This is a genomic window from Mesorhizobium sp. M1322 (genome assembly GCF_040318085.1).
Taxonomy (GTDB): domain Bacteria; phylum Pseudomonadota; class Alphaproteobacteria; order Rhizobiales; family Rhizobiaceae; genus Mesorhizobium.
The window spans coordinates 1-46,644 of the sequence record NZ_JAMYLP010000041.1 but is presented as its reverse complement, the minus strand read 5'-3'; the positions used below and the strand labels follow the sequence as shown (position 1 = coordinate 46,644).

Sequence of the window (46,644 nt, the reverse complement as noted above, 5' to 3'; positions counted from 1 at the left end):
CTACTCCCCTACTCCCCTACTCCCCTACTCCCCTACTCCCCTACTCCCCTACTCCCCTACTCCCCTACTCCCCTACTCCCCTACTCCCCTACTCCTGAGCGCCTTGTACACCGCAGTGCCGGCTGCGAGGTCTTCGAGGGCTGCGCCGACCGATTTGAACAGCGTGATCTCACCGGGGCTCTGCCGGCCCTTCTTCTGGCCGCGTGCCAATTCATGCAGGTCGGCGACGATGGCTTGCGGCTTCAGCACGCCCGAGGCCAGCGGCTGGACGATATCGCCCGCCTCCTTGGTGGCGCCTGCCCAGGTATCGACATAGACGCGGGCACGCGCAATCGCATCGTCGTCGCTTTCGCGCATGGCCGGCGTGAAAGCGCCGCCCCGCTCGACCTGGGTTCCCGGCTTCAACAGCGCGCCCTTGATCAGCGGCGTGGTCGTGATCGTCGCCGACGAAACGATGTCGGCCTGGCCGAGTTCGGCGTCGAGATCGCTCGCGGCGGTGGCCGCAAAGCCCCCGGCGCGCAATTCCGCCGCAACCTTTTCGGCATTGGCCGGCGTGCGGTTCCAGATGCGGATGGCGGTGATCGGCCGCACCGCTGAATGCGCCCTGGCGAGGAACGGCGACAGCGCGCCGGCGCCGACCACCAACAGCCGCGAAGCGTCCTCGCGGGCTAGATAGGAGGCGGCCAGCGCCGAGGCGCAGGCCGTGCGCCACTGCGTCAACCGCTGGCCATCGATCATGGCTTCAGGCTCGCCGGTCGCGCCGTCGAGCAGGAGGTAAAGCCCCATCACAGCGGGTTTGCCTACGGCGTTGTTGTCGGGCGACACTGTGACGATCTTGACGCCGATATGGCCGCCTGCCGACGTGCCGGTCGCATTGAAGTCGGTCCAGGCCGGCATCAGGAGCAGCGTCGAGGCCGCGCCGTCGGGGCGTTCGACCGTATGGTGATGCCGGACCGGTTGTATCGCGCCATCGCGAAAAGCCGCGCGCAGCGTCTCGACCAGGCCGGGAAAGGTCAGCGCATGATCGACCTCGGCCGCCGAAATGGTCAGCATGGGAAACTCCGTGGAGAGAAATACGCCTAACGCATAACCGCGGAAATCGGAACCGATTTTCGGAAAAGATCATGCGCAACCAAATGCGCGTCCCAAGGACGTGCGGCGCTGTGTTGGCTCAGCTGGTCGGCTTCGGCAAGGCCGGGCCTTGTGGCGCAGCCGGCGCACGGCTGACCGCCTGGCGCAGGTTCTCGGCCTCGACGCCGCGCTGGCGCGCCAGCCTGCGGTAGCGGCCCTGCTTGATCCAGGGCGCCAGGCTGCCGACGACCTTGCCGATGGCGAGAGCCAGGAACAGGAAGATGAAAAGCGGCAGCGTCACCGTCAGCGCCGGATTGCCGGGGTTGAACGGGTCGATGGTGAAGGCAACCGGATCGCGATTGGCGACCGCCAGCGCAATCAGGATGACGGCCAGCGGCACGAAGACCACGACGAGCATGAAACGATTGAACATGGAATTTCCTGTCGAAGGCGGGCTCTACCGCGGGCCAGGCGCTACTGAAAAGGCCGGCATGCTGCACGAGCTCGCGCGGCGCCTATTTGCCGCCGTTCAGCCTTTCACGCAATTCCTTGCCGGTCTTGAAGAACGGCACCCATTTCTCCTCGACCTCGACGGATTCGCCGGTGCGCGGGTTGCGGCCGGTGCGGGCGGGGCGGTTTTTCACCGAGAAAGCACCGAAACCGCGCAGTTCGACCCGGTTGCCTTCGGCAAGCGCGTCGGTGATCTCGTCGAAAATCGCGCCGACGATGTTTTCGACGTCGCGCAGAAAAAGGTGCGGGTTGCGTGTGGCGATGATCTGCACAAGTTCGGATTTAATCATGAGAAGGCTCCCCGTGAAAACACTGCGGTCAAAATTATGAGGATGATTTTATTTGCTTTTTTCACTCGTCTCAAGGGTGCCAGACGGAAACGAGACCGTCAAGAAACAAGCGGTCGGCACCAAGTTCGTGAATGATCTCGCCGCCATAGTCGGGCAGGCCGAGCGCACTGCCAATGGTTCGCGCCATCGCTTTCGAGAACAGGAAGCCGCCGCTTTCTGCGTCCTTCCACTCCACCACCTTGAGCTTGGCGTCGACGCCCTTTGTCGCGAGCCAGTCGATCGCTTCGGTCTCGCCGCCGACCGCGTCGACCAATTTGTTGGCAACCGCCTGCCGGCCGGTGAAGATCGACCCGTCGGCCAGGGCCAGCGCCTCCGGCTTGGTCATGTTGCGTCGTTCGGCGACGACGCCGACGAACCAGTCGTAGCTGTCCAGGATGAGCTTGCGGACCATGGTGCGCTCGTCGTCATTGGTCGGCTTGAAAGGCGATGGCGAGGCTTTCAACGGCGAGGATTTCACTTCCTCGAGCTTGATGCCGAGCTTGTCCATAAGACCGCTGACGTCCGGATACTGGATCAGCACGCCTATCGAGCCGACGATCGACGATTTGCGCGCGACGATATGATCGGCCGCGGTGGCGATCATGTAGCCCGCCGATGCGGCCAGCGTGCCGACCTCGGCCACCACCGGCTTCTCGGCGGCCAGCTTGCGCACTGCCTCGTAGATCGATTCGCCCCCGACGGTGGTGCCGCCGGGTGAATCGATCGACAGGATCACAGCTTTCACCCTCGAGGATTGACGGATGGTATCCAGTTGTTTGATCAGGTCTTCGTCTTCGGTAATGGTGCCCTCGATCTTGACCTTGGCGATATGGTCGACCGCCGTGCCAGTGAAGTCGTCACCGTAAATCCAGCTCGAAAAGGCAATCAGCCCGACTGCTGCGACAACAAGCGCTGCTACGCGCCAGAATGTCAGCTTGCGGCGCAAGCGGCGGCGGTCGATCAGGTCGTCGGCTCTCAGTGCCATGGTCAGCCTCATAGTCGGTGGAAGCAGATGCTTTTAAAGCAACCATCCGCGCCCGGCTACCGATTCCTGACGAGCTTGCGCCAAAGACAGGGTTTCGACGTTCGCGCGCCGGCGTTTTCAAGAGACATCAAGACCAATCCACAGGCCCCTAACGCTGTGCGCTTGTATCTGGTATGAGATGCAAGTCGTGCCGGTTTCATTTTCGTTTGTGCAACAGCAACCGTCACACTTTTGCGGTTTTCCTCCGCTTGTGCTTGCTTGAGGGCGCCGGCATCCCACCTATAGGGGTGCTTGGCGGCAGGGATTTAAAAGAAAGCAGTTATGTTAGCGCGACCGATCGAACCGACCAACACCGAGACGGAGTTGGCTCCCCCGGACATAGGCCCGGCGCGGGTCGACGCCTTCGGCATTGCCCAGCGCCATTCGCGCCGCGTGCGGATCTTGAAGCTGGCGGTGCCGCTGGCCGCTGCCGCAATCGCGGTCGCTTTCCCGGTCTATTCCTATCTCGCGGCGCCTGGCTCAATCCAGGTCCAGGCCGACGGCAGCGCCTTCGCCAATGGCAAGCTGGTGATGGCCAACCCCAAGCTCAACGGGTTCACCAAGCAGAAACTGCCCTATTCTATGACGGCTTTGCGCGCCATACAGGACGTGACCAAGCAAGGCATCATCAATTTGGAGGGCATCGACGCCAAGCTGCCGATATCGACCGACAATGTGGCGGCCATCAATGCCTCGCACGGCACCTATAATCGTGACGGCAACACGATGAGCCTGACCAGCGATGTCACCATAACCACCACCGATGGCTTGGCGGCAAAGTTCAAATCGGTCTTTCTCGATATGGGCAAAGGCACTATGAAGACGAACGACCCGGTCGACGTCAGCCGCGGCGGGTCGCGGATCACCGCAGATTCGATGTCGATCCAGGACAACGGCAAGATCGTGGTTTTCGAGAACAGAGTGCGTGTCAACATCGATCCCTCCAGCTTGAAGGCGGCAGAGGCAATGAGCGGAGAATCCAATGCGGTTCAGTAGTTCGACACGGCTCGTGGCCGCAGCTTCGGCGTTGCCGGCGCTTGGCTTGGCTTTGGGGCTGGCTTTGGAGCTGGGCTTGGCAACGGCACCGGCTCTGGCGCAGTCCAAGGCCACCAGCCAACTGTCGGGCCTCAAACTGTCCGGCGACAAGCCCATCCAGATCGAAAGCGATAAGCTCGAGGTCCGCCAAGCGGATAGCGTCGCAGTGTTCACAGGCAATGTAAGCGTCGTCCAGGGTCCGACGTTGCTTAAGGCCGGCAAGATGACGGTCTATTACGTCAAGGACCCCGACGCTGACGCCAAGGATGCGCAGGCCGCAGGTGCCGCGATGACCGGCTCGGCCAACATCGACCGCCTGGAGGTCGCCAACAAGGTCTATATCAAATCGGACGACCAGGTCGCCACCGGCGACAGCGGCACCTTCGACATGAAGACGGAAGTGCTGGTGCTTTCAGGCAGCAAGGTCGTGCTTTCGCAAGGTGACAATGTACTGGTCGGCTGTAAGCTCACCGTGCAGATGAAGAGCGGCCTGGCTCAGGTCGACGCCTGCGGGGGCCGCGTGATGATGTCGATCACGCCGCCGGCGAAGTCGGGAGCGGCGAACCCCTGATGGTCGACGTAGCATCGCTGATGGCGCGTGTTTCAGGACGCGCCGCCAGCAAACTTGCGGCACCGGCCACGGTCAACGTCGACCAGGTAAAGTTCAAGGGAACCTTGATCGCCAAGGGCCTGACCAAGAGCTACAAGGGCCGAAAAGTCGTCAGCGGCGTGACGATCGGCGTGCGCGCCGGTGAGGCGGTCGGACTGCTCGGTCCCAACGGCGCCGGCAAGACGACCTGCTTCTACATGGTCACCGGCCTTGTGCCGGTCGACGAAGGCACAATCGAAATCGACGGTTTCGATGTCACCTCGATGCCGATGTACCGCCGCGCCCGCCTTGGCATCGGCTACCTTCCGCAGGAAGCGTCGATCTTTCGCGGCTTGAGCGTCGAGCAAAACATCCGTGCCGTGCTCGAAGTCGTCGAAAAGAACCGCAAAAAGCGCGAACACAGTCTCGACGAACTGCTCGATGAGTTTCACATCAGCCATCTGCGCAAAGCGCCGTCGCTGTCGCTTTCCGGCGGCGAGCGGCGGCGCCTTGAAATCGCGCGCGCACTGGCGACCCGCCCCGCATACATGCTGCTCGACGAACCTTTCGCCGGCATCGATCCGATCGCCGTCGCCGATATCCAGCAACTTGTGCGCCATCTGACGGCGCGGGGCATCGGCGTGCTCATCACCGATCACAATGTCCGCGAGACGCTCGGCCTGATCGACCGCGCCTACATCATCCATGCCGGCCAGGTGCTGACCCATGGCCGGGCCGACGAAGTGGTCGCAAATCCGGATGTGCGGCGGCTTTATCTCGGTGAGGGATTTACACTCTAAACGGGAAAATCCTCTCCAAGCGCGATTTTTAGCGCGAGACGAGCCTTTTTCTCCGATTTCTCGTCCAAATACGCACCGACAGGCGAGTTTTGATCGCCGTCGCCTTGACAAGCAAAAGCCGGGCCAGTTTCTATGCCCAACTCCTTCCGGCAGTCCGGATGCGTAGACAAGGCGTTTGAAACCGAACCATGGCGTTGGCGGCAAAACTACAGCTACGACAATCCCAGTCGCTGGTGATGACGCCGCAACTCATGCAGTCGATTCGGCTGCTGCAGTTCACTCACGTCGAGCTAGAACGCTTCATCGACGACGAGATCGAGCGCAATCCTCTGCTCGAGCGCGCCGAGCCGCAGGACGATGCCGTCAGCGACCAGGCGCAGAAGATCGATGCCGCGCCGGAAACGGCGACCGACGGCGACTGGTTCGAGAAGGAAACGGCGTGGAGCGCCGAGGCGATCTCGGAAAAGCTCGATACTTCGCTGGAGAACCTGTTTCCCGACGACCCCGGCACCAGCGAGCGGCTCGGTCCCGACCTGACGGCCCAATGGAAATCGGCCTCCGGCAACAATTCCGCGTCCTCGTCGGACGGCTTCGACGTCGGCGACATGGCGGCCGCCGCCATCACGTTACGCGAGCACGTCGGCGAACAGGTCGCGCTTGCCTTCGCCGACCCGGCAGCACGCCTGATCGCCAGCGAACTGGCCGATGGCCTCGATGAGGCCGGCTACATGCGCGCCGACATGGCTGAGATCGCCGCTCGTCTCGGCACCGACAGAGCGGCGGTGACGAATGCACTCGCGGTCTGCCAAACATTCGAGCCCGCCGGCATCTTTGCCCGTGATCTCGCCGAATGCCTGTCGCTGCAGCTTGCCGTCCGCGACCGGCTCGATCCGGCGATGAAGGCTTTGATCGCCAATCTCGAACTCCTGGCGCGGCGCGATTTCCAGACCCTGAAACGGATTTGTGGGGTCGACGAGGAGGATCTGCTCGACATGCTGGCCGAGATACGTGCGCTCGATCCGCGCCCGGGGATGGCGTTTTCGGCCGGTGCCAGCGACGCGATCATCGCTGATGTCGAAGTGCGGGCGGCTAATGACGGAAGCTGGGTGATCGAACTCAACTCCGAAACGCTGCCGCGCGTGCTGGTCGACCATATCTATTTCGCCCAGGTATCACCGCATGCGAAAAACCAGACGGAAAAGGATTTCCTGGCGGAATGTCTGCAAAACGCCAATTGGCTGACGCGCAGCCTCGACCAGCGCGCGAAGACCATCCTTAAGGTTGCCTCAGAAATCGTGCGCCAGCAGGACGCCTTCCTCGTCCATGGCGTGCGTCACCTGAAGCCGCTCAACCTGCGCACGGTGGCCGACGCCATCGGCATGCACGAATCGACCGTCAGCCGGGTCACCGCCAACAAGTACATGCTGACGCCGCGTGGTGTGTTCGAACTGCGCTATTTCTTCACCGCTTCGATCGCTTCGTCGGGTGGCGGCGACGCGCATTCATCTGAAGCGGTGCGCGACCGCATCAAGCAGTTGATCGACGAGGAGAAGCCTGCCGACGTGCTTTCCGACGACGCGATTGTAGATATGTTGCGGGAAAGTGGCGTCGATATCGCCAGGCGCACGGTCGCCAAGTATCGGGAGGGCATGAATATTCCCTCGTCGGTGCAGCGGCGGCGTGAAAAACGCGCTTTGGCCAGCGCCGGACGTTGATCTCCGACGGAATTTCCACAGCTTTCGCGCTTCATTGACAAGCCGCAATGAAGTGGCTAGAAGCCCGCCCGCATGGGACGGGCTACTGCCCGCATGCGGATGGTCCGTCACGACGTTGGCCACGGGACGGTCAAAAAAGGCGGCTTGTGATCAACCGGAAAGTTCGGATTTAAAATCGGCGCAAGTGACGCCGCAAAGCTTGTGCGCACAGACCACGGGTATAAACTCGGGACAGTTTGAAGCCTGAGCAAGGAAGGTCAGTTTTCAGATGACACTGCGCATATCAGGAAAACACATGGATATCGGCGATGCGTTCCGTACGCGCATCAACGACCGTGTCGGAGAAGTGATCGGGAAATATTTCGATCGGGGCTTTTCAGGGCAAATTGTAGTCGTCAAATCGGGATCGCGCTACACGGCCGATTGCATGATCCGGCTGGATTCCGGCGCTTCGCTGCAGGCGACCGGTGAAGCCCAGGACCCGACGCTCGCTTTCGAGGCCGCGGCGGATCGCCTCGAAACCCGCCTTCGGCGCTACAAGCGTCGGCTGAAGTCGCATAATTCAGGCAATGCCAATGGCGAACTCACCGACATCGCCTATACGGTGATGGCGCCGCTTGCCGACGACGACGAGGAAATACCGGAGAATTTCGCGCCAGCCATCGTCGCCGAATCAACCATGACGCTGCGGACCATGTCGGTGGCGTCAGCCGTGATCGAGCTCGACACCAAGGACAGCCCGGTTCTCGTCTTCCGCAATGCCGGAAACGAGCATCTCAATATCGTCTATCGCCGGCCGGACGGAAATATCGGCTGGATCGACCCGTCTACGACCAAGGTCGCGCAGGGATGACGACCAAGGTCGCATAGGGATGACGGCCAAGGCCGCACTGGGATAAGGCACCAGCCGCACGCGAGAGTGAGGCTGGCGACGGCAGGCGAACAAGGGATTTTCAAGTATGGATCTGAGCGATCTTATCAACGTTCCGGCGATCTTGCCGGCGTTGAAGGCGAACTCCAAGAAGCAACTGCTGCAAATGCTGTCCGAAAGGGCAGCGGCGATTTCCGGCATTCCGGAACGGGAGGTGTTCGACACCATCCTGCAGCGTGAGCGGCTGGGCTCGACCGGTGTCGGCAACGGCATCGCCATTCCGCATGGCAAGCTGGCCGGGGTGAAGCGGATCGCCGGGGTTTTCGCCCGGCTGGAGACGCCGGTCGATTTCGAGGCGCTGGACGACCAGCCGGTCGATCTGGTGTTCCTGCTTTTGGCGCCCGAAGGCGCCGGCGCCGACCACCTCAAGGCGCTGTCGCGCATCGCGCGGGTGCTGCGCGACGCCGACACGGTGGCCAAGATCAGGGGCACCCGCGACGCCGCAGCGATCCACGCGCTTTTGTCGGACACGCAGGCCTCACACGCGGCTTGAGTTTTGATTGGATCCGTTGAAGGGCCGCCGCGAGCGGCCCTGTCCGTTTCCAACCAGATCGCTGTGCCGTATTGTTAGTGGATGGCGACGGGGATCAGGTCGTTTTCCAAGGCGCCAGCCAGCGCCCGGTCGCGAGCGTCCGAAAGCAGGATCGGCTGGCCGTTGGCGGCAAACAGGGCCCACAGCTCCAGGCCGGGCGCGATTTCGCCGAGGCCCGGGAAACGGCCGCGCAGATCGTCGCTCGACACCTTCCTGAGGTAGGCGACCGAGCCTTCGCCGAGATGGGCGAATTCGCCGCTGGTCATGATAAGATTTTCGTCAGTTCTGGTCATTTAAGCCTCCTTGCCGCGAGGACGCCGTTCAAGGCCGCCTCGCATGAGAGCCATTAGAGCGCCGTGTGTCCAATTGGACACACAAAGGACGCTCTAACACTTCAATTTGCTGCATCGTGCTTTTGGAAAATCGATCCCGATTTTCCGGCCGATGCAGTGGTAAAGATCATTCTTTCACCGATATGTTTATTTTCCGTACCAGCCGCTCGGACTCGGGCCGATCGAGATCGATTGACAAAAGGCCGTTCTTCAGCTCCGCCGCGATCACCCGCATGCCGTCGGCCAGCACGAAACAGCGCTGGAACTGGCGCGCAGCAATGCCGCGATGAAGAAATTCGCGCTCGGTGTCGTCGTTCTGACGGCCGCGCACGACCAACTGGTTCTCCTCCGTGGTCACATCGAGATCGTTTTCGGCGAAACCGGCGACAGCGAGCGTGATACGCAGCCTTTCGGCCTTGCCGTCGGCACCGCTGAGGCGCTCGATGTTATAGGGAGGATAGCTGTCACCCGACTTCGCCAAACGCTCCAAGGTCTTTTCCATGGCATCGAAACCCAGGAGAAGCGGGCTAGAAAAAGGCGTCATTCGGCTCATGTTACACTGTCCTCTCAAGAGCGACATAAAGCGGAAAAACCCAGATGGCATTTTTCCCGATGGTCTTGATATGGTCCGCCCCGCGGTCAAGTTCAAGCCGTCAAAAGCCCCGCCCAAAAAGACTCCCCAAACAAGGAATTGAAATGCCCCAATCCCGCAAGATCATCATCGACACGGATCCCGGCCAGGATGACGCCGTCGCCATATTGCTGGCGCTCGGCAGCGCCGAGCTGGAGATCGTCGGCATGACCGCCGTCGCCGGCAACGTGCCGCTGAGGCTCACCGAAAAGAACGCGCGCAAGATCTGCGAACTGGCCGGCAGGCCTGACATTAAGGTCTATGCCGGCGCCATCCGACCGCTGGCGCGCGAACTGGTCACCGCCGAGGAGGTGCATGGCGAGACCGGTCTCAACGGACCGCAATTGCCCGAACCGACAATGAAGCTGCAGGACCAGTATGCGGTGGATTTCATCGTCGAGACACTGATGAAGGAAGCGAGCGGCACGATCACGCTCTGCGCGCTCGGCCCGCTCACCAACATAGCGCTGGCGCTGATCCGCGAGCCGAAGATCGCGCCGCGCATCAAGGAAATCGTGCTGATGGGCGGCGGCTTCTTCGAAGGCGGCAACGTCACCCCGACCGCCGAATTCAACATCTATGTCGACCCGCATGCCGCCGATGTCGTGTTCAAATCCGGCATTCCGATTGTCATGATGCCGCTGGACGTCACCCACAAGGCGCTGACCACGGCTAAGCGAACCCAGGCTTTCCGCGAGCTCGGCACCAGGGTCGGCACGGCTACGACGGAGATGTTGGAATTCTTCGAGCGCTTCGACGAAGAGAAATACGGCACCGACGGCGGACCGCTGCACGACCCTTGCGTCATCGCCTATCTGTTGAAGCCAGAGCTGTTTAGGGGCCGCAACTGCAACGTCACCGTGGAAATCGCCTCGGAGCTCACCATGGGCATGACCGTGATCGACTGGTGGGGCGTGACCAAGCGACCGAACAACGCCATGGTGATGCGCGACATCGACCATGATGCGTTTTTCGCACTGCTGCTGGAAAGGCTGGGGCGGCTTTAGAGCCGCTCACGGGCGGCGCTCATTCGTTGAGCAATCGGTATGTGTCGGTACCGTTTAGGTGATGCTGCTGTTCGATCGAAACTTCCGATCCGATCATATGTGGTGAGACCACTTCGCCTTGCACGAACACCAGTATCCCGCTGTCGCGCAGACGGACTTGGTACACGTAACGGATTCCCCGGCCGACAATGGCTTTGGGACTAAGAGGCGTCGTCGTGACGTTTTCGACGACGCCCATAACTTTTTGCAAGCCAACAATCGGGCTGATATGCCGCGTCACAATCGGTATGGCTATCACCAAAATGATGGCGCAAAACAACGAGACGCCGACAATGGTGTCGCGGTACTCTTCTTGAAGTAAAAGCAAACGATTCCTAACGGAAAGCCTTGTTTGGCCCATTCACGCCGCCGTTCAATTTGCGAACCGGTAAGAGATGGAGCCGTTGTCACGCGTAACGCGATCAAGTCTAACGTTTGAGCCGATCAAGCGTGGGTGATCGTCGTAAATGAGGACCGACGAACCATTCTCAAGGAACAGTAAATACATGATATTCTGACCCTTGCCCTGTTCGCTTTTGAGGCGATTATAGCCTTTGATGGCCAATAGCTCGTAATTCGTAGGCGCTGCAATCGCTTACAAGGAAAATGGCCTCAGCCTTTTTGGGCGTGGGGCTTTTTCTTTGTCTTTGGTGCGGTGTTGCGCTTTGGGGTTCCCCAATCGTTCTGGGCACCGACGACAGCGGCCTCCGGGTCCGGAATTGCGAATGCCCCGCGCAGTGCATCCTCTGTGGATAACGGTGACAACTTCACCCGCGCTGCTGCATTGGGGGTTGATGTTGCATTCTCGTTCTTTGCCATTTTACGTTCACTCCCAAGGGCCAATTGCATTTTTCGTAAACTTGGCCTATATATGGCTAGGAACAAACGACTCGGGACCGGAGGCACACAATGTCAACAACTGCATCATCTGCCATCTCGGCAATGAGGGCGCTGCGCGCCGAAATCGAGGGTCGCCTTTTGCATAATGAAGATTATCGGGCCTTCATGGCGTTAAACAAGGCTATTGACGAAGTTTCCCCGCCAATTCGTTCGGAAATCGCATCTGAGCCGCATTCCGAGATTGGCCGCGTGATGAAGCGAATCGGCGAGGAACTTTTCAGCAAAGTCCCCTCACAGCCGGAAGCCGCAGGTCGTATTCTCTCTGACTACGGTCCGACGACAACCGCTGACATTTTGGAAATGATCAAGGAGTTTGGCGTCACGGTTTCCGGCAACGACCCGCTGATCAATCTGTCATCATCTCTTTCGAAATCGGGGCATTTCCGTTCCATTCGTATCAACGGTGTTCCGCACTGGTGGTTCAAAGATCGCCCGCTACCGTCCGCGTCTTCTAAAGAAGCGATCGGAACCGGCTCACTTGAATTCGGCGGGCTGACGGACGCTGGCGCGTCCGCCGCCGATAGTGGCTCTAGTGATGGAGGTAGCGACGATGCCGCCGCCTAGTAGTTGACCAGGATCGCCGCGACGTTGCCGACTTGCGATTCTGGTTACCCGAGGGTCGGGACGGACAAAGAGGGTCTGAACACCCGCTTTGTCCGTTGGGTAAACCCTTCACCCTATGCTGGCCGAGTGGTGAAATTGGTAAACACGCCGGGTTTGGAACTCGGTGAGCGGTCCCTGAGAAGACCATGCGCTCTTGCGGGTTCGAGGCCCGTTTCGGCCACCATTCTTTTACAACTGTTTGATTCTACAGTCAATTTCTTTGACGGGACCCTATATATATAGTTAAACTTCGCTTTAGATCAAGGAGTTAGCGCCCTTCCGGTACATCAACCGGCGGCCAGTTACGGCGCCAAGAGCGCCTTCGGTGCGCTGTCCGTCGCTCATATGCCGGGTGTTCCAGCGATAGTCGAACTCGCTGAGATAGCGCGCAAGGTGCTTCGCGCTGACTTGATGGAAGGAGCCGAAGATCCCGCGCTTCAGGAGCGAATGATAGCTCTCGGCAAAGTTCGTATGAATAAACCAGCTCCGAACGTATTCCTTCGAATGGTCGACGCTGTGGTGCGAATAGAAGTGACCGTTCAGCCCTTCGTAGGAAAGATTGCTGTCCGTCATGATCGTCGCGCTTTTGTCGACCACTGGCTTTGCCAGCGCCTGAAGCGTTTTCTTTTTCGTATCCGGCACATGGGCGGTCTTAACGTTTCCGTCGCGCTCGATCATCGTCATGACGATCTCTTTCTTTCCAGCGCGTTCGGTCCTGTCCTTGTGCTTGTTATTGGCAACCTTGCCGCCGACGAATGTTTCGTCCAACTCGACAACGCCGCGGTCCTTGCCGAGCATCGAAGCGAAAGGTTCCTGCATCATCGCATAGCGCACCCGGTGACAAACGAACCATGCCGCTTTGTACGAAATGCCAAGTTCGCGCTTCAACTGATTTGCGCTCACACCCTTCTTGGCGGAACACATAATGAAAAATGCATATGCCCATTTCCCTAGGGAAACATGCGACCCTTCGAAAATGCTCTTTGTCGTGACGCTGAATTTCTTGCGGCAGTCGGCGCACTTCCATTGACGGCGTTCCGAGTTCGGACCCTTCAATTCATACACGACACCGTGATTGCAATGTGCGCATTGCACGCCATTCGGCCAACGGATGTCGCGGATGAAATCACCGGCCTTCATTTCGTTGGCGAGGAGCGGTGCGATATCGACTATGGATTTGATCATGCCGATTATATAGCACGTTCAGTTGGTCCATTCAAGGTTATAATCGCCGCTTTTGATCATTGCATCGATCGCATCAACCGACCGGATCGGGCTCGCGTCGTTCGCCCATTTGTTCAGAGCCGACGAACCATCACCACGAACAAAGTGATGAGCAGGATCACGCCAAACGCGTTCCTTTTCAAATCCGCATAAGTCCACGGCATAGACATGAATCCCTCAGCGCAGATTCATGTGGTGCCACGAAGGCTGACTTTCAATTAGCCCTTTTTGTTCCGGCGATGTTACTGTTGGTGACGCCGGGCTCGCCGCCGTTACTTCGCCTTTGACAACGCCAGCCAGAGGCCGCCGCCGATCAGGAAACTGCCGCTGATCCGCGACAGCAGCTTGACGCGGCCGGCCGAGAGCAGGCGTCCGGCACGGCCGGCGGCCAGCGCGAAGGTCGAATCCGACACCGCGGCGAAGACCAGGGCGGTGAGACCCATGACAACGATCTGCAACGCGTAGTTGCCTTCAGAGGCGATGAACTGCGGAAAAAACGCGCCGAAGAAACCAGCGTCTTAGGATTGCTGATCGCCACCAGCAGGCCTTGCAGGAAGAAGCCGCCGCGCGGTGTCTTCGCCGATCCGTCGGCGTTCAACTTGCCCTTGGAGCGGAACATCTGCACACCCATCCAGATCAGATAGGCAGCGCCGATCAGCCTGACCCATTCGAACCAATGGCCCATGCCCGCGATCAGCGAAGTCAATCCGATGCCGACAATGGCAATCATGATGGCCAGCCCGGCCTGCGTGCCGGCGACATTGGCGAGGCCGGCGCGGGAACCATGGCGGATGCTGTTGGCGATGATCAGCGTGACCGTCGGTCCAGGCACCAGGACAATGACGATACAGGCAACGACATAGGTAGCGTAGAGTTCCAGCGACATGGTTTTCCTCGACAATATGCGGCTTGCGACGCGGCCGACCGTGATCAATGCATGACAGCAACGCCGGTGCAAGCCGGCAGCATATGTCGTTGGCAACCTTGACCTGGATTTAGACGCCGGCCTGCCACGGTAGCGTCGTCTGGTAGGCTGCCGCTGCTCTCAACACGGCCATGTCGCCGCGCGGCCGCCCGATCAGTTGCATGCCCATTGGCCTGCCTCTGGCATCGAAGCCCGCGGGTACGTTGACCGCAGGGCAGCCGCCCAGCGTGGCGAACGCTGAAACCTGCATCCAGCGGTGATAGCTGTCCATGGCACGTCCGGCCACTTGGGTCGGCCAGTGGGTGGAGACCTCGAAGGGGAAGACCTGCGCGGTCGGCAGTGCGATGAGGTCGAAGCGGTCGAAGAGCGACAGCAGCATTCGATGCCAGGACGAGCGCCTCACCGTGGCAGCGTGGATCTGCGGCGCCGTGAGTTGCAGCGCATGTTCCACCTCCCACACGGCCTCCGGCTTCAGAAGACTGCGTTTCAAAGGATCGTCGTAATGCGCCTTGAGCGCACAACCGCTGCTCGCCTGGCGCAGCGTTACAAAGGCCTGCCACAGCGCTTCGAAGTCGAAATCCGGCACCAGCGCTTCGGTCTGAAAGGATATTTCGGCGAATCGGCTGAGAGCGGCCTCGCAAAGACTAGGGATGTCGGGTTCGACCGGCAGATAACCGCCAAGATCGCCGAACCAAGCGATGCGGCCGCCGGCCGTCGGCGTTTGCAGTCCCCGTAGGAAGCAGTCCTGCTTGTGATGTGAGAGCGGCGCGCGAGGGTCGTAACCAGCCTGCTCGTCGAGCAGCAGCGCCATGTCGCGCACGCTGCGACCCATCGGCCCTTCGACACCCATCTGCGCGTGAAAGACGTCAAGCTCGGGGCCGGCCGGAACAAGTCCCTGCGATGGACGGAAGCCATAGACGTTGTTGTAAGCGGCCGGGTTGCGCAGCGAGCCACCAAAGTCGCTGCCGTCGGCGACAGGCAGCATGTCGAGCGCCAGCGCGACCGCCGCGCCGCCGCTCGAACCGCCGGCGGTCAAGGCCGGGTCGAAAGCATTGAGCGTCGAGCCGAACACGGTGTTGTAGGTGTTGGAGCCAAGGCCGAATTCGGGAACGTTGGTTTTGCCGATGATGATGGCGCCGGCCTTGCGGATGCGCTCGACGAAGAAATCGTCTTCCTGCGGCAGGAAATCGGCGAAGATCGGCGAGCCGAAGCTGGTCCTGAGGCCCTTGGTCTGCGCGAGATCCTTGATGGCGATCGGCAGGCCGAACAGGGACCCGGCATGTTCTGCATGCGCCAGATGCGCGTCTGCCTTGTCGGCCTCGCGCAAGATGTCGGCACGGTCGCGCAGCGAGACGATGGCGTTGACCAGCGGGTTCACGGCGTCGACCCGGTCGAGGAATGCCGTCACCACCTCGCGCACGGACAGCTGACGACGCCTGATCCCGTCGGCAAGATCCACGGCGGACAGGCGGCAGATATCGCCGGCGGGCGGCACGGCGTGTTTTGTGGCCGGACGCATGGCTCTCATCTAGCCGGCGGATTTTGGAGCGCCGCGTCGACGTCCTTCGCCAGCGGGATCGCCGGTTGGGCGCCGGGCTTCAGGCAAGCGAGCGAACCAGCGGCAGCAGCACGGGCGAGCGCCTGATCGAGCGGCAGGCCGGATGACAGCCCGGCGGCGAAATAGCCGCAAAACGTGTCGCCGGCGCCGACCGTATCGACCGGAGTGATCTTCAGAGCCGGAAGCATCAGAAGATCGGCTGGCGTGGCAGCCAGAACGCCGTCACCGCCGAGCGTGACGACAATTGTGCGGCAGGTCTTCCCGGCGTAATCGCGCATCCGCGCCGGGCGATCGCGGCCGCTCAGCGACAGCGCCTCGCCATAGAGGTCGAATTCGGTTTCGTTGGCGACGACATAGTCGGCCTTGCCGAGGAAGGCGGCCGCCTCGCCCCGGAACGGTGCCGTGTTGAGCACGCTAACCGCGCCTGCCGCAAGTGCCGCGTCCAGTGCTGCATCGACAGTCTGCAGCGGGATCTCCTGCTGCAGAAGGACGACATCGCCCTTCTTCATGAAAGCCTTGGAAAGGTCGCCGGTCACGACCGAATCATTGGCGCCCGGTACTACGGCAATGACGCTCTCGCCGTCGTCGGCGACCATGATCAATGCCGTGCCGGTCGAGGCGAAGGTTTCACCGACACCGGATAGGTCGATCTTGCCGTCCCGCAACAGCGCCAGCGCTTCAGTGGCGAAGTTGTCCTTGCCGACCGCGCCGACCATGTGCACCTTGGCGCCGGCGCGCGCGGCGGCCAGCGCCTGGTTGGCGCCCTTGCCGCCGGGTGCGGTGGTAAAGCCGGAGCCCCGAACCGTCTCGCCTGGTGCGGGCAAGCGGTCGACATTGGCGATAAGATCGAGGTTGATCGAGCCGATAACGATGATCAAGTGGCGCCTCCCTGCCGACGCATCGTGCTTTCCGAAAATCGGAATCGGTTTTCGGAAAGCACGAGGCGTAGAATTAAAGTGTTAGAGCGTACTTTGTGCGTCCGAATGGACGCACGTCGCTCTAATTGCACGGGAAGCTACTCCGTAAGACCGCTGCTTGCCAGACCGCGCGAGATCAACCCGCGCTGCCGGCCCGAATCTATGGACGTGTCATCAAGATCCGACCTGTCCCGCTTCCCAGCCAAGGATGGCGCGCTTGCGCGTCAGGCCCCAGTGGTAGCCGGTCAGCGCGCCGGACTTGCCGAGAGCCCGGTGACACGGCACCACGAAGGACATCGGATTGGCGCCGACCGCGGCACCCACCGCCCGGCTGGCGCTCGGTGCGCCGATGCGGGCGGCTATCGAGGAATAGGTGCAGGCTTTGCCCATCGGGATGCGCAGCAGGGCTTCCCAGACGCGGACCTGGAAGTCGGTGCCGATCATCACGACGCGCAGCGGCTGGTCGGCGCGCCACAGCGCCGGATCGAAGATGCGTGCAGCATAGGGCGCCGTCGCGGCCATGTCCTCGACATAGCTTGCGTTCGGCCAGCGGCTGGACATGTCGGCGAAGGCCCCGCGCTCGCCGCCGGCATCGCTGAAGGCGAGGCCGGCAAGGCCGCGGTCGGTGACCATGATCAGGGCGATGCCGAAGGGCGAAATATGATAACCATAGCGGATCGTCAGCCCGGCGCCGCGCGTCTTGTAGTCGCCCGGCGACATCGCCTCATGGGTGACGAAAAGATCGTGCAGCCGGCCGGGGCCTGACATGCCGACCTCGAAAGAAGTCTCGAGCAGCGGCATGCCGGAATCGAGCAGTTTGCGCGCGTGGTCGAGCGTGACGGCCTGGAGGAAGGCCTTGGGCGACAGGCCGGCCCAACGGGTGAAGAGCTTCTGCAGGCCGGTGGGCGTCTCGCCGACCTCCTCGGCCAGTATTTCGAGCGACGGCTGGTCACGGTAGTCAAGGCTGATCTTCTCGATCGCGCGCCGAACAACTTCGTAGTCACCGCCTTCAGGCGTGATGTCTTTCTTCAGAATAGCTGTCTGTGCGTTCATGGGACTATCTCCTTGGGCGTGAATATCGCCCTTCGCGGCTCCGATCACCACCCGAAACTTGCCTTCTCGTCATGTGCACTCAGATAGCGCTGGCTTCGAGATGGAGAGGCATGCATGGCTGGCGAGAGGTGCATCTCACCGAGGAAAAATGACGCGCTCTTGTCATCCGGCTTTGGAGCTAAATTCCGCCGCTGCGCAAGATCGATACATTATTGCGATCTCGATTTTGAAATAACTTCCCCTCTGCGCTTAGCGCCTTGTTGCTCGATAGGAAACTTAATGCGAGTTTGTAGGGAAGACGGATCCTATAGAAATGAAGCAAGATGCACGGGCAGCAGCGGCCTTTTTTCTGGCCCCTCCAATAGCGGTGGCAGTCGAGATTCTTCGAGAATTGTGCATCGTCGTTTTTCAGAATGGGTTGAGTGAAAGTCTTGTATTAGCGGGCCAATTTTGGGCGGTATTGAAGATCGCAACAATTTTTGCATGGTCTTTTGCAATACTGTTTGGGGTTCCACTCTACATTCTTCTGAGATGGCTTAGAATTTTCTCGCCGTGGGTAACGATAGGGTTCGCTGCCGCAATAGGAGCGTGGTTCAATATTTTTCCGGAATTCTTGCCCAAAAATGAGACGACCAACTTTTGGATAACAGGCTGCCAAATCATAGCGAATGGCACGCGCACTTTATGTGGGTATTGGGAGCTGGCATCGGACGTGCTGTCTACCGCGACCTTGGGCGCGGTGGCTGGTCTGATTTTTTGGCCTATCTACGCTGGCGGCTGGAAGCGGCCAGTCATCTAAACCTAGCGCGCCTTGGCGGTCGCCAGGGCACGCGAAAAGGCTGACGCAAAGCTCTCGCGGTCGTCGGGATTGAGAAAGCCGCCGATCGGCACATTCTGGCCCTGTGCTTCTACCGCCATCCTGGTGATGCCGATCTCGGCGTGGCGGGCGACCGAAAAACGCGCCCAGAACGGATTGAAGCGATGCGCTTCCGATTTGCCTGACGGTGCGGTCTTGCGGATGTCGAGGCTGGTGCGCGAGACCGACACTTCCTCGCGGGCGCGGGCGGCACGATAATTGGCGCGAAAGGCGATGTAGACGGCGATGACGTCGAGACCGAGGAAGCCGAATACCGGCCAGGCGCCGCGCGACAGGAAAAACGCTCCGGTCACCAACGAGCCGAACAGCAGAGCGCCCATCAGGATGGCAAAGCCGGTTTTGCCCAGCGACCGATGCGGTATCAGCAACGCCTGGAAGAATGGCTCGTCGGCCTGAAATGAGGCGTTTGTGTCGCTCATGCCGGGATATTATAGGAAGGGGATGACGAGCCCCAAGCCCAAAAATTCCTCTACACCCAAAAATGACCTGCCCCCCGGCCGACGCGAGGGCTCGAACACCAAACCGCGTGCCCGGCCGGTGCGGTCCCATTCGCTCTACAGCCCGGCCGAGGTGCACGAGATTTTCCGGCGCTTTTCCGTTCAGCGGCCCGAGCCGAAGGGCGAACTCGAACATGTCAACGCCTTCACGCTGCTGGTGGCGGTGGTGCTTTCGGCACAGGCGACCGATGTCGGCGTCAACAAGGCAACGCGGGCGCTGTTCAAGGTCGCCGATACCCCGCAAAAGATGCTGGCGCTCGGCGAGGCCAAGGTCGGCGACTACATCCGCACCGTCGGGCTCTGGCGCAACAAGGCCAAGAACGTCATTGCGCTGTCGGAAGCGCTGATCCGCGACCATGGCGGCGAGGTGCCTGACGACCGCGACCGGCTGATCAAGCTGCCGGGCGTCGGGCGCAAGACCGCCAATGTCGTGCTCAACATGGCCTTCGGCCAGCACACGATGGCGGTCGACACGCATATCTTCCGCATCGGCAACCGGCTGGGGCTGGCGCCCGGCAAGACGCCGGAACAGGTCGAGCAGGGGCTGTTGAGGATCATCCCTGACGAATATATGCGCCACGCGCATCATTGGCTGATCCTGCATGGCCGCTACGTCTGCAAGGCGCGCAAACCGGATTGTCCGGTCTGTGTCATCGCCGACATCTGCAAGGCCGAGGAGAAGACGAATGATGTTCCGGCGCCGCTGGTCGAGATCGCGCCACTCGAACCCGTAGGCGAACTTCAGTAGCCGTAGCCGCGCGCCATCGCCGCGGCGAAGACCGGGATCAGCAGGAAGATCAAGGCTTCGGCGCGGACATAAGTTCGAACGGATGCAAGTTGCGCCGCCGGCACTTGAAAGCCGGGGCTGGCCGAGGCCTGCCTGTTCCAGGACACAAAGCGGACCGTCGGGATAATCGACAGCAGGCCGACGGTGACGAAGGCCGCCATTTTTGCCCAGAACACCCAATTGTAGACGTAGAACTCCCAACCCTTCAGGCCGTAGATGACGCGGCCGATGCCGACGATGATGATCAGCATGGCGATGATGCCGTAATGGCGATCGATGCCGACAAGCCGCCGGAGCGTTGCGGCGAGCAGGTCGCCGCGGATCAGGACAAATTCGGCGCCGATGATCCCGGCCAGCGAGAACACCAGCAGATGATGAAAGATGGCAAGCAGAAGATCGGTGGTATCCATGCCCTTTTCCCTCCGTCGGACGGCACAGCGGACGCGCTGGACCAGCTGCTGGTGAAAAGTAGCACCGCTGGGCAGGATTCACATTGGGCTGGAAGACGATCTGCACAGGCTTTGGCTCTTGTCTGGTGCAGGCGATTTGGATTTCTGTCGTATATCGTTTTTCCCAAAACCGCCGAGCATCCTCGGTCAAGCCCAAGGGCAGGCTTCCTGGGCGACATGCGCTAAGCACAGGCAAACGCAACCGAGGCATGACACATGATCGATCCACAGGCGCTCGTCGCTCCCGTCATTGAAACGGCGCGCACCGTGCTGCGACCACACCGGCTCGATGATTTCGACACCTATGTCGCCATGTGGGCCGATCCGGCCGTCACTCGCTTCATCGGCGGCAATCCGCGCACTCGGGAGGAAAGCTGGATGCGCTTCCTGCGTCATGCCGGCCTGTGGTCGCTGCTGGGCTACGGCTTTTGGGCGATTGAGAACAAGGCATCCGGCCGCTTCATCGGCGAGGCCGGCTTTCACGATCTGAAGCGCGACATGGTGCCGTCGATCGAAGGCGTTCCGGAAGCCGGTTGGGCACTGGTCCCGAGCGCCCATGGCCAAGGCTTCGCCTGCGAAGTCGTCGGACGGGTTCTCGCCTGGGGCGACGAGGCATTCGGGCGCGCAAGGACCGTCTGCATCATCGATCCGGAAAACACCGCTTCCCTGAATGTCGCGGCAAAATGCGGCTACAGGGAAGTGCTGCGGACCACCTATCACGACGATGCGACGATCCTGCTGGAACGGCAGCCTTGAGGGTGCTGCCTGTCACCCCTGTTGTTCTGGTCAGGCCGAACCGGGGCTTTCTATGCCTTTCGCATCGGCACCGGCTTTGCGGGCCGCCTCTTCGAGCATCGAGGCGTCTTCGCCAAAAGCGCGGGTGGCGCGCGCGGCTGCCTCGATCAGCGGATTTTTCATGCGCTGGAGAAAGGCCGCGTCGACGCGCGTGCTCGGGCCGGACAGCGTCAATGCACCGAGCAACGTGTGCCCCGGCCCGAACACCGGTGCCGAGACGCCCGCCGTCTCGGGGTCGCGGTCGCCGACCGACAAACAATGATAGGTTTTGCGGATCGTCTCGTAAGGCTCGCCCTGCTGACCGGAAAACGCCGCAAGCACGCGGCCGCCCGAGCCGGCCAGCAAGGGCAGCACGTCGCCTTCCCGTATTGTGTAGCGGATGGGATGCTTGGACTCGACGCGGTAGAGGCAGGTGCGCACGTTGCCCGAGCGGACATAGAAAGCGACGCTTTCCCAGCTTCGCTCGGCCAGATCGCGCATGATCGGCAACAGGATATCGATCGCCACAACCGAACGCTGGTATAGCGCACCCAGCCGAAAGGTGGCAGGGCCGACACGGTAGCGGCCGTCGTCGAGACGCTCCAGCAGCTGCCCGCGCAATAATGAGTTCGCCAGCCTCAGGATCGTGCTCTTGTAGAGGCCGGTCCGCGCCGCGATTTCGGCCAGGCTGAGCGACCGGTCGGCAGTAGCGAAAGCATCGAGGATGGCGATCGCACGGTCAAGCGCGGCAACGCCGTTGGTCGACGCAGGCTTGGATTGTGTTACGGTCATCTGCTTGACCACGTCGTTCCGTTCCCAGTTGGACAGAGGGGCCGATCGGAACAACTATGCCGCGTGCAGATAGTTCTGTCCAGTAGAATGCCGTTCCTGTTGACAGAACGAAGCAAAGACTGCATGAATTTTTGTCGAGCGGGTCTGAATTCAGGCTACGTTGCTGGCAGGCACCGGAGGAGGTGTCGTGATTGGAGGAATCTCATGCTGAACAGACGCAGATTTTTAATGAGCACCGCCGCTGCCGTCGGCGCCGCGGGTTTCGCAGCGTTGCATCTCTCGCCCGCTTTTGCGCAGGATGCACCGCAGATCCAGATATTCGTGCCGGCAGCGCCCGGCGGCGGCTGGGACCAGACGGCGCGCACGATGGACCAAGTGCTACGCAGTGAGAAGCTGATCTCCGGTTCGCAGATCACCAATGTCGGCGGCGCCGGCGGCACAGTCGGCCTGCCGCAATTCATCAGCCAGTGGAACGGCAAGGGCAATTCGCTGATGGTTGCCGGTATGGTCATGGTTGGCGCCATCATCGCCAACAAATCCGCCAATAATCTCACCGAAGTCACGCCGATCGCCCGCCTCACCGGCGAATTCGAGGCGCTTGTGGTGCCGGCGGCCTCGCCGTTCAAGACAGCAGCGGATTTCGTCGCCGCCCTCAAGGCCGACCCGACCAAGGTTCCGGTCGCTGGCGGTTCGGCCGGCGGCTCGGACCACATATTGTTCGGCCTTATCGCGAAGACGGCCGGTGTCCCGGCAGCCAACCTCTCCTACGTGCCGTTCGCCGGCGGCGGCGAGGCACTGTCGGCGCTTCTCGGCAACCAGGTCGCGGCCGGCATCTCCGGCTATGGCGAGTTCTCCGAACAGGTCAAGGCAGGCGCGCTTCGCCTACTCGCCATTTCCGCGGACAAGCGCCAGGAAGGCATCGACGCACCGACGCTGAAGGAAGCCGGCATCGATGTCGAACTGTTCAACTGGCGCGGCGTCTTCGCACCGCCAGGCGTTTCCGATGCCGACAAGGCGGCGATGATCACGCTGGTCGAGACCATGGCCAAAAGCGATGCCTGGGCCACCGAATGCAAAAACCGCAACTGGACGCAGATCCTGCTCACCGGCGACGACTATGCGAAATTCCTCGCCGAAGACACGACCCGGATCGCAGCCATCCTCAAGGACCTCGGCCTTGCCTGATTTCCTCGGAGAGGGGCGGTCTGCACTGCCCCTTTCCGAAGTTCGCCAGCCGCATGGACATGCGATCCAGCGCGAGTGAAACTGCGGTAAGGTCGGCTGTGGGAGACCGGCCTATCCAGGGAGGACGATCATGAGCACCAGCGACCAGCAGGCGGCGCGGCCGCGCCTTGCCGTGCCCGAATTGCTGATCGGCATCGGGCTTCTCGCTTGCGCCGGCGCAGTTGCATGGCAGACACTATCGATTCCGGTGTCGCCGCTCTATTCCAAGGTCGGCCCGACCGTCTTCCCCTACATCACCATGGTCGGCATGACGATCCTTTCCGTGCTGCTGATCGTCGCCGCCCTGGGGGGTGGCTGGCAGCCGGAGGAGGAAAAGGAAACGCCGACCGACTGGAAGGCGATGGGCATCGTCGCCGTCGGACTGGTCGCGAACCTTGTGCTGATCCAGCCGCTTGGCTTCACCGCAGCCTCGGTAATCATGTTCGTTCTCATCTGCCACGGGTTCGGCAGCAGACATCCGCTGCGTGACGTGCTCATCGGCCTGGTCCTGGCGCTTGCCGCCTATTTCGGCTTCGCCAGGGCGCTCGGCGTCAACATCGGCGCCGGCTTCATCGAGAACCAGCTGAACACGGGTCTCGATTCGATTATCCGTATGTTGAGGGGCTGAAGCCATGGAAACGCTCAGCCATCTCGCGCACGGATTTTCGGTCGCTTTTACGCCGATCAATCTCATGTGGTGTCTGCTCGGCACGACACTGGGGACAGCGATCGGCGTGCTGCCCGGCCTCGGACCAGCGCTGACCATCGCGCTGCTTTTGCCGATCACCTATCAGGTGGCGCCGGAAGCATCCTTCATCCTGTTTGCCGGTATCTATTACGGCGCCATGTATGGCGGTTCGACGACATCGATCCTGCTCAACACGCCGGGCGAAAGTGCGACCATCGTCACTGCGCTGGAAGGCAACAGGATGGCCCGTTCCGGGCGCGGCGGCGCGGCACTTGCCACCTCGGCGATCGGCTCCTTCGTCGCCGGCACACTCGGCACGCTGGGCGTCGCTTTCCTGGCTCCGGTCGTGGTCAAATTCGCGCTGTCTTTCGGCCCGGCCGAATACTTTTCGCTGATGGTGCTGGCCTTCATCACGGTTTCGGCGGTGCTCGGCTCGTCGTCGGTGCGTGGCCTGACCAGCCTGTTCATCGGCTTCGTCATCGGCATGATCGGCGTCGACCTGCAGACCGGGCAGCCGCGCTTCACCTTTGGCATGAGCCAGTTGCTCGACGGCGTCGACGTGATCGTTGTCGCCGTCGGCCTCTTTGCGGTCGGCGAGACGTTCTACATGGCCTCGCGCCGCTATGCCGGCAAGGACGAGATCGTGCCGCTGAAGGGCTCGCTGTACATGACGGCGGCCGAATGGGCACGCTCGTGGAAGGCTTGGCTGCGCGGCGCCCTGCTTGGCTTCCCGATCGGCGCCCTGCCAGCCGGCGGCGCCGAAATCCCGACCTTCCTGTCCTATGCGATCGAGAAGAAGCTCTCCAAACACAAGGAAGAGTTCGGCACGGTCGGCGCCATCGAAGGCGTTGCCGGACCGGAAGCCGCCAACAACGCATCGGCCGCCGGCGTGCTGGTGCCGATGCTGACACTCGGCCTGCCGACCTCGGCGACGGCCGCGATCATGCTGTCGGCCTTCCAGAGTTATGGCATCAACCCCGGGCCGATGCTGTTCATGACGCAGGCCAACCTGGTCTGGGGGCTGATCGCCAGCCTGTTCATCGCCAATATCATCCTCGTCATCCTCAACCTGCCGCTGATCGGTCTGTGGGTGCGGCTGCTGAAAATCCCGGCGCCGCAGCTCTATGCCGGCATCCTGGTGTTCGCTACGGTCGGCACTTACGGCATTTCGCAGTCGCCGACCGACCTCGTCATCCTCTATCTGCTCGGCGGCGCCGGATTCCTGATGCGGCGCTTCGATTTCCCGACGGCGCCGGTCATCATCGGCATGATCCTCTGGCCGCTCGCCGAAACGCAGTTCCGCCGCGCGATGACCATCTCGAACGGCGACTGGTCGGTGTTCTACAAACATCCGCTGTCGCTGACGCTGCTGACGCTGGCGTTCATCGGGCTGATTGGGCCGCAAATCTACGCTTACATCGAACGCCGGCGCATGCGCGGACCGGAACATGTGCCGGGCGATGCCTGACATGTTTGTGACACCATGACCGATCTGCTGTCCGGTATCCGCGTCCTCGACCTGACCAATGTTCTGGCTGGCCCTTACTGTGCCTATCAGCTGGCGCTGCTCGGGGCCGATGTGATCAAGGTCGAGGCGCCGCAGGGCGGCGATCTGGCGCGGCAGCTCGGCGGCTCGCCGGAACTCAACAGCATTGGCATGGGCGCTTCGTTCCTGGCGCAGAACGCCGGCAAACGGTCAGTGGTGCTCGATCTCAAGAAGGAGGCCGATCGCGAACGCTTCCTCGATCTGGTCGCCTCCGCCGACGCGCTGGTCGAGAATTTTCGCCCCGGCGTGATGGACCGGCTGGGGCTCGGCTATGTGACCCTGAAAGAAGTCCGCCCCAGCCTTATCTATTGCGCGATTTCGGGCTTCGGCCAGACCGGGCCGATGCGCGACAATCCGGCCTACGACCAGATCATCCAGGGCCTTTCAGGCATCATGAGCATCACCGGCACACCGGAAACCGCGCCGCTGCGTGTCGGCTATCCCGTTGCCGACACGCTGGGCGGGCTGGTCGGGGCGTTCGCCATCGCCGCCGCGCTGGTCAAGCAGAAGACGACAGGCGACAGCGCCTTCCTCGACGTGTCGATGCTCGAATGCACGCTCTCCGCGCTGGGCTGGCCGGTCTCCAACTATCTGACGGCTGACGTCGAGCCGCAGCCGATGGGCAACGAGAACATGACGGCGGCACCTTCCGGAACGTTTCGCACCGGCGACGGCTTGCTCAACATCGCCGCCAACAAGCAGGAGCAGTTCGTCACGCTCTCCCGTCTGATCGGCCTGCCGGACCTGGCGTCGGACCCGCGCTTCGCCGAGCGTGAGACGCGCAAGCGCAATCGCGTCACCTTGAAGGCACTGATCGAGGATGCCCTGGCGAGCGGCTCGGCCGCGGCCTGGGAGGAGACGCTCAATCGCGCAGGCGTGCCGGCGGGCAGGGTGCTGACGATCCCGCAGGTGCTGGCCGAGCAGCAAGTGATCGAGCGCGAGATGACCACCCGTTTCGATGGCATGCCGAACATCGACCGACCGCTGACCGTGGTGCGCGGCGGGTTCATGGTCGATGGTGCGGCACCCTTGCCGACCAAGCCGCCGCCGGCGCTGGGCGAGCATATGGACGAGGTGTTTGCCAGCCTGCCGCCGCGCGTCAAGAAAAAGGCGCAGGCATGAGCGACGTGAGAACATGAGCGACGTTGGAAAAACCGGCCGCGAGCGCGGCGAGGAATGGTGGCAGACCGATATCATCGAAATGCGCCCTGGCGTGATCCGGCTGCGCGGCTATGAGATCCAGGACCTGATCGGCCGCGTCAGCTTTCCGGCTATGATCTGGCTGATGCTGCGCGGCGAACTGCCAGGTGAGGAGCAGGCGGCGCTGCTCGGCATCGCGCTCGGTGCCGCCGTCGACCACGGGCCGCAGGCGCCGTCGATCGCCATTGCCCGCATGGCGGTCACCTGCGGCGTCGGCATCAACAGTGCCATGGCCTCAGCCATCAATGTGCTCGGCGACGTGCATGGCGGCGCCGGTGAACAGGCGCTTGCCTTCTACGGCGACATCGCCGCGGCACTGGACGCAGGCGCGACGCTTGCGGACGCCGTCGTGGCGCGGCTCGATCGTTTCTTCGCCGAGGAAAAATCCTATGTGCCGGGGCTCGGGCACCGTTTCCACCCGGTCGATCCGCGGGCGCCGCGCCTCATCGAGCTGACCCGCGATTTTGCCGCGCGCGGCATCGTCAGCGGATGTTTCGCCGACATCGCCGAGGCTGTCGAGGCTGAGGTGGCGCGACGCAAGGGCAAGAAGATCCCGCTCAACATCGACGGCGCCACCGCCGTCATTTATGGCGAGCTCGGCTTTCCGCCGCCGCTGACACGCGGCCTATTCGTGCTCTCGCGCTCGGTCGGAATATTGGCGCATGCGTGGGAACAGTCGCAACAGAGCGACCGCAACAAGGGACCCTTGCCGCGCGAGTGGTTGTGGGCCTATACCGGCACGCCGGTGCGGCCTTTCCCTCAGGGAGACGGTGACTCCAAATGAGGCCTTGGTTCGAGTTCGCCAGCGGGCGCTGGTTGGGGAACTTTCAAGTTCTTCAGCAGCGTTGAAAGGTCGGGCTCGTCGATAAGCACCGCTGCGTCCTGCGGTGTCAGCCACGCTCGCTGCCGCCTTCTGGCTTCCTGCCAGTTGGCCAGTTCCTCCGTCACCGCCAGCAGGTAGACGGTGACGTCGACGCGGACGAAGCGGTTGGTCAGCCGCTTCCAGTAGGAATAGGTGCCGGCCGGCTGCTTCAGCGTCTTGCCGAGGACGCCGGCTTCCTCCCGCGCTTCGATAGTGGCTGCCTTGCGCGCACTCTTGCCCTTCATCGGCCAGCCCTTAGGCACGATAAAGCGCCTTGTCGATATCGAGGTGACCAGCATCACCTCGACGTTGCCATGCTCGCCCAGCCGAAAAGGAATCGCCGCGACCTGACGGACCCGCCCGCCCTTCCTCGCCTTGCGTACGACCTTCTTCTTGGTGGCTGCCATTCCCGACGATCCAATCAGGGCAGTGCCCAAGCACAAAGGCACGTTGCGAAATCAAAACCGCCTTGATGCTACTTCAAGCACATCTGCGTTCAAGTATATAAGTCGGCTAATAAATGAAAAGCGCCGGCTACCTCAGCGGCAGGTGCTGATGAAGCGGCTGCCCGATCGCCGCAACTGGCAAGTAGGCTGCATCTGCTGCACATCAGGCCGTTGCGGCGCGACTTGGCGATCCTGGGCACGGAACTGCTGTTGCTGCTGCTGATACTGCTGCCGCCGCAGCCTGTTCTCGAGCATCTGCAATTCGCCCTGCAGGACAAGCGCGTTGCGGTTGGCGGGAGTGACGTTCTGCGCGGAGACAGCGGCGCCCGACAACATCGCTGTTGCCAGCATTGCCGACATGAAGATCGTCGATAGGCGAAGCGGCGACATCTGTTCATTCCCGCACGAAATGGAACCCTCCAATCAATATAGGGCGTTTGTCTGGTGACACCATAATTAAAGCCTCGCCGAGGCGGAATTGCCGGGGCTCAGGGCCCGTCGACCCTCATGTGCTGGCCAAGGGCATCATCTCGAGGTTGACGACAAGAAGGTGGAGGGCATTCTGCAATTCAGCACGTGTCAGGCCGGTTGCCTGGTGTCTTTGGCATCCGATACGAAAATCACGCCGCTGCTCGAGGCCGCCACCATTTTGAAAGGTCAACCGATCAGCTTTCCCATCTCATTGACCGGCTTTAGCGGCGCACTCTCCCGGACCGCGGAACTCTTGGCCGATTGAGCGTTGTCCACCAGGATTATATTCAGTCCACTTCGCGCAGACGATATCCGACGCCGGTTTCGGTCGTGATGTAACGCGGCTGGTCGGGCGTTTTCTCGATCTTTTGCCTGAGCTGCCGCACATAGACCCTGAGATACTGCACGTCGGTCGAATCGCCCCAGACCTGCTTCAAAAGAAACTGGTGGGTGAGAACCTTGCCCGCGTACTGCACGAGGATGCGCAGGATGTCGTATTCCTTCGGCGAGAGCTTTATTTCCCTGCCCTCGATCATGACGATGCGCTTCACCAGATCGACCGTGAGATCGCCGGTTTGGAAGACCGGCTTCTCGCCTTGCTGCTGGAACTTGTGGCGGAGCGCCACCCGGATGCGCGCGACAAGCTCGTTCATGCCGAACGGCTTGGTGACATAGTCGTCGGCGCCGAGCTCAAGTGCCGAGACGATTCCGGCCTCGTCGGTACGGCTGGAAAGGATGACCACGGGAACATGCAGGCCGTCGTCCCGCCATTTGCGCAGCAATTCGTGGCCGCTCATTCCGGGCAGGCCGAGATCGAGCAGGATCAGGTCCGGCTTTTCCGTCTCCATCAGTTCGATCGCCGTCTTGGCGTTTGGCGCCTCGCTGATCGCATAGCCCTGGCTGCCAAGGCCGACGCGGAGCAGCTTGCGGATAGGCGGTTCGTCATCGACTACCAATATCCTGACGTCCAGGTTCGTCATGGCAGTTCATCCATGTCGGAGTCGTCCACATGTTGGACTTCCGGCACCGGCATCCTGATGGTGAAAACCGCACCGGAGCGGTCGGTCCTGTTGGCCGCCGAAATCGTCCCGCCCATCGCCTCGATGAAGCCGCGGCAGATCGAGAGCCCGAGCCCAGTGCCGGCACGGACCTGGTCGCCCTTGCGCACCCGGTGGAACGTGTCGAAAACGCGCTCCAGATCCGCTGGCGGAATGCCCGGCCCCTCATCCATGATCTGCAGGATGACGGAACCATTGTCGGCCCAGCCCTGCAGGCGGATCGTCGAACCTGGCGGCGCATATTTAGCGGCATTGTCAAGGAGGTTGAACAGCGCTTGCTCGAACAGGACGGGGTCGAGCCTCAACATCGGCAGATCCGTGGGAATGTCCATTTCGGTCTTGTGTTCGCCGATGATTTTCCTGGCCCGATGCAAGGCGGTGCCGACAATATCGCCGACATAGTGGAATGCGTAATTCGGCTCCATCGCACCGGATTCGATCTTGGTCATGTCGAGCAAATTGGCGATGAAGCGGTTCAGCCGTTCCGATTCGTCGAGCACGGTCGACAGCAGGTCCGCCCGGTCCGCTTCGGGAAGCGCCGGCGCAAATTCACGCAAGGTACCGGCGGCGCCCATGATGGCGGCAAGCGGTGTTTTCAGGTCATGGGAAATCGAGGTCAGCAGCGCCGAGCGCAGGCGGTCCGCCTCGGCCTCGAGCTTGGCCCGGTCGACGTCGGCAACAAGCTGGATGCGCTCGATGGCCACTGCCGCTTGATCGGCGAGCGCGTCGAGCAGGCGCTTCTGTTCGGGAGTCAGCAACGGGCCCTGCTTGTCGTTGTCGAGGCCGACGACGCCGACGGCGGTGCGCCCCGTCCGCAACGGCAGATATAGGCGTCTTGCTCCGGGCAGCGTGTCAGCGCCGCGGCCCGCGGGGCGATTGTGCTCCCAAGCCCAACGGGCGGCCGCGATGTCGGCCTCGGCCAGCGTGTCATCGGGTGGGTAGCCGGCCTTGACGGTGATCGAGCCGTTTTCCGGCAGCAGCAGCACCACGCGCAGCTTCAGCATCGAGGCAATCTGGAAGGCAGTCGCCCAGAGCACGTCGTCAAGCGTGCCAGCGCCGGCGAGCTTCTTCGAGAAGAGATAGATGTCTTCCGTGGCGCGTGCCCGCGAGCGGGCAGCGACCGCCTGTCGCTGCACGCGCACTGTCAGATTGCTGGCAATGACCGCAACAACCAGGAAGACAGCCAGCGCAACGATGCTCTCCGGATCCTGGATCGTCAGCGTGTAACGTGGTTCCAGGAAGAAAAAGTTGAAGGCAATGGCGCTGATGAGACAGGCATACAAAGCCGGCCAGAGACCACCAGTCACCGCCGAAGTCAGAACCCCGATGAGAAAGATGATCGCCAGATTGCGGACGTCGAGAAACTGGTGGAGAAGGACGGCGAAGGCGAGCGAGCCAGCAACATAGGCCGTGGCCTTGAGATAGGGCCAGATCTCGAATTGCCACTGCTCGTCCGCCGCCTTGACGGTCCTCGACGTCGCCTCGGCGTTGCGTTCGTTTCCCGAAATGACATGGACGCTGATGTCGCCGGCATTGCGAATGAGATCATAAGTGAGCGAGCCTTCGATCAATTCCCGCCAGCGCGATCGGGTCGGCCTGCCGATCACGATATGGGTGAAGTTGTTCGCGGTCGCATGGCGAACGATGTCCTGCGCGACGTTCTGACCTGGAATGGTCGTTACCTCGGCGCCGAGCTGCTCGGCAAGGCGCAGCAGCGTCGCTAGCCGATCCTTGTCCTCCTCCGACATCGCGGCTGAACGAGGGGTATCGACATGAAGCGCCGTCCAGGGGGCGCGGAGCCGGTCGGCCAATCTCCGCGCATAGCGGACACGGGCCGCCCCGCCCGGACGCGCATCGACGCAGACGAGAACCCTTTCCCCCGCCGCCCAGGGTCCGGGTATGGCGTGGGCCTGCATGTGGATCAGCAACTGCTCGTCGACGCGCTGGGCGGTGCGGCGGAGCGCCAGTTCCCTGAGCGCCGTCAAATTGCCCGGCGAGAAATAGTTCTCGATGGCGCGCTGGGCGGTGCTGGGGATATAGACCTTGCCCTCCTCGAGCCGCTTGATCAGGTCGTCGGGCGTGAGATCGATGATCTCGATGTCGTCGGCTTGGTCGATGACGGAGTCTGGAACCGTCTCGCGCACTCTGACGCGCGTGATCTGCGCCACGACATCGTTCAGGCTTTCGACATGCTGGATGTTGAGCGTCGTGTAGACGTCGATACCGTGCGTCAGGATTTCCTGAACGTCGAGATAGCGCTTGGGATGGCGGCTGCCCGGCGCGTTGGTATGGGCAAGCTCGTCGACGAGGACCAGCGCCGGACGCCGGGCAAGGATCGCGTCGAGGTCCATTTCCTCGAGGATGCGCCCCTTGTAGTCGACCTGGCGACGGGGAAGCACCTCATAGCCGTCGACCAGCACCTGGGTTTCCTTGCGGCCGTGCGTCTCGACGACGCCGATCACTACGTCCACCCCGTCGGCCAATCTTGCACGGCCCGACATCAGCATTTCATAGGTCTTGCCGACACCGGGTGCTGCGCCCAGGAATATCCGCAGACGACCGCGCGCCTCCCGCTCCGCATGATCAAGCAGCGCGTCGGGTGAAGGTCTGGTTTCGTTGCGGCTGTCGTCCGGCATCAGAATCGATCATGAATGGCGTTGGGGGTGGTGTCGATCCCCGGCCCACCATTCATTGCTTCCCACCATTCATTGCCTGATGGCCTCGTCCAGCGCCAGGTTGAGCGCCAGCACATTGACCACCGGCTCTCCCATGAAGCCGAGCTCGCGCTCCTCGACATGGCTGTCGACAAGTGTTTTAACCCTGGCTTCATCAACGTCCCTGGCCCTGGCCACCCTGGCGACCTGGAAATAGGCGGCTTCGGGGCTGATATGCGGATCGAGGCCGCTGCCTGAAGTCGTGACCAGATCCATAGGCACCGGCTGGTCCGGATTTTCCGCGTTCAGTCTGTCGGCATCGCCCTTGATGCGCTCGATCAGCTTGGGATTCGTCGGACCGAGATTCGAACCGCTCGATGAGGTGGCATTGTAACCGTCGCCGGCAGCCGACGGGCGGCCATGGAAATAGCGCTCGCTGGCGAAGGCCTGGCCGATCAGTTCGGAGCCGACGACCTTGCCGTCCTTCTCGATCAGACTGCCGTTGGCCTGGCGCGGGAACAAGGCTTGGGCGATGCCGGTCATGCCGATCGGATAGATCAGGCCGGTAAGGATGGTGAAGAAAGCGACCATGGTGATCGCGGGTCTGATTTGCTTGAGCATGGACTTAATTCCTTATGCGAGGCCAAGCGCGGTGATGGCCATATCGATCGCCTTGATGCCGACGAAGGGGACAATGATGCCGCCGAGGCCGTAGACAAGAAGGTTGCGGCTGAGCAGCGCGCCCGCGCCGATCGCGCGATATTTGACGCCTTTCAGCGACAGCGGGATCAGCGCGATGATGATCAGCGCGTTGAAGATGATGGCCGAGAGAATGGCGCTCTGCGGCGTTGCCAGATGCATGATGTTGAGCGCCTGCAGCGGACCTGATGTCTGTCCCGGCGCGATGTAGAAGACGGCGAATATTGCCGGGATGATGGCGAAATACTTGGCCACGTCGTTGGCGATGGAGAAGGTCGTCAGCGAGCCGCGCGTCATCAGCAGCGCCTTGCCGATTTCCACGATCTCGATCAGCTTGGTCGGATCGCTGTCGAGGTCGACCATATTGCCGGCTTCGCGCGCGGCGACCGTGCCGGTGTTCATGGCAACGCCGACATCGGCCTGCGCAAGGGCGGGCGCATCATTGGTGCCGTCGCCGCACATGGCGACGAGCTTGCCCTTGGCCTGTTCGTCGCGGATGAGCTTCAGCTTGTCCTCGGGCGTCGCCTGGGCAAGGAAATCGTCGACGCCGGCCTCTGCCGCGATCGCCGCCGCGGTCATCGGATTGTCGCCGGTGATCATCACGGTGCGGATCCCCATCTTGCGCAGTTCAGCGAAGCGTTCCCTGATGCCGCCTTTGACGATGTCCTTGAGATGGACGACGCCGAGCAAGCGTCCGTCGCGCTCGACCGCCAGCGGCGTGCCGCCGGATTTGGCGACGTCGTCGGCGATCGCCTGCAGATCGCGGACGGTGTCGCTGCTGGGGCGCGTACCATGCGTGGCGACGGTCGAACGATTGACGTGCGCGAGCACAGAATCGACCGCGCCCTTGCGCACCGAAGAGCCATCGATGTCGACGCCGCTCATGCGGGTTTGCGCGGTGAAGGGCACGAAAGCGGCATGCAATGTTGCCATGTCGCGGGCACGGATGGCGTATTTCTCCTTTGCCAGCACGACTATCGAGCGGCCTTCCGGCGTTTCATCGGCAAGCGAGGCCAACTGTGCAGCGTCGGCCAACTCCTGCTCGGTGACACCCTTGACCGGACGGAATGCCGTCGCCTGGCGATTGCCGAGCGTGATCGTGCCGGTCTTGTCGAGCAGCAGCGTGTCGACGTCGCCAGCCGCCTCGACGGCGCGGCCCGACATGGCCAGCACGTTGAACCGCACCAGGCGATCCATGCCGGCGATGCCGATGGCCGAAAGCAACGCCCCGATCGTCGTCGGGATCAAGGTGACGAACAGAGCGACCAGGACGGTCACCGAAATATAGCCGCCCGAATAGAAGGCGAAACTCGGGATTGTCGCCGTCGCCAGCACGAAGATCAGCGTCATGCCGACGAGCAGGATGTTGAGCGCGATCTCGTTGGGCGTCTTCTGGCGCTCGGCGCCTTCGACCAGCGAGATCATGCGGTCGAGGAACGTATGGCCGGAGGCCGCGGTGATGCGCACGCGGATCCAGTCGGACAATACTTGCGTGCCGCCGGTCACCGCCGAACGGTCGCCGCCGGATTCACGGATCACCGGAGCCGATTCGCCGGTGATCGCCGCCTCGTTGACCGAAGCGACGCCTTCGATCACCTCGCCGTCCGATGGAATGATGTCGCCAGCCTCGACGAGCACCACATCGCCGACCTTCAGGCTGGTGCCGGGAACCAGCTTGAATTTGGTGCGGTCGTCGCCGCTCAACAGCTTGGCCTCGGCCTCGGTGCGCGCCTTGCGCAGCGAATCGGCCTGCGCCTTGCCTCGGCCTTCGGCAACCGCTTCGGCGAAGTTGGCGAAAAGCACGGTGAACCACAACCAAATGATGATCTGCAGCGAGAAGCCGAGATCGCCGCCACCAGTGACAAGATCTTTGACGAACAGGACTGACGTGAGCGCCGAGACGACAGCGACGACGAACATCACCGGATTGCGCATCAAGGTGCGTGGATTCAGTTTCCTGACGGCCCCGCCGATGGCGGGCAGCAGGATGCGGGCATCCATGATAACAGCGGATTTGGACTGGCTCATTTAATGGCTCCAGTATCGATGTTGTTGACCGATCGATCGGATGCCGAAAGAAGATGCGGAAGCCCGGAGGCCAGCATCCAGATCACGATCATGATTGCCGCAATGCCGAAGAACGTGGACATGGTCGGGAAAGGAGGCGGGGTTGCCCCCTTCTGATCGGCTCGATGCCGAATCTTGCGACGTATGGTTTCGAACCAGGACATGACATTGATCCAAGGTGGGGCGGTTTCAGAATGTCTGCCCGCGGATGCCAGCCAGGTGCTCGACGATCGGTCCGACCGCCAGCGCCGGGAAGAAGGTGAGGCCGCCAACGATCAGAATGACGCCGACCAGCAGCCCGACGAACAGCGGCCCGTCGGTCGGGAAGGTGCCGGCGGAGGCGGGCACCGTCTTCTTGGCGACCAGCGAACCGGCGATCGCCAGAGCCGGGATGATGACCAGGAAGCGGCCCATCAACATGCCGATGCCGAGCGTGATGTTGTACCAGGGCGTGTTGCCGGTCAGGCCGCCAAAGGCCGAGCCGTTGTTGGCGGCAGCCGAGGTGTAGGCATAGAGAACCTCGGAAAACCCATGCGGGCCGGCATTGGCCATCGAAGCGACGCCTGTCGGCAGCACCACGGCGATGGCGGTGAAGATCAGCATCGCCAGCGGCAGGCAGAGAATGGCGAGCATTGCCATCTTGATCTCCTTGGCCTCGATCTTCTTGCCGAGATATTCGGGCGTGCGTCCGACCATCAGTCCGGCGACGAAGACGGCGATCACGATGTACATCAGGATGCCGTAGAGACCGGCGCCGACTCCGCCGACAATGACCTCGCCGAGCTGCATGTTGATGATCGGGATCATGCCGCCAAGCGCGGTGAAGCTGTCATGCATGGCGTTGACGGCGCCGCAGGACGCGGCCGTGGTGACGACCGCAAACAGCGCCGACAAAGCGATGCCGAAGCGCGTTTCCTTGCCTTCCATGTTGCCGCCGTCGATGCCCAGCGCATGAACCAGCGGATTGCCTGATGCTTCCGCCCAGTAGCAGACGGCGACGCCAGCGACGAACAGGGCGCCCATCGCAGTCAAGATCGCCCGACCCTGGCGCTGGTTGCCGTTCATGCGGCCGAAGACGTTGGTCAGCGCCGCACCGATGGCGAAGATCGAAACCATCTGGATCAGGTTCGAGATCGCATCGGGATTTTCGAAAGGATGCGCGGCATTGGCGTTGAAGAAGCCGCCGCCATTGGTGCCGAGCATCTTGATGGCGATCTGCGAGGCTGCTGGCCCGACCGCGATCGTCTGCCGCACGCCCTCCAATGTTGTGGCGTCGAGATAGGCGCTGAGTGTCTGCGGTATGCCGAGATAGACATAGACCAGCGTCAGCACGATGCAGAGCGGCAACAGCAGGTAAAGGGTGCACCGGGTCATATCGACCCAGAAATTGCCTATCGATTTGCCCGAGGCCTTGGTGAAGCCGCGGATCAGCGCGATTGCGATGGCTATGCCGGTCGCCGCGGACAGGAAGTTTTGCACGGTAAAGCCGGCCATCTGCACGAGATAGGACATCGTGCTTTCGCCGCCGTAGTTCTGCCAGTTGGTGTTGGTCATGAAGCTGGCGGCGGTGTTGAAGGCGAGACCGGGTTCGACGGCGCTCATACCGGCTGGATTGTAAGGCAGGCTGCCTTGCAGCCGCTGCAGGAAGTAAAGCACCAGGAAACCGGCCAGGTTGAAGAACAGCAGGGCCGCCGCATAGGTGGTCCAGTGCTGCTCCTCACGCTCGCTGGTTCCCGAGATGCGATAAAGGCTCCGCTCGACAGGACCCAAAATCGGCGAGAGGAATGTGCGGTCGCCGCTGAAAACGCGATACATGTAGCCGCCGAGCGGCTTCACCAGCAAAACAACGATCCCGCAATAGACGAGGATCTGTATCCATCCGTTGAAAGTCATTGAAATAGCTTTCCGTGCCTTCGCCAGTTGCCGTTAGAAACGTTCTGGGCGAACGAGGGCGTATGTCAGGTAGGCGAGAAGGAACAAGGTCACAGCGCCACCAAGGATGTAATCGACAAGCATGTTGTGATCCTTCCGCCCTAAAGACTGTCGCAGGCTTTGATGAAGGCGAAGAACAGGGCGAAAAATAAAAACCCTATTCCGAGAACGATGATGTCCATCGGACTTGCTCCTTATTTGCATTTTGCATTGCCTTGCCTGCAGCCGGCAGGGTTGAAGTCATGTGAAAACAGTCGGTCGCGATGGTAATGGCGACCGAGACGTGTCCTTCCCGACGGAATATGGATCAAAACCCCATAAAGGTTCGAGCCGGGGCAAAGAGGAAAGAAATAAAAATCCTATAAGGGGATTTTGCCGTCACGATCTCAGCGCACGGCGTTTAAAGACAAGTCGCGCGCCGGCGCGAAGCTGCCGAAAATCAACGATTGCGCGTATAGATCACGGCGTAGTCGTCCGCATACGCCCGCTTCCAGCCCAATTCATCGAAGAATGGAATGCGGCTGTCGTCCGGCGTCAGCAAGGCCCAGTCTATCGCATGCTTCTCGAGCTGGGCTACGAGGACAGGCTTTCCGCCGCTGCGCCCTGTCTCGGCATCTGTCTTCATAAAGCCGTTGAGAAAGAGCTGATCTGTCCGGCCGTCGATGAATGTCTTGATTCCATGGAAAATCAAGCTGCCGCCGAAGTTGTAGGAATTCAGGACATTGCCTGACAGATGATGGCTTTCGACGAATGCGAGCGCATCCTTGGCCGAAGTCTTCTGGCTCGGCGCGACCGGATAGGCGCTCGTGAGCATTGCGGTTGTAACCACCAGCAAAACGCCTGCCACGCCGCAGATCCGGTAAAATCGCTCTGCCAAAAACCGTTCCAGCCCGTCGCGCCTGTCGGACACCCATTTCGCCAGGGAAAGTGCTGGATATTGCTCCGCAATCTCGGCCGCAACCACGATCGGAACCAGCAGAAAGAACAGGTACATGAAGCGCAGATGAGTGAGATAGATATGCAAGGCAAAGACGATGAACAGCGCCTTCGCCCAGCCGATGCGGAGTTTCGACACAAGCAGCGCGAAAAAGAACAGTAGGATACCCACTTCCTGGAACGGCTGATCCGAAGCGTCGAACGGTTTCCACTCGATAATCAAGGGAACCGCTTCATTGCCATAGGCTACCGTGAAAGTGGCAAGGATGGCCTTGATGCCATAGGGATTGATCAAGCTGACCACCGGGCAAAGCAGTCCGAAGGCAACCCATTTGCCTAGGAGTACGGGGTTGGACAGGCGGGTTCGCACAAGAACATCAAGGCCGGCGAAAGCCGCGATGACGAAGCCGATGGTAAAGGTCGCGTGGAGATTGGCCCACAGGACAAGCAGGGCAAACAGCCACAGGGGCGGCCCCTGCTCATTGCGCGCTGCGCGGAAAAGCACTGCGGTCCAGATCACGATGATGGGCAAGGTGAAGATGTGCGGACGCGCTGTGTAGATCGGGGAGATCAAGGCCACCGCGAACAAGGCCAGACCCACTGCCGCCGTCGGTCTCAACCAGGTGCTGAGATGCCATGACAGCAGCGCGCCCGTCAGGGCGATGGTTGAGATGATCAGCACCGCCACGCCGTTCCAGCCACTTGCCGTGTAGGCGAGCGCAAGGAGAACCTGTCCAAGCCATTCCTTGGCAATCCACGGCTGGCCGGCGAAAGTATGAGAATATCTGTCGACAACCGGGAACGTACGATTTGCCAAAAGATCGAGCCCCACCTTGACCTGCCACCAACAGTCGGGGTCCTGCAGGATGGCTTGCGCGTGGGCGGAAAGCGCGAATGCCACGAGAGGCGCGACGAGCAGGCAGAACATCACCCTGGCCCGCTGCGCGTCGTTGACCGACGACGCGGTCGCAACGGTCGCTACGGTCGCCTGAATCCCGTTCATATCATATCTCCAAGCCGCTCTGCGGCAGATCGATTGGCGGTTTCAGCTTGTCGTTCATCCCAGGGCAGGGCGTCCGCTCAAACGGCAGGCTTGACCGCATGCACGAAATATTGGGCTCCCATAGGCATCCTGGTCAGGAAGCGCTCCAAGGGTCGCAATCTTGCGAGCACGCGTGGGAAAAAGATCCGGTAGACGACATCGGGTTTGGAGAAGCCGGCCGCAGCCATTCGCTTGCGCACATCGCGGCTGTTGATCAGAATTGCGTTCTCGTCGAAAGCACAGTTTCGCACCGCGTGCGTCGTCAGCGGATTCCAGGGATTGTGCTCGAACAAGAAGAAGCTGCCACCGCCGGTCAGCACTCTCTTGATCTCTCTGATCAGGCCGACATGGAGGTCTTCAGGGATGTGATGGAACACGCAGGCGGCGAAGGCGAGGTCGAAACTCCCGTCGTCGTAAGGGATCGTTTCGCCGTCGAAATGCCGGAAATCGGCCTGGCCGGGAAAGCGCTTGCGGGCGATGTCGAGCGACTGCGAGGAGGGGTCGAGCAAGGTGATTTCGCTGTTGGGAAATGCGGCGCGCATGGGCCCCAGCGAATTGCCGACGCCCGCGCCGAAGTCGAGTATCCGCCGCGGCTTCACGCCTGAGCGGGCGAGCCTTGCCGCGACATCGTCGATCTTGTACTGCGCGAAGAAATCCGGGGTTTCGCCGCTTAGCCGGATACTGGCGGCATGCTGCTGCTGATACTCCAGCGCGAACTGGTCAAACTCGGCCTGAAGCACGCGCGGCTCCCTTCGCCAGTTCATGGGCCATTTCCTGAAGGCGATGGACGGGCAGCTTCCCGGCGGCCGGATCGTGGGCGGCGATCTCGTTTATCAGGTAGAGTGGCCGCCGCTTGGTCTCCATATACATGCGCCCGAGATATTCCCCGAAAATCCCAAGGACCAGCAGCTGGACGCTGCCGAGGATCAGCACGATCGCGGCCAGGCTGGTCCAGCCGGGCAACACGCTGCCGGCAATCCATGAAAACAGCGTGTAGCCGAGCGAAGCAAGCCCGAGAAAGCCGAAGATCAAGCCGAGATGCGAGGCGAACCGCAGGGGCACGATGGAGAAGCTCGTCATCGCATCCATTGCCAGAAGCACCATCTTCTTCAACGGGTAATGCGTGGTGCCTGCGAAGCGCTGGTGCCGCTCATAGGCAAAAGCCACCTGCTTGAGGCCGATCCAGCTCACCATGCCGCGAATGAAGCGGTAACGCTCGGGCATCGCATTGAGATGATCGAGCGCGCGGCGGCTCATCAGGCGAAAATCCCCGGAATCGAGCGCCATGTCGACATCGACCATCTTGCGCAGCAGACGGTAGAACAATGCGGCGGTTGCGCGCTTGAACCAGCCTTCGCCCTGGCGCTTCAGCCGCTGGCCATAGACGACGTCGAACCCCTCATCCATCTTTGCCATCATGGCTTTGAGCAATTCCGGCGGGTCTTGGAGGTCGGCATCGAGAATGAGAATGCGCTGGCCGCGGCAAAACTCCAGGCCGGCGCTGAGCGCAATCTGGTGGCCGTAATTTCGGGCGAGGTCTATGCCGACGACATGGCTGTCCTGTTTGGCGAGTTCGAAAATGGCCTCGCGGGTGCCGTCGGTGGCTCCGTCGATGACCAGCACGATCTCGTAGGAATGTCCCGCTTGTTCACGGCAAACGGCTGTCACGCGCCGGTAAAGCTCGGCGACTCCACCGATTTCATTGTAGCACGGCACGACAACCGACAGCGCGACGGCGCGTCGCGCAGCGATTTTCTCTGGTTGCGCCAAAAGCCCAGCTCCCATGGTTAGAACGGGAATAGGCCGAATTTGTTAGAAAATTGATAAGCCGCTCAGGATTGCCGGCCCGCGACGCCAGATAAGCGAAGCGTACCGATGGCCGGGCGCGTGCGACGGTGATGCGGGGATACGGCGAGGGCGGACACTCCGCCAAGTCGGCGGCTCAGCCTTCGGCCTTGAAGTTCTTCGCTTCCTTCTCCACCTTGGCGTGGTCCTTGCCGTGCTTGCGCATCAGATCTTTCGCCTGGTTGGGCGAAACGTCGGTGGTCTCGGCCAGGCGCAGGGCCTCCTTGTCGTCCGGTTGGCGTTTCTTCCGATCCGCCATTGTGGTCCGCTTGTCAGCCATCACGACGCCTTTATGCTCTCGGCGATTTCGTGCAGCACCTTGCGATCGGTGCCGTGGCGCTTGATCAAGGTGCGTGCCTGTTCGGGAGTAATGCCGGCTTCCTCGGCGAGATGCCTCACCTCATAGTCTTCGTCGCCGGCAACTTGTGAGCGATCGCGGTTGTCGGTCTTGGTCTTGTCGTCGGGCATGGCAGTTCTCTTCGTTGACCTAGAGCATAACGATGGAGATTTCGTGAGGTTCCTTAGTGCCGGCCTTCGCGCACAAACACATGGGCTTCCTTGGCAGCGGCCGTGAATGCCCGCCGCGCACTGCCAACTGCCCGCCGCTGCTCCATCGCATCCATCATGGCTTTCAAGGCCGCGCGATATTTCGGCCCGCGCTTTTCGTCAGGCCATTTGTCGACCAGAAGCGAGGCCGCCTGGACCGTCCTCGTCACAGAGAGGGGGCGGCCGATCCGTTCGCTCTCGATCGTCACCGGAATGTCGAATTGTTCATCACGCATTACCGCCACTCCTTGACTCCAAGGGCGGAAACGGCGCACCGGGACTATTCGTTCCGATGACGAAAGGCGTGATCCATCCCGATCACAATTCATGGTTACTGAGTGGCTTACGTCGCCGGTCTAAAGCGCGTCGCGTTGACCGGCCTCATGCGACGCGCTTTAGGTTGTTGTTTTATGCATGTCGTTATCGCAAAACCGCTGCACACTTTTGCGCGACATGAATTTAGTTCCGACAGTGCGCAGGCTGATTGGGCGCAGGGCGCCATGCATTAGCGGGACCGATGGTCGAACACGACCCCCATGGTCCTACCAATTGCGGTCATCACGACAAGCTCGACCAGATGGTCGTCGCTGTCCTCACACGCCGGTGCTGCCCGGCGGATGGCATCTATTGCGGCTCTGGTCGATATGGTGTCGCCGGCGCGGAATTTTGAAAGCGCAGATGAAACAAGTCCCTGGGCCGTCAAGTCAACGACAGGCACTCTCGAAACGATGTTCATTGGCCTCCTCCGCCATGAACCCTGCCCCGCGAGAATGATACGCCGAATAGCAGTTTCCGCCAGCGAAACAGTGGTCCGACGAGAGGCCAATCGGACCGGGACAGTTGCCTTTTTGCAGGGCTCAGCGCGACGCTGCCGACTTCGATTTCTCTCGGCTCCTCGCAGCTGGCTTGACCCTTATACGCATCGCGCCACCCTCGGGATGATCGATCTCAAAGGCATTGGTCTTCCGCACGAGATCGCTCAGCTTGCGGAAGCCGAAGGTTCTCGGATCGAAGTCCGATGCCAGATTGGCGAGCTGATTGCCTACGATGCCGAGCGGCACCCAGCCGTCCTCGGTTCCCATCTGTGAAATGACCTTGGTGATGATCGGCGTCGCGGCGCTGGGCGGCTGCAACGATCTCGTCGGGGCCGCATCGTGGGCGTTGGCTGGTGCGGTCGCAAGCAGGTTCTCGGTATATACGAACCGGCGGCATGCCTGCCGGAAACTCTCCGGCGTCTTCTGCTCGCCAAACCCGTAAACGTCGATCCCATGTTCCCTGATGCGAGCGGCAAGGCGGGTGAAATCGCTGTCGGACGACACCAGGCAGAAGCCTTCGAACCGCCCGCTGTGGAGAAGGTCCATCGCGTCGATGACGAGCGTGATGTCGGATGCGTTCTTGCCGGTGGTGTAGGCGAATTGCTGCTGCGGGATAATCGCATGCTTCGACAGCACATCGGCCCAAGCCTTCGAACGGGTGCTGGAAAAATCGCCATAGATGCGACGAACGCTCGCCTCGCCGATCTTGGCGATTTCCTCGAACAACCCGTCGGCAATCTTGGCCGAGGCATTGTCTGCGTCGATCAGCACTGCAAGCCTTGGAGAGCGTGGTTCGGTTGGCAAGGTGAGCCCCTGTTTTTAGCTTCGCACCAGATGACATAGTGACATGTGGTGCAGCGGTAACCGTTTTATCGAGATTCGACGGATGTCATCTACTTCTCCCGATACAAGATCATACCGGCGTGGTGCAGCACGCCGTCAATGAACATTCCGTCAGCGGTAAAGCCGGTGTCGTCCCAGTAGTCGATGTGGATCGCGATCGGTTCGGGGCGCCTTCGCATCCGAGGGAGCTTGCAGGCCATCGCTGCATTGGCTGGCGCCGCGCACCGAAGGTCGCGCCCTATCGCTGGGAATTCGCCGAGAACGGCAAGGAGTTGAGCGTCGCCGTTTCGCCGGAGATCACGACCAACGACATGGCGTTGATGATAAAGCTCGCCATTGCCGGCGCCGGCATCACCTTCGGCATGGAGGAGAGCTTTCGTCCGTGGATCGATCGGGGCGAACTGGTGCCAGTTCTCGAGGACTATTGCCCGCGCTTCGCCGGCTTCTACCTCTATTATCCGAGCCGTCGCAACGTGGCGCCGAAGCTGCGCGCCCTTGTCGATCACCTGCGGCGTCATGGCTAAAGCGCGTCGCGTTTGACCGGCCTCATGCGACGCGCTTTAGGTTGTTGTTTTTATTCATGTCGTTACCGCAAAACCGCTGCACACTTTTGCGCGACATGCATTAGCCTCTTTCGCCAGTATGGCGACCATGTCGATGTTGCAATTACATTAGCGTGAGCGCATGTTTTCATCAGCCGGCGCAAGCCGGTTAGGCCCGGTGGCTGGCCGGTCACCCCCATAGGCTGCCGGGCCGCCTGAAACGGCTTGGGAGGGCATGCCATCCGAAAATCTCGGAACTTTTTTTCAAGACAGCGATCGTGTTTTTATCTTGGGAATCGCAGCCGGCCTGCAGATGGCAATTTCGCCCTGAACCCGACAAAAGCCGCCCGCAGGATCGCAATGGTCCATCATGGCGTCTACAATTTTGGCCTGGTCGTGATGTTGGCGGCTCTCTACTTGATGCTGCATGGAAATTCGGCCCTTGAGCCGATCGTCGCCACCGGCATCCATGATCGTCGCTAACAGCCTGCTCATCTTTGCCTTCGTGGTTTTCTCCGCCGAACGGCGCGCTCAGTCTCGGGGATACCTGCGGTTCCACGCTAAACGGCGTCGGCTGAGCCACCAAAAGGCTCGCGCCTCTGAGAGTTTGGTCATCATTGTGCCGGCAATGCCTTCGCGGCGTCGGTCAGGGTTGCCCGATCGTTGCCGTGCTTGCGGATCAGCTCGCGCACCTGCTTCGGCGTGATGTTGTTCTGCAAAGCGAAAAAGTTCACCTCATAATCATCGTCCGCCGATATCTTGCTACGGTCACGGAAGTCGCGTTTGGTTTTGTCGTCTGCCATATCGCACGTCCTTTAGAATCTTATTATGTTAACTATAGCTAATATACGCCGGTGACCTAGACTAGGTTCCATGCGTAGGCGGGCAGGAGCCGGCACCGGCCGGCTAGAGTTCATCCCCCCAATGGAGCCCAAGCTGGTGGCCAAGCCGCCTGAAGGCGACGACTGGATTCACGAAATTAAGCTGGATGGCTATCGCGCCCAGATCATCATCAACAGCCCCAAGGATATCCGCGTCTATACCGAAACCGGCAAGGACTGGACCCGTAAATATCTGGGCATCGTGGAAGCGGCGACGGAGCTTGATGTCAAGAACGCCATCATCGACGGCGAGGCGGTCGTCACCGACAAGGCCGGTATGCCCGACTTCAACGCGCTCCAGAACGCCGTCCACAACAGTCCCTATGGCATGTACCTCTGCGCATTCGACATTCTGCACCTGAACGGCCGTGATCTGCGCGACATCGGCTGCAAGGCGCGCCGCGAAATTCTCTGCGGTATCGTCAAGCCGCACAGCCGGATCCAGTTCAGCGAGGCCATCCCTGGTGACGCCAAGTCGATCTTCTATCTCGTCGAGCAGGTCGAGCTTGAGGGAATTGTCTCGAAGCGCGCCGACAGCAAATATCGCAGCGGCCCGACCTCGAACTGGCTGAAGACCAAGAGCTTCACGGTCGATGAATTCGAACTGCTGGGCGTCGAGCGCGAGCCCGGCGAGGCAGCCTTCGCCCTTTTGGCACAGCCCGGCACCGGGAAATATGTCGGTTCCGCCCTCATCAGCCTGGGCCGCGACATGAAGGAGCGGCTGTTGAAGCGGGTTCGGGAGCACGCCGGGCCGCCGCCAGAGGCCATGAAGAAACGGCCTGGGACACAATGGGTCACGCCCGGGGTGAAGCTGCGCATCAAGCATCTTCGCGGCGACCACAGCCACATACGCAATGCGTCGCTGCTGGGTTTCGGAGACGACGACGACTAGAAAGGCCGGGCCGGCGCGCAAGTTCGACCGCGAGTTTGGCGTTCTCTTTTGGCGCGCGTTTTTCATCTGTTCGGCCGATGCGCCGGTTCGTTGGAGGGTAGAGATTGAAAATCTGCCTTAGCTCTGGACCGTTCGTGCTGGCGGTCGCCTCTGCAGACTTCGGATGAAGGGCTGACCTACATTGTTGCGCGCAGGCTCATATCCGATCGCGGCAAGGGTTGCTTTCCTTGTCGCGTTGGCCGGCGTTCTCCTGCTCGCCGTTTTTCCGGAGTGGCTCCTGCAGAATTTGGGCGTGACCTTCACGCATCATGGCAAGCTCATCCACGCTGCCGCATTCGCTGTTTTGGCGGCCTTGGGAAGTCTTGGCTGGACGGGAAACAAGGCAAAGCTGATTGTTCTCCTCGCATTTTCGGGACTGGCGATTGAAGTTGTTCAGGGCGCGCAACTGATAGGGCGCGGTCCGGATGTATTCGACTGGATTGCCGACTGTGCCGGCATGGCCTGCGGGATCACGATCGCAAGCTGGACAAAGTGGCTCGCTGGAGGGCTGCCATAGGCGTTGGTCTGTGAATTACGTGTGACTTGATTCATGAATGAAATTACGGTGACAGTGCACCATTTTCTTTTCCCCGCCTGCCGCGTTTTCCCGATTTCACGGCTTTTCCGGTTTGCTTGGCAATCCGGTCCAGAAGTGCTTCGCTGCCCATCGGCCGCACAGATGCCGACATCGCGGCGGCAAGGCAAGTCGAGCCATGCGTTCAATTTACACACAGCGACAGCCGAGAAAACATGGAGAAAAGTGCACTGTCACCGTAATTCCAAATTGGGCTGCTCGGGCCGTTCTGCGACAAAGAGAGTATCGGAGAGAAGCCCAAGCCGCTCGCGATCCGCGGAGGGTATACGATCTGAATTTATTTGGATGACGGTAAAACCCGCATACTCGATACGCTCCTTGATATCGGGTCCGTAGGCTCGCACGTGATCTGATCCGCCGAAGCGCTCGTCGCGCTCGCTCAGTGACATGGATGGCGTCGCTTCGATGGTTTGACGATAAATAAGCGGTACCTGGATCCAGACCTGTCCTCGGGGCTTAAGAGATGACCAAATTTCCCGAAATACATGCCGATCATCGGGTACGTGTTCCATGACGTGACACAAGACGACGATATCGAGATCGTTGGTGCGACTCATGTCCATCAGGTCAATCTTCACGGTATCTGGCCCGTACCGTCCTGGCTCGACATCGCCTTTAATTAGATTGCCCGCTTGAGAGAGTCTCCTTGAAAGCCCCTTCTCGCTCGGCGCAATCTGGAGAATTCTAAGCTGTCCCGTCGGCAGCTTGATTAGCTTGCGGTCTAGAGCACGTCCTGTTTAATCCGGTTCATATCCTGCGGCTTTGAAGTAATTGGCACATTCGGCTGGGGTGAAGAGGTCGACGACCGCGCCGACCGCGTCCCACAGAGCCTTGATGGTTCTCTCGGCCTTTGCTCGCAGCAGCGCCTTGAGTTTGGCGAAGGCGTTCTCAATCGGATTGAAGTCGGGACTGTAGGGCGG

Annotated in this window: 52 protein-coding genes, 1 tRNA gene and 5 pseudogenes; 22 read left to right on the top strand and 36 right to left on the bottom strand. The window is 61.1% G+C overall.

From position 1 onward, the window contains the following. Positions 1-72: 72 nt before the first annotated feature. The 4 genes from lhpI to sppA form a co-directional block, all read right to left on the bottom strand. Positions 73-1,053 carry a bifunctional Delta(1)-pyrroline-2-carboxylate/Delta(1)-piperideine-2-carboxylate reductase gene (gene lhpI, locus NKH12_RS16920; RefSeq protein ID WP_352954180.1) on the bottom strand — a complete coding sequence of 327 codons (981 nt, stop codon included), beginning with the start codon at positions 1,051-1,053 and terminating at the stop codon, positions 73-75. A gap of 118 nt (positions 1,054-1,171) precedes the next feature. After that, positions 1,172-1,504, bottom strand: a complete 333-nt coding sequence (locus tag NKH12_RS16915) for a DUF1049 domain-containing protein (protein ID WP_352954179.1) — start codon at positions 1,502-1,504, stop codon at positions 1,172-1,174. An 82-nt stretch (positions 1,505-1,586) separates the two neighbouring features. After that, the gene (locus NKH12_RS16910) at positions 1,587-1,871 is read right to left on the bottom strand and encodes an integration host factor subunit beta (RefSeq protein ID WP_006200394.1); all 285 of its coding nucleotides are present in this window, start codon (positions 1,869-1,871) and stop codon (positions 1,587-1,589) included. 70 nt (positions 1,872-1,941) lie between these two features. Continuing rightward, a complete protein-coding gene (gene sppA, locus NKH12_RS16905) occupies positions 1,942-2,895 on the bottom strand; it encodes a signal peptide peptidase SppA (protein ID WP_352954178.1) in 954 nt (317 codons plus the stop codon). 321 nt (positions 2,896-3,216) lie between these two features. Here sppA and lptC point away from each other — a divergent pair, with 321 nt between their 5' ends. The 6 genes from lptC to ptsN all read left to right on the top strand — a co-directional run bounded on the left by lptC (position 3,217) and on the right by ptsN (position 8,497). Beyond that, positions 3,217-3,930, top strand: coding sequence for an LPS export ABC transporter periplasmic protein LptC (lptC, locus tag NKH12_RS16900; RefSeq protein ID WP_352954177.1), 714 nt, complete (start codon positions 3,217-3,219; stop codon positions 3,928-3,930). After that, positions 3,917-4,540, top strand: coding sequence for an LptA/OstA family protein (locus NKH12_RS16895; RefSeq protein ID WP_352954176.1), 624 nt, complete (start codon positions 3,917-3,919; stop codon positions 4,538-4,540). Before lptC ends, NKH12_RS16895 begins: the two co-directional genes overlap by 14 nt. Continuing rightward, positions 4,540-5,358: an LPS export ABC transporter ATP-binding protein gene (gene lptB, locus NKH12_RS16890; RefSeq protein ID WP_352954175.1), complete on the top strand. Its 819-nt coding sequence runs from the start codon at positions 4,540-4,542 to the stop codon at positions 5,356-5,358. The genes NKH12_RS16895 and lptB overlap by 1 nt, the downstream gene beginning before the upstream one ends. A 188-nt stretch (positions 5,359-5,546) precedes the next feature. Next, positions 5,547-7,073 (top strand): RNA polymerase factor sigma-54, encoded by a 1,527-nt coding sequence (rpoN, locus tag NKH12_RS16885; protein ID WP_352954174.1) that lies wholly within the window; start codon positions 5,547-5,549, stop codon positions 7,071-7,073. Between the two features lie 268 nt (positions 7,074-7,341). Then, positions 7,342-7,926, top strand: coding sequence for a ribosome hibernation-promoting factor, HPF/YfiA family (gene hpf, locus NKH12_RS16880; RefSeq protein WP_258122201.1), 585 nt, complete (start codon positions 7,342-7,344; stop codon positions 7,924-7,926). 106 nt (positions 7,927-8,032) lie between these two features. After that, positions 8,033-8,497, top strand: a complete 465-nt coding sequence (gene ptsN / locus NKH12_RS16875) for a PTS IIA-like nitrogen regulatory protein PtsN (protein WP_095488401.1) — start codon at positions 8,033-8,035, stop codon at positions 8,495-8,497. 74 nt (positions 8,498-8,571) lie between these two features. Here the strand turns inward: ptsN and NKH12_RS16870 are convergent, their stop codons facing one another. Next, a complete protein-coding gene (locus tag NKH12_RS16870) occupies positions 8,572-8,829 on the bottom strand; it encodes a BQ00720 family protein (protein WP_095496852.1) in 258 nt (85 codons plus the stop codon). 166 nt (positions 8,830-8,995) lie between these two features. After that, entirely contained in the window at positions 8,996-9,421 is a 426-nt protein-coding gene (locus tag NKH12_RS16865) for an Hsp20 family protein (RefSeq protein WP_352954173.1), read from the bottom strand. Between the two features lie 143 nt (positions 9,422-9,564). On the opposite strand from NKH12_RS16865, the gene NKH12_RS16860 reads away from it, so the two are divergent. Beyond that, positions 9,565-10,506 carry a nucleoside hydrolase gene (locus tag NKH12_RS16860; RefSeq protein ID WP_352954172.1) on the top strand — a complete coding sequence of 314 codons (942 nt, stop codon included), beginning with the start codon at positions 9,565-9,567 and terminating at the stop codon, positions 10,504-10,506. Positions 10,507-10,525: 19 nt separating this feature from the next. On the opposite strand, the gene NKH12_RS16855 is transcribed toward NKH12_RS16860, so the two are convergent. Then, positions 10,526-10,906 carry a hypothetical protein gene (locus NKH12_RS16855; RefSeq protein WP_352954171.1) on the bottom strand — a complete coding sequence of 127 codons (381 nt, stop codon included), beginning with the start codon at positions 10,904-10,906 and terminating at the stop codon, positions 10,526-10,528. A gap of 251 nt (positions 10,907-11,157) precedes the next feature. Further along, on the bottom strand, positions 11,158-11,364 hold the full coding sequence (locus NKH12_RS16850; RefSeq protein WP_352954170.1) for a hypothetical protein: 207 nt from the start codon (positions 11,362-11,364) through the stop codon (positions 11,158-11,160). A gap of 90 nt (positions 11,365-11,454) precedes the next feature. Here NKH12_RS16850 and NKH12_RS16845 point away from each other — a divergent pair, with 90 nt between their 5' ends. Continuing rightward, positions 11,455-12,009: a hypothetical protein gene (locus NKH12_RS16845; RefSeq protein WP_352954169.1), complete on the top strand. Its 555-nt coding sequence runs from the start codon at positions 11,455-11,457 to the stop codon at positions 12,007-12,009. Between the two features lie 120 nt (positions 12,010-12,129). Beyond that, positions 12,130-12,232, top strand: a tRNA-Pro gene (locus tag NKH12_RS16840). Positions 12,233-12,303: 71 nt separating this feature from the next. On the opposite strand, the gene NKH12_RS16835 is transcribed toward NKH12_RS16840, so the two are convergent. The 5 genes and pseudogenes from NKH12_RS16835 to NKH12_RS16815 form a co-directional block, all read right to left on the bottom strand. After that, positions 12,304-13,233 carry an IS1595 family transposase gene (locus NKH12_RS16835; protein ID WP_352954168.1) on the bottom strand — a complete coding sequence of 310 codons (930 nt, stop codon included), beginning with the start codon at positions 13,231-13,233 and terminating at the stop codon, positions 12,304-12,306. Positions 13,234-13,544: 311 nt separating this feature from the next. After that, positions 13,545-14,158, bottom strand: a pseudogene (locus tag NKH12_RS16830) (LysE family translocator). A 109-nt stretch (positions 14,159-14,267) separates the two neighbouring features. Further along, a complete protein-coding gene (locus tag NKH12_RS16825; protein WP_352954167.1) occupies positions 14,268-15,725 on the bottom strand; it encodes an amidase in 1,458 nt (485 codons plus the stop codon). After that, the gene (locus NKH12_RS16820) at positions 15,722-16,633 is read right to left on the bottom strand and encodes a ribokinase (RefSeq protein WP_352954166.1); all 912 of its coding nucleotides are present in this window, start codon (positions 16,631-16,633) and stop codon (positions 15,722-15,724) included. Before NKH12_RS16820 ends, NKH12_RS16825 begins: the two co-directional genes overlap by 4 nt. 213 nt (positions 16,634-16,846) lie before the next feature. Further along, a complete protein-coding gene (locus NKH12_RS16815; protein WP_352954165.1) occupies positions 16,847-17,725 on the bottom strand; it encodes a methylated-DNA--[protein]-cysteine S-methyltransferase in 879 nt (292 codons plus the stop codon). A 313-nt stretch (positions 17,726-18,038) separates the two neighbouring features. Between NKH12_RS16815 and NKH12_RS16810 the strand changes: the two genes are divergently transcribed. Further along, entirely contained in the window at positions 18,039-18,524 is a 486-nt protein-coding gene (locus NKH12_RS16810; protein WP_352954164.1) for a hypothetical protein, read from the top strand. Positions 18,525-18,526: 2 nt separating this feature from the next. Here the strand turns inward: NKH12_RS16810 and NKH12_RS16805 are convergent, their stop codons facing one another. Beyond that, positions 18,527-19,021 (bottom strand): DUF2244 domain-containing protein, encoded by a 495-nt coding sequence (locus NKH12_RS16805; RefSeq protein ID WP_091595586.1) that lies wholly within the window; start codon positions 19,019-19,021, stop codon positions 18,527-18,529. Positions 19,022-19,043: 22 nt separating this feature from the next. Here NKH12_RS16805 and nth point away from each other — a divergent pair, with 22 nt between their 5' ends. Next, positions 19,044-19,847: an endonuclease III gene (gene nth / locus NKH12_RS16800; protein WP_352954163.1), complete on the top strand. Its 804-nt coding sequence runs from the start codon at positions 19,044-19,046 to the stop codon at positions 19,845-19,847. Here nth and NKH12_RS16795 read toward each other — a convergent pair. Continuing rightward, a complete protein-coding gene (locus NKH12_RS16795; RefSeq protein WP_352954162.1) occupies positions 19,841-20,296 on the bottom strand; it encodes a DUF2214 family protein in 456 nt (151 codons plus the stop codon). The two genes, nth and NKH12_RS16795, sit on opposite strands and share 7 nt — an antisense overlap. A 255-nt stretch (positions 20,297-20,551) precedes the next feature. Here NKH12_RS16795 and NKH12_RS16790 point away from each other — a divergent pair, with 255 nt between their 5' ends. After that, complete coding sequence (locus NKH12_RS16790; protein WP_352954161.1) at positions 20,552-21,091, top strand: GNAT family N-acetyltransferase; 540 nt, start codon at positions 20,552-20,554, stop codon at positions 21,089-21,091. A gap of 30 nt (positions 21,092-21,121) precedes the next feature. Here the strand turns inward: NKH12_RS16790 and NKH12_RS16785 are convergent, their stop codons facing one another. Next, positions 21,122-21,901: an IclR family transcriptional regulator gene (locus NKH12_RS16785; RefSeq protein ID WP_352954160.1), complete on the bottom strand. Its 780-nt coding sequence runs from the start codon at positions 21,899-21,901 to the stop codon at positions 21,122-21,124. Positions 21,902-22,105: 204 nt separating this feature from the next. Between NKH12_RS16785 and NKH12_RS16780 the strand changes: the two genes are divergently transcribed. From NKH12_RS16780 to NKH12_RS16760, 5 genes are all read left to right on the top strand, one after another. Further along, positions 22,106-23,086: a Bug family tripartite tricarboxylate transporter substrate binding protein gene (locus NKH12_RS16780; protein WP_352954159.1), complete on the top strand. Its 981-nt coding sequence runs from the start codon at positions 22,106-22,108 to the stop codon at positions 23,084-23,086. A 130-nt stretch (positions 23,087-23,216) separates the two neighbouring features. Further along, a complete protein-coding gene (locus NKH12_RS16775) occupies positions 23,217-23,753 on the top strand; it encodes a tripartite tricarboxylate transporter TctB family protein (protein ID WP_352954158.1) in 537 nt (178 codons plus the stop codon). Positions 23,754-23,757: 4 nt separating this feature from the next. Continuing rightward, the gene (locus NKH12_RS16770; RefSeq protein ID WP_352954157.1) at positions 23,758-25,281 is read left to right on the top strand and encodes a tripartite tricarboxylate transporter permease; all 1,524 of its coding nucleotides are present in this window, start codon (positions 23,758-23,760) and stop codon (positions 25,279-25,281) included. A 15-nt stretch (positions 25,282-25,296) separates the two neighbouring features. Then, entirely contained in the window at positions 25,297-26,481 is a 1,185-nt protein-coding gene (locus NKH12_RS16765) for a CaiB/BaiF CoA transferase family protein (RefSeq protein WP_352954156.1), read from the top strand. Between the two features lie 13 nt (positions 26,482-26,494). After that, the gene (locus NKH12_RS16760) at positions 26,495-27,343 is read left to right on the top strand and encodes a citryl-CoA lyase (RefSeq protein ID WP_352954155.1); all 849 of its coding nucleotides are present in this window, start codon (positions 26,495-26,497) and stop codon (positions 27,341-27,343) included. Here the strand turns inward: NKH12_RS16760 and NKH12_RS16755 are convergent. Together NKH12_RS16755 and NKH12_RS16750 are read right to left on the bottom strand one after the other, a co-directional pair. After that, positions 27,319-27,828, bottom strand: coding sequence for an NUDIX hydrolase (locus NKH12_RS16755; protein WP_352954154.1), 510 nt, complete (start codon positions 27,826-27,828; stop codon positions 27,319-27,321). The two genes, NKH12_RS16760 and NKH12_RS16755, sit on opposite strands and share 25 nt — an antisense overlap. Before the next feature lie 132 nt (positions 27,829-27,960). Then, the gene (locus NKH12_RS16750) at positions 27,961-28,257 is read right to left on the bottom strand and encodes a hypothetical protein (RefSeq protein ID WP_352954153.1); all 297 of its coding nucleotides are present in this window, start codon (positions 28,255-28,257) and stop codon (positions 27,961-27,963) included. Between the two features lie 88 nt (positions 28,258-28,345). On the opposite strand from NKH12_RS16750, the gene NKH12_RS16745 reads away from it, so the two are divergent. Then, the gene (locus NKH12_RS16745; RefSeq protein ID WP_352954152.1) at positions 28,346-28,603 is read left to right on the top strand and encodes an invasion associated locus B family protein; all 258 of its coding nucleotides are present in this window, start codon (positions 28,346-28,348) and stop codon (positions 28,601-28,603) included. Positions 28,604-28,625: 22 nt separating this feature from the next. Here the strand turns inward: NKH12_RS16745 and NKH12_RS16740 are convergent, their stop codons facing one another. The 15 genes and pseudogenes from NKH12_RS16740 to NKH12_RS16670 all read right to left on the bottom strand — a co-directional run. Beyond that, positions 28,626-29,318: a response regulator transcription factor gene (locus NKH12_RS16740; RefSeq protein ID WP_352954151.1), complete on the bottom strand. Its 693-nt coding sequence runs from the start codon at positions 29,316-29,318 to the stop codon at positions 28,626-28,628. Further along, entirely contained in the window at positions 29,315-32,032 is a 2,718-nt protein-coding gene (locus tag NKH12_RS16735) for a DUF4118 domain-containing protein (RefSeq protein WP_352954150.1), read from the bottom strand. Before NKH12_RS16735 ends, NKH12_RS16740 begins: the two co-directional genes overlap by 4 nt. Before the next feature lie 69 nt (positions 32,033-32,101). Then, positions 32,102-32,671, bottom strand: a complete 570-nt coding sequence (gene kdpC, locus NKH12_RS16730; RefSeq protein ID WP_352954149.1) for a potassium-transporting ATPase subunit KdpC — start codon at positions 32,669-32,671, stop codon at positions 32,102-32,104. Between the two features lie 12 nt (positions 32,672-32,683). Further along, positions 32,684-34,777 (bottom strand): potassium-transporting ATPase subunit KdpB, encoded by a 2,094-nt coding sequence (kdpB, locus tag NKH12_RS16725; RefSeq protein ID WP_352954148.1) that lies wholly within the window; start codon positions 34,775-34,777, stop codon positions 32,684-32,686. After that, positions 34,774-34,980 carry a hypothetical protein gene (locus NKH12_RS16720; protein ID WP_352954147.1) on the bottom strand — a complete coding sequence of 69 codons (207 nt, stop codon included), beginning with the start codon at positions 34,978-34,980 and terminating at the stop codon, positions 34,774-34,776. Before NKH12_RS16720 ends, kdpB begins: the two co-directional genes overlap by 4 nt. A 25-nt stretch (positions 34,981-35,005) precedes the next feature. Beyond that, positions 35,006-36,709, bottom strand: a complete 1,704-nt coding sequence (gene kdpA / locus NKH12_RS16715; RefSeq protein WP_352954146.1) for a potassium-transporting ATPase subunit KdpA — start codon at positions 36,707-36,709, stop codon at positions 35,006-35,008. Between the two features lie 33 nt (positions 36,710-36,742). Continuing rightward, positions 36,743-36,832 carry a K(+)-transporting ATPase subunit F gene (locus NKH12_RS16710; RefSeq protein WP_036266998.1) on the bottom strand — a complete coding sequence of 30 codons (90 nt, stop codon included), beginning with the start codon at positions 36,830-36,832 and terminating at the stop codon, positions 36,743-36,745. A 355-nt stretch (positions 36,833-37,187) separates the two neighbouring features. Beyond that, the gene (locus NKH12_RS16705; protein WP_352954145.1) at positions 37,188-38,687 is read right to left on the bottom strand and encodes a hypothetical protein; all 1,500 of its coding nucleotides are present in this window, start codon (positions 38,685-38,687) and stop codon (positions 37,188-37,190) included. A 77-nt stretch (positions 38,688-38,764) separates the two neighbouring features. Next, positions 38,765-39,490 (bottom strand): class I SAM-dependent methyltransferase, encoded by a 726-nt coding sequence (locus NKH12_RS16700; RefSeq protein WP_352954144.1) that lies wholly within the window; start codon positions 39,488-39,490, stop codon positions 38,765-38,767. After that, positions 39,447-40,496, bottom strand: a complete 1,050-nt coding sequence (locus NKH12_RS16695; RefSeq protein ID WP_352954143.1) for a glycosyltransferase family 2 protein — start codon at positions 40,494-40,496, stop codon at positions 39,447-39,449. Before NKH12_RS16695 ends, NKH12_RS16700 begins: the two co-directional genes overlap by 44 nt. Positions 40,497-40,668: 172 nt before the next feature. Further along, entirely contained in the window at positions 40,669-40,851 is a 183-nt protein-coding gene (locus tag NKH12_RS16690; protein WP_352954142.1) for a hypothetical protein, read from the bottom strand. After that, a complete protein-coding gene (locus tag NKH12_RS16685; protein WP_202365981.1) occupies positions 40,851-41,039 on the bottom strand; it encodes a DUF3606 domain-containing protein in 189 nt (62 codons plus the stop codon). Before NKH12_RS16685 ends, NKH12_RS16690 begins: the two co-directional genes overlap by 1 nt. A gap of 53 nt (positions 41,040-41,092) precedes the next feature. After that, a complete protein-coding gene (locus NKH12_RS16680; RefSeq protein WP_352954141.1) occupies positions 41,093-41,353 on the bottom strand; it encodes a DUF982 domain-containing protein in 261 nt (86 codons plus the stop codon). Between the two features lie 621 nt (positions 41,354-41,974). Further along, positions 41,975-42,736, bottom strand: a complete 762-nt coding sequence (locus NKH12_RS16675; protein ID WP_352954140.1) for an NYN domain-containing protein — start codon at positions 42,734-42,736, stop codon at positions 41,975-41,977. An 89-nt stretch (positions 42,737-42,825) separates the two neighbouring features. After that, positions 42,826-42,927, bottom strand: a pseudogene (locus tag NKH12_RS16670) (Atu4866 domain-containing protein); the annotation flags it as partial. Here NKH12_RS16670 and NKH12_RS16665 point away from each other — a divergent pair. Together NKH12_RS16665 and NKH12_RS16660 are read left to right on the top strand one after the other, a co-directional pair. Continuing rightward, positions 42,928-43,299 (top strand): annotated as a pseudogene (locus NKH12_RS16665) (LysR substrate-binding domain-containing protein); the annotation flags it as partial. It abuts the pseudogene before it with no gap. A 233-nt stretch (positions 43,300-43,532) separates the two neighbouring features. Further along, a pseudogene (locus NKH12_RS16660) lies at positions 43,533-43,855 on the top strand (hypothetical protein); the annotation flags it as partial. A gap of 76 nt (positions 43,856-43,931) precedes the next feature. Here the strand turns inward: NKH12_RS16660 and NKH12_RS16655 are convergent. Beyond that, entirely contained in the window at positions 43,932-44,120 is a 189-nt protein-coding gene (locus tag NKH12_RS16655) for a DUF3606 domain-containing protein (protein ID WP_292182883.1), read from the bottom strand. A gap of 70 nt (positions 44,121-44,190) precedes the next feature. Here NKH12_RS16655 and NKH12_RS16650 point away from each other — a divergent pair, with 70 nt between their 5' ends. Together NKH12_RS16650 and NKH12_RS16645 are read left to right on the top strand one after the other, a co-directional pair. Continuing rightward, a complete protein-coding gene (locus tag NKH12_RS16650) occupies positions 44,191-45,090 on the top strand; it encodes an ATP-dependent DNA ligase (protein ID WP_352954139.1) in 900 nt (299 codons plus the stop codon). Between the two features lie 181 nt (positions 45,091-45,271). After that, positions 45,272-45,646 (top strand): VanZ family protein, encoded by a 375-nt coding sequence (locus NKH12_RS16645; protein WP_352954138.1) that lies wholly within the window; start codon positions 45,272-45,274, stop codon positions 45,644-45,646. Between the two features lie 251 nt (positions 45,647-45,897). Here the strand turns inward: NKH12_RS16645 and NKH12_RS16640 are convergent, their stop codons facing one another. Together NKH12_RS16640 and NKH12_RS16635 are read right to left on the bottom strand one after the other, a co-directional pair. Further along, positions 45,898-46,302 carry a class I SAM-dependent methyltransferase gene (locus NKH12_RS16640; RefSeq protein ID WP_352954137.1) on the bottom strand — a complete coding sequence of 135 codons (405 nt, stop codon included), beginning with the start codon at positions 46,300-46,302 and terminating at the stop codon, positions 45,898-45,900. A 159-nt stretch (positions 46,303-46,461) separates the two neighbouring features. Next, a pseudogene (locus NKH12_RS16635) lies at positions 46,462-46,644 on the bottom strand (IS630 family transposase); the annotation flags it as partial.

Excerpts from the sequence above, each read along its gene's own strand:
- NKH12_RS16910 (WP_006200394.1), bottom strand. The coding sequence starts at position 1,871 with ATGATTAAATCCGAACTTGTGCAGATCATCGCCACACGCAACCCGCAC.
- sppA (WP_352954178.1), bottom strand. The coding sequence starts at position 2,895 with ATGGCACTGAGAGCCGACGACCTGATCGACCGCCGCCGCTTGCGCCGC.
- rpoN (WP_352954174.1), top strand. The coding sequence starts at position 5,547 with ATGGCGTTGGCGGCAAAACTACAGCTACGACAATCCCAGTCGCTGGTG.
- lptB (WP_352954175.1), top strand. The coding sequence starts at position 4,540 with ATGGTCGACGTAGCATCGCTGATGGCGCGTGTTTCAGGACGCGCCGCC.
- NKH12_RS16865 (WP_352954173.1), bottom strand. The coding sequence starts at position 9,421 with ATGAGCCGAATGACGCCTTTTTCTAGCCCGCTTCTCCTGGGTTTCGAT.
- NKH12_RS16915 (WP_352954179.1), bottom strand. The coding sequence starts at position 1,504 with ATGTTCAATCGTTTCATGCTCGTCGTGGTCTTCGTGCCGCTGGCCGTC.
- NKH12_RS16780 (WP_352954159.1), top strand. The coding sequence starts at position 22,106 with ATGCTGAACAGACGCAGATTTTTAATGAGCACCGCCGCTGCCGTCGGC.
- NKH12_RS16750 (WP_352954153.1), bottom strand. The coding sequence starts at position 28,257 with ATGTCGCCGCTTCGCCTATCGACGATCTTCATGTCGGCAATGCTGGCA.
- kdpC (WP_352954149.1), bottom strand. The coding sequence starts at position 32,671 with ATGCTCAAGCAAATCAGACCCGCGATCACCATGGTCGCTTTCTTCACC.
- NKH12_RS16720 (WP_352954147.1), bottom strand. The coding sequence starts at position 34,980 with ATGTCCTGGTTCGAAACCATACGTCGCAAGATTCGGCATCGAGCCGAT.
- NKH12_RS16850 (WP_352954170.1), bottom strand. The coding sequence starts at position 11,364 with ATGGCAAAGAACGAGAATGCAACATCAACCCCCAATGCAGCAGCGCGG.
- NKH12_RS16740 (WP_352954151.1), bottom strand. The coding sequence starts at position 29,318 with ATGACGAACCTGGACGTCAGGATATTGGTAGTCGATGACGAACCGCCT.
- kdpB (WP_352954148.1), bottom strand. The coding sequence starts at position 34,777 with ATGAGCCAGTCCAAATCCGCTGTTATCATGGATGCCCGCATCCTGCTG.
- NKH12_RS16805 (WP_091595586.1), bottom strand. The coding sequence starts at position 19,021 with ATGAGCGACACAAACGCCTCATTTCAGGCCGACGAGCCATTCTTCCAG.
- NKH12_RS16835 (WP_352954168.1), bottom strand. The coding sequence starts at position 13,233 with ATGATCAAATCCATAGTCGATATCGCACCGCTCCTCGCCAACGAAATG.
- NKH12_RS16815 (WP_352954165.1), bottom strand. The coding sequence starts at position 17,725 with ATGAACGCACAGACAGCTATTCTGAAGAAAGACATCACGCCTGAAGGC.
- NKH12_RS16735 (WP_352954150.1), bottom strand. The coding sequence starts at position 32,032 with ATGCCGGACGACAGCCGCAACGAAACCAGACCTTCACCCGACGCGCTG.
- NKH12_RS16655 (WP_292182883.1), bottom strand. The coding sequence starts at position 44,120 with ATGGCAGACGACAAAACCAAACGCGACTTCCGTGACCGTAGCAAGATA.
- NKH12_RS16765 (WP_352954156.1), top strand. The coding sequence starts at position 25,297 with ATGACCGATCTGCTGTCCGGTATCCGCGTCCTCGACCTGACCAATGTT.
- NKH12_RS16810 (WP_352954164.1), top strand. The coding sequence starts at position 18,039 with ATGAAGCAAGATGCACGGGCAGCAGCGGCCTTTTTTCTGGCCCCTCCA.
- NKH12_RS16690 (WP_352954142.1), bottom strand. The coding sequence starts at position 40,851 with ATGGCTGACAAGCGGACCACAATGGCGGATCGGAAGAAACGCCAACCG.
- NKH12_RS16710 (WP_036266998.1), bottom strand. The coding sequence starts at position 36,832 with ATGCTTGTCGATTACATCCTTGGTGGCGCTGTGACCTTGTTCCTTCTC.
- kdpA (WP_352954146.1), bottom strand. The coding sequence starts at position 36,709 with ATGACTTTCAACGGATGGATACAGATCCTCGTCTATTGCGGGATCGTT.
- NKH12_RS16895 (WP_352954176.1), top strand. The coding sequence starts at position 3,917 with ATGCGGTTCAGTAGTTCGACACGGCTCGTGGCCGCAGCTTCGGCGTTG.
- lptC (WP_352954177.1), top strand. The coding sequence starts at position 3,217 with ATGTTAGCGCGACCGATCGAACCGACCAACACCGAGACGGAGTTGGCT.
- NKH12_RS16795 (WP_352954162.1), bottom strand. The coding sequence starts at position 20,296 with ATGGATACCACCGATCTTCTGCTTGCCATCTTTCATCATCTGCTGGTG.
- NKH12_RS16845 (WP_352954169.1), top strand. The coding sequence starts at position 11,455 with ATGTCAACAACTGCATCATCTGCCATCTCGGCAATGAGGGCGCTGCGC.
- NKH12_RS16755 (WP_352954154.1), bottom strand. The coding sequence starts at position 27,828 with ATGGCAGCCACCAAGAAGAAGGTCGTACGCAAGGCGAGGAAGGGCGGG.
- NKH12_RS16855 (WP_352954171.1), bottom strand. The coding sequence starts at position 10,906 with ATGGGCCAAACAAGGCTTTCCGTTAGGAATCGTTTGCTTTTACTTCAA.
- ptsN (WP_095488401.1), top strand. The coding sequence starts at position 8,033 with ATGGATCTGAGCGATCTTATCAACGTTCCGGCGATCTTGCCGGCGTTG.
- lhpI (WP_352954180.1), bottom strand. The coding sequence starts at position 1,053 with ATGCTGACCATTTCGGCGGCCGAGGTCGATCATGCGCTGACCTTTCCC.
- NKH12_RS16705 (WP_352954145.1), bottom strand. The coding sequence starts at position 38,687 with ATGAACGGGATTCAGGCGACCGTAGCGACCGTTGCGACCGCGTCGTCG.
- NKH12_RS16770 (WP_352954157.1), top strand. The coding sequence starts at position 23,758 with ATGGAAACGCTCAGCCATCTCGCGCACGGATTTTCGGTCGCTTTTACG.
- nth (WP_352954163.1), top strand. The coding sequence starts at position 19,044 with ATGACGAGCCCCAAGCCCAAAAATTCCTCTACACCCAAAAATGACCTG.
- NKH12_RS16860 (WP_352954172.1), top strand. The coding sequence starts at position 9,565 with ATGCCCCAATCCCGCAAGATCATCATCGACACGGATCCCGGCCAGGAT.
- NKH12_RS16790 (WP_352954161.1), top strand. The coding sequence starts at position 20,552 with ATGATCGATCCACAGGCGCTCGTCGCTCCCGTCATTGAAACGGCGCGC.
- NKH12_RS16685 (WP_202365981.1), bottom strand. The coding sequence starts at position 41,039 with ATGCCCGACGACAAGACCAAGACCGACAACCGCGATCGCTCACAAGTT.
- NKH12_RS16870 (WP_095496852.1), bottom strand. The coding sequence starts at position 8,829 with ATGACCAGAACTGACGAAAATCTTATCATGACCAGCGGCGAATTCGCC.
- NKH12_RS16760 (WP_352954155.1), top strand. The coding sequence starts at position 26,495 with ATGAGCGACGTTGGAAAAACCGGCCGCGAGCGCGGCGAGGAATGGTGG.
- NKH12_RS16785 (WP_352954160.1), bottom strand. The coding sequence starts at position 21,901 with ATGACCGTAACACAATCCAAGCCTGCGTCGACCAACGGCGTTGCCGCG.
- NKH12_RS16775 (WP_352954158.1), top strand. The coding sequence starts at position 23,217 with ATGAGCACCAGCGACCAGCAGGCGGCGCGGCCGCGCCTTGCCGTGCCC.
- NKH12_RS16650 (WP_352954139.1), top strand. The coding sequence starts at position 44,191 with ATGCGTAGGCGGGCAGGAGCCGGCACCGGCCGGCTAGAGTTCATCCCC.
- hpf (WP_258122201.1), top strand. The coding sequence starts at position 7,342 with ATGACACTGCGCATATCAGGAAAACACATGGATATCGGCGATGCGTTC.
- NKH12_RS16680 (WP_352954141.1), bottom strand. The coding sequence starts at position 41,353 with ATGCGTGATGAACAATTCGACATTCCGGTGACGATCGAGAGCGAACGG.
- NKH12_RS16700 (WP_352954144.1), bottom strand. The coding sequence starts at position 39,490 with ATGAACTGGCGAAGGGAGCCGCGCGTGCTTCAGGCCGAGTTTGACCAG.
- NKH12_RS16825 (WP_352954167.1), bottom strand. The coding sequence starts at position 15,725 with ATGAGAGCCATGCGTCCGGCCACAAAACACGCCGTGCCGCCCGCCGGC.